Here is a 42,500-nt window from a genome sequence, read left to right as displayed (position 1 = left end):
AGCGCCTCAGACATAACCGAACCTCCGCCGGCTCCAGGCCTGGATCAGGTTGATCGCGAGCAGGGTCACGAAGGAAATCGCCAGCATGATCACGGCGATGGCGCTCGCGCCCGCATAGTCGAATTCCGAGAGCTTGATGACGATGAGCAGTGGCGCGATCTCGGAGACGTAGGGAAGGTTGCCGGCAATGAAGATGATCGAGCCGTACTCGCCGACGCCTCGGGCGAAGGCGAGGGCGAAGCCGGTCAGCACCGCCGGGACCAGCGGCGGCAGCACGACCCGCGTCAGCGTCGTGATCCGTGATGCGCCGAGGATGGCAGAAGCTTCTTCGACCTCCTTGTCGATCTCCGCGATCAGCGGCTGCACCGTGCGCACGGCGAACGGCAGGCCGATGAACACCATGGCGATGAAGATGCCGACCGGCGTATAGGCCGCCTTGATGCCGACCTTGGCGAGTTGTTCACCGACGAGACCGTTGGGGGCGTAGAGCGAGGCGAGCGCGATACCCGCCACCGCCGTCGGCAGGGCGAAGGGGAGATCGACCACGGCGTCGGCGAGCTTGCGGCCGGGGAAATCGTAGCGGGTCAGCACCCAGGCGACGATGCCGCCGAAGATCGAGGCCGTGAGCGCGGCGAGCAGCGACACGCCGAAGCTCACCCGAAGCGCGCTGGCCACGCGCGGATCGGAGGCGACGTCCCAGATTCCGGAGAGACCGAGGCTCGACGCCTTCACCACGAGGGCGGCGAGCGGCAGCAGCACGATCAGGCTCAGACAGGTCAGCGTGTAGCCGAGCGTGAGCCCGAAGCCGGGAATCACGCTCCTCTGGCGGAAGCGCCGCCGGGGTTTAACGGGCTCGCCCATGCGGTCAGCGCCCGGCTCGGCTCAGTTGGTCGAACAGGCCGCCATTGTCGAAGTTGGCCTTCTGGATGTCGTCCCAGGAGCCTTGCAGATCTTCGATCTTGAACAGCTTGATCTCGGGGAGCTGCGCGAGATCCTCGGGCTTGGCGGCCTCGCGCTTGATCGGGCGGTAGTGGTGCTTGGCGAAGATCGCCTGCGCCCGGTCGCCGTAGAGGAATTGCAGGTAGGCCTCGGCCTGCTTGCGCGTGCCCTTCTTGTCGACGTTGGCGTCGACCAGGGCGACCGGCGGCTCGGCGTAGATCGAGGTCGGCGGCACGACGATGTCGAACTTGTCCTTGCCGAACTCCTCCAGCACGAGGAAAGCCTCGTTCTCCCAGGTCGGCAGCACGTCACCGAGGCCCCGCTGAGCGAAGGTGACCGTCGAGCCGCGGGCGCCGGTGTCGAGCACCGGCACGTTCTTGTAGAGCGAGCCGACGAAGGTGTTGGCCTTCTCCTTGTCCCGGCCATCCCGCTCGTAGGCATAGCCCCAGGCTGCGAGGAAGTTCCAGCGCCCGCCCGCCGACGTCTTCGGGTTCGGGGTGATGACCTTCACGTCCGGCTTGGCCAAGTCGTCCCAATCCTTCACGCCCTTCGGGTTGCCCTTGCGGACGAGGAACACGACGGTCGAGGTGTAGGGCAGGCCTTCGTTCGGGAGCTTGGTGCGCCAATCCGCTGGGATCTTCTTCGAGAGCTTGGCGATGGCGTCGATATCGGAGGGGATGCCGAGGGTCACGACATCCGCCGGGATGCCGTCGATGACTGTGCGAGCCTGCGCGCCCGATCCGCCATGGGCGGCGCGCACGGTGATCGCCTCGCCGGTCTTGGCCTTCCACTCCTCGGCGAAGGCCGCATTGATCTCTCGGTAGAGCTCACGCGTCGGGTCGTAGGAGACGTTGAGGATCTCGCTCTGCGCCTGGGCGCTGCCGGCGGATGCAAGGCAGGCGGCCATGGCGAGGCCGAGAAGGACCGCGCGCCGATAGGGTGCCGCGCCGGGCTTGATCGGATATCCGTCGAACACGTCGTCTCGCCTCCACAGTGCAGGCCATCAGCCCGCCTATGCTGAGGGAGTGTTCGTTTTAAAGAACGATGTCAAGCTCGGGGCTACGTTCGGAGCGTCACCCAAAGTCCGATACCGGCGCCATTCTCAGACGTAATAAGATAAAAATTCTTCTATAAGGCGATTAGATAGAGATAAATTCTATCGCGCGACGTTCTTTTGAAAGAACGTTTTCGGGGATGATGCCGCTGTCAGGCCGAGGCCCACTCGACCGCCAGCCAGACGCCGCGGGCGATGATGAACCACCACGTCACCGTGACACCTAAGGCGCCGAGTAGTCCGAGGGCCGCGAAGCGCAGCTTGAACGGGCGCAGGACGGTTTCGAAAGCGCTCTTCATCGCGGGACTTCTTCTCATCGCGTTGGTGTTTCGGTCTCGAAAGGGATGCCCGCCGTGCCGCGTTGCTTGTGACGGCGTGCCATCGCGAAACAATCGGTGCCGTGTCGGGTGATTCCGCCCCGGCCGTGGCAAGTGACGAACCAGCGTTGCACCGCCCCCACCGTCTCGACCGAGCGTGCCGCCGCGGGACCATCGCGCCGGGCTTCGGATTTGCAGCGCTGCGAATGACCGTCCCGATTTCGGACGCTTCGATCAGACCTCGAGAAAGCTTTTGGAAATGCCGTTGCCCACCCTCGCGAAGAACCCCTCGGACCGCGACGTGCAGCCGATCCTGTTCGGATTGCTCGCGGACGGGTCCGGCGAGGCACGCTTCGCCGGTACGCCGTTCGCGCTCGTCGGCCCATCGTCCGAGGCAGCCCGGTTCTCGCCCTCACGCGACTGGTACGGCCGCTGGGCGGTGCAGCCCCTGCACGGTAGCCTGCAGCGGGACGCGACGCGGATGGATCGCGGTGTGTGCCCGGAGGACATCGTGATTCTGGGTCCGCGTCGGCACACCCGGCGCTCTTGAGGCGTCACCGCCGCGCTATGCGCCGCGTGTTGCATCCCCTAAGCTCGGCCCATGGAGAATCACGAGCTACGCGAATCGCGGGCGGCCCTTATCCTGATGGGCGTGGCGGTGCTCGCCGTGCTGCTGTTCGGAGCTGTTACGCTGATCGTGCAGGCCTCGGGATGAGCGGCTTCGGCTGACCGATCGATGCGCGTCCCGCAATTCAAGCGGCCCGTGTCGTGACGCGGCGTCTTGCAAGAAACTCCGCTGGCATCGTGCCCAGAGCCAAGATGGCCGCTGATACGGTTCCCGGTCGATCGCGTCGGATTTTGCTCCCCGCCATCATCACGCGGCGAAGCCGAAGCGATCCAGGACAGGACCCCTCCGGATCGAGCGGAGCCCTGGATTGCCACGGCTTCGTTTCGCAGGGACAGTGACGAGTTGGAAGCGACGAAGCGGATCCGTACCCGGGGAACCAGACCGGACCCGCCGACCGGAAGCGGTATGATCGGGAAGTTCCTGAGGCAGGCTCAGTCCGAGAGGGCGCGGATCTGCTGGTCGAGCGCTTCCAGCGCGCGAGCCTGATCCGGCTCGGGCTCGGGGCCGCTGACATAGGCGAGCGTCACCCGGGCAATGCGCAGAGCCGTCGCGAGGTCGCGACCTTCACGCCGCGCCTGATCGATCACGGTAGCGACATCCGCCATGACCTGGGCGTTTCCCTCGTATCCGCGCATCATCTCCGGGCCATCAATGTCCGGGCCGCAAACCGTGCGGCGCTGCGAAAACTTCGCGTCGTCCCGAAAGCCGGCGATCACCGCCAAGGACGATACCCCATCCCTAACATTTTCGCCCGGTTGATGAAACGCGTGGGCCGCGAGCCCCTGTGCACCGGCCACCCGCGTAGGCATAATCGTCGCTGGACGAAACGGGAGCAGCGCAGAATGGACGAGCGGGGATCAGCCGGCCACGCTGTGTTCGACGTGGCCGAGAGCGTGCGCCGCCTTCCCGAAACCGCGGCGACCATGGTGGCCGACCACCGCTTCACCGACGACGAGACGGCCAGCGCCCGCGTTTTCCGGGTCTACCGGCCGACGCCGCCGCACTACCACACGACCTGCGACGAGTATCTCTACGCTCTCTCCGGTCGCTGCCGGATGCAGTTCGGCGACGCGGTGCCGGTCGAGGTCGGGCCGGGCATGCTCGTGTTCTTCAAGCGCGGGGTGGTGCATTCCGTGCCGGAGATCCTGGAGGAGCCGGTGGTGTTCCTCTCCGTCGACACGCCCCGGCGCGGGCCGCGCGACATCCAGTTCGTTGAAGCCGGAACGGGCACGCCCGACGGCTTTATGCGGCAGACCGACTGACGATCACAGCACGTCGCTGCCGGCCGGCGCGGTGCGTTGGACGCCCATCACCTCGGCCGTGCTTTGGAACAGGCGCTCGCTGGTCAGCTTCAGGAAGAAGAAGCCGAATTCCGGATTCTGATAGTAGAGCTGCTTGACCTCGGAATAGGACAGGCAGCGCGCGGTTCCGGCCTCGACGCAGGCGAGCGAGCCGGTGCGGCGATTGCCGGGCGAGAGCATGCCGAGTTCACCAACGATCTGGCCCGGCCGGATATCGAGGCCGTGCTCGGCGATGCGGAAGCGCCCGCTCTCGATCAGGTACATTTCGTGGGCCGGGTCGCCCTTCAGGAACAGAACTTCGCCGGCCCTGAAGCGGCGCGAGGTGCCGAAGGATTTCAGCCAGTCGAGGGAGAGGTCTCCGGAGGCCGCCCGCTCGGTCTCGCGCACGAGGCGGACCATCTCGTAGAGCCGCCATGCGTTGAACGGGATCTGGATCGCTTCGGTGAGCATCACCGGCACGCTGCCGATCAAGTAGCCGTAGGTGATGACGGCGCAGCTCGCGCACAACGCCACGATCCGCAGCGGGATCATCGTTCCCATCGCCGAGGAGGCGACGGTGAGCGCCGTCCCGAGATAGCCGATGGCTTCGACCCAATTCATCGCGTCCCCCCGACGTTCGGCCGGCCCTCGCTCCCGCGGGCGCTCATGCGCGTTCGTCGCAGCGGCGGTTCGCCCATCCGAATGGGGGATGCAAGTGCGGGAGCGCTCAGGCGCTCGCGCGTAGCAGGGCACGATCATCGGCGAGGGTGTCGGCGACGCGATCGGCCGCGCGTTGCCCTTCCTCGTAGGCGCCACCCGCCGTGCCCCATTGCGCACGGGAGTTCGCCTCGCCGGCAAACCAGATCCGTTCGCCGACCGGCTCCTGGAGCGTCGTCCGGGCCGCCGCGTGTCCGGGGGGAACCACGGCCCAGGAGCCCCGCGACCAGGGATCGTGCCGCCAAGCGGTCACGGCCGGGATCGCGAGGTCGGCGAGGGCCGCGCGGCCGAAATGTTCGGCCAGAACCGCGCGGGCGAGGCGGCGCGCGCCATCAGGGCCGGCCCCGGCGGCGTCGAGGACGCGGGCGAGGGCCGTGTCCAGTTCGAGGTAGTGGAACGGCGTGTCGTCGATCCGGGTCAGCATCCCCGGCGGCTTGTGGCGTCCGCCGACCACGCTGGCGAGCCGGTCGCGGCCGCGGAACGGCGCCGAGGGCCAGTGCAGGACGACGTGCTCGTAGATGCCCGACAGGAAGCCGTCGATGGCCGTGCGCGTCCGTTCGGGCAGCGGCGGATCGAAGCGGAAGGCCGCCTGCAGCACGGGCATCGGGGCCGTGACGATGACGGCCCGCGCGGCGAGCCGCCCACCGTCGGCGAGTTCTACGCGCACGCTCGGCCCCGACCAGTCGAGGCCGGCCACGGGGCATCCGAGCCGGATCGGCAGTCCAAGCGCCAGCCGCGCCAGATAGGCGCCGTAGCCGCCCGCGATGAAGAAGTTGTCGCCGTATTCCATGCTCGGCCAGTCGTGCAGCGACACCTCCTCGAGCGGTCGTCCCGAGACCAGCGCGTGAACGCCGGCGATGCGCTGGCGCCAGGGTCCGAGATGGCAGGGCAGGGCGCCGGAGGCCGGACCGTCCTGCGAGCGGGAGGCTGCGCCCGTGATCGCCCGGTCGGCGACGTCGAAGGCGCGGGAGAAAGCGGCTTCCTCAGCCGCACGCGCCGGACGCCGGCCGATCCAGAGATGCTGTTCCTGCGCGGCCCGCCGCAGCGGCTCGCCGCGGGTCCGGGCCAGGGCGACGAGGGGGTTGATCGGCCCGGCATGCAGCCAGTGCGCCCCGAGATCGATCGCGTGGCCACGCAGCCGCGTCGTCACCGCGCGCCCGCCGACCCGGTCGCGTGCCTCGAGAACCGCCACCGACAGGCCGCGCTCGATCAGCCGCCGGGCCGACGCGATCCCGGCGGCGCCCGCGCCGATCACGATCACGTCGGGCGCGGCCGGAACCGGCGAGACGCGGGGCGCGACGGTCGGGCGGAAGCGGGCGTGCTCGGCGGGAGGGCGCATGGTCTCGACGCGGATCCGGAAGGGCGGCGGCCCTCATCTCGTCCGCTCACCCGGCCGCGGCAAGCGGTTGCGGCCGCAACAAGCGCCTGCGGCGGCCTGCCGTCGCTCAGCGGGCCGGCGCGGCGCCGTTCGGATCGAGTACCTCGACCGTTCTGGATCGGTCGCCGCCCGGCCGCGGGCTTCCGGTGAGGGTGAAGATGCGGCCCTTGTAGGTCACCGCGCCGAAGCCGTGGCGGGCGGTGGGAAGCCGGGCCAGGGCGCGCCAGAGATTGCCCGGCAGATCGAACGCCTCGACCTCGTCATAGGTCTTGCGGTTCGACTCGCCGCCGATCACGAAGACCTCGCGGCCGAGCACGGCCGAGGCGACACCGCTGCGCGCGGTCGGCAGGGGCGCCGCCTCGCTCCAGGCGTCACGCGCCGGATCGTAGACCTGATTGGCCGAGAGGTTCTTGCTCGAATCGCCGTCGATCCGGCCTCCGCTGGCGACGAGCCGACCCTCCATCGTCTGCACCGCCAGGTGGTCGCGGGGCGTCGGCAGGTCGGCGGCCCTGCTCCACGTATTATTCGCCGGATCGTAGGCCTCGTGGGAGCGGACGTTGCCGCGTCCCGACCCGCTGCCGCCGACGACATGGATCTTGTCGCCGAGCGGTGCCGCCCCGCCCGCGGCCCGTGCGGTCGGCATCGGCGCGCGGGCCTCCCAGACATTCGCCTTCGGATCGTACGCCCAAACCTTGTCGGTCGCCTCCCAGCCGTTGACGTAGCCGCCGAACACGTAGATCCGCCCGCCCTGTTCGGCGGCCATGGTGTGGTGGACGGGGTAGGGGAAGGGCGCGCCCTTGCTCCAGCGGTCGGCGGCCAGATCGTAGATCAGCAGTTCGGTCGCGCCGTTGTAATCGCCGATGACGTAGGCCTTGCCGTCGAGCGCCGCGACCGCGACTTCGGAGCGCTCCGCCGGGGCGGAGTTGGCTCCCGCCCAGGCCCCGACCTCGTGGGCGGCGGCAGGCAGGGTGGCGGGAGCGGTGGCGAGCAGGGAACCGAGCAGGACGAGACGGGCGAGGGCAGGGCGGGCCATGGGCGGGTCTCCGGCGGATGCCTTGGTGGGCTAACTGTCTTTGCGGGCAACGCTTCAACCGCGCTCAGGAGCCGCGCTTCGTCAGGGTTTCCGCAAAGGTGGGGCTTGCGCCATCACCGCGGAGTGGCGAGAACCCGCCTCGGGTGGGTGCGGATCATCGGAAGGATCGAAGGGCGGGATGCTCATCAAGGCCGCTGCCGCCGCCATGCGGCAGGTATTCTCCCCCGCCCTGCGCGGCATTCTGTTCAAATCGCTGGCGCTCACGATCGGGCTTCTGGTCGCCGTGTGGTTCGGCCTGACCCGCCTGATCCAGGCCTTCCAGGCGAGCCACCACATCTCGGCCGACTACCCGTTCCTCGACACCATGGCCTTCTTCCTGGCCGGTGCCGGGCTGTTCGTGGCTCTGGCCTACATCATGCCCGCGGTGTCGATCCTCGTGGCCGGCTTCTTCCTCGACGACGTGGCCGAAGTGGTCGAGCACAGCGATTTTCCCGCCGACGCCCCGGGGCGTGCCCTCCCGTGGGGGCAGGCGCTCGGCTCGGTGGTTCGCTTCGCCGGCCTCGCCCTGCTCGTGAACCTCGTGGCGTTGATCCTCGTCTTCGTGCCGGGGGTGAACCTCTTCGCTTTCTTCGGCGCCAACGCCTACCTCCTCGGCCGCGAGTATTTCGAGCTGGCCGCCGGCCGTTTCCGCTCCCTGCCGGAGACGCGGGCGATGCGCGAGCATCACGGTTTCACGGTGATCGCCGCCGGCTGCCTGCTCGCCGGCCTGATGATCGTGCCGATCGTCAACCTCGTGACGCCGCTCTTCGGCGTGGCGCTGATGGTCCATCTCCACAAGGGTCTCGAACGCAGGGCGCTTCCCGGCCCGGCCGAGACCAATCCCCGCCTGCCGAACCGGCGCTGACACGCCGCGTTCACGGACGACAGGACGCACGGCGCGCTTCTTTGAGCGAGGCCGGGCACTGTCTCGTCGAAGCACGTCCGCAGTGTGGCGCAGCCTGTCTCGTGGCGTGGGCTGAGGGGCAAACCACGGTCCGGGTTTAATCCCTGACGGTGCGTGTGCCTCGGCACCTCATGCAGGAGTTTGATCGCCTATATCAGTAAAACCAGAGGAAAAGATCGCGCTTTCAAGAGAAGGCGTCGAACGAAAGAAAGTGAACATCACATGAAGACCCGCGTTGCCGCCGTCGTTGCCGCCGTCATCATCGGCGTTACCGCTCCGGCCTCTTCCGTGATGGCCTTTGACCCGAACGCTCGCCCGACCACCCCCTCCGACGTATCGGTCACGGGTTCGCTCGGTGTCCACGACAGCGCTGCGCACACCGCCTGCCCGACGAGCTCGGCGGCCGAGGGCAATGCGAACCAGCAGAACTTCCCGGTCAAGCAATATGGTCAGACGTCCGGCGGCACGCGCTGCTGAGCCCAAAGCGCCGAGCGCTGGCGCCGCGAGAATGTGATATCGTGCAGGTTGCCATTCCAAGTGGAACTTTAACGACAATATTGGCCACAACGGCCTCACGTCTTCGCGAGTCACGGTGCACTTCATCGTCTCGGCGCATTTTTCTTGCTCCCTCGACGGAATGACTGAGCGTTTCTGTCGTTGATGGAATGACTGGACCTCAATGGCCCGGTTTCTGCCTCTCCCTCCGCCAGCCGGCCTTTGGCCATACCGCGACCACGCGGGGCCGACGCCGCCGATCGGAGCCACCGACCGCAAGGAGTTGATTGAGCATGCAACTGAAGCCCGTCTCCTACGCCATGATCGCCGTGTTTGCCTGCTGCCTCGTGATGACCGTCGTCGGCTCGATGAACGTACTGCTCGGCGGCATGTAATCGGCAGAATGGCCAACCGGCACTGCTGCAACAGAACGGGCACAGAGCTCGATTCTCCTGAGCCGTAGACAATCGCGGCACCGAACTCCCCGGTGCCTCGGACCGCGTTTCCTGGGCGAGATCGCCCGTCGCTCGATGGTCGCGGGCGTGGAAGCGGGGGGCGACATCGACGCATCGGCAGGGGCAGGAAACTGCGCCGCGGACCAGGTCGGTTGACGCATCCGTGAGACGGCAAAGGGCCGGTGTCCGCGCTTCTCAAAGCCGCCAGGTCATGCTATCGCCCCCAACACGATGCCGCTCCAGCGGAGGCGTGCCGGCAAGCCGGTCGTCTGCCTGAGATGCCATCGGCGGGTGTAGCTCAATGGTAGAGCAGCAGCCTTCCAAGCTGAATACCCGGGTTCGATTCCCGGTACCCGCTCCAACTTCCTTCCCCGATCCTTTGCCGAAGCCGTTCTGAGCCTGTCAGTACGCACCGCTGCGGCTTTGCTGCGATCCGGCCTCAGCCCGTCGGCGTACGGAGCGGGCCATAGGTGGCGCGGTAGCTGCGCGGGCCGATGACGGGCAGCAGAACGTTCCTCGCCCAGTCCGGCAGCCGCGCCGTGCGCGACAGACGGTCGGTCATGCTCTGGACATGCGCGACGCGGGGGCGCCGTAGCCGTTCAAAGTCCGGCCCGACGTGATTCCAATCCGTGCGTTCCGCCAGCAGACGGGCCAGAACCTGGGCATCCTCCAGCGCGAGCGCAGCACCTTGGGCCCAGACCGGTGCGGTGGCGTGCGCCGCATCGCCCAGCAGAACGACGCGGTCGCGGGTCCAGGTCGGGATGCGAACCTCCTCCAGAGGCGAGTGATAGACCGCATCCGGTCGCGACAGGACCGCATCGAGCGTGTCGCGCACCAGACGGGGAAAGGGCGTGAACGCACCGCGGATTGCGGCCGGGTCAGAGCCACGCTCCCGCCCTGCGCTCACCGAGGCCCAGCCATAGGCTTCGCCGCGATCGACCGGTATGAGCAGAAACAAGGCCCCGGCCCCGGCCCATAGCGTCCAGGCCTCGATGCCGGGATTGGGCGTCATGAAACGCCAGCTCTGGCTTGCCAGCATCGCCGCCCCGAGGGCCTGTTCCCCGAACAGGCTGCGGCGGACCGCCGAGTGAACGCCGTCCGCCCCCACGAGCAACCCGCCCCTTTCCGTCGAGCCATCGGCGAGTTCGGCCGTCACGCCCTGCTGATCCTGCCGAACAGTGGCGATCGCGACGCCCCGGCGGATGTCGTCCGGTGCAAGATCGTCCTGCAACAGGCGCAGCAGGTCGGCGCGGCGCAGGCAATGCGGCCCCGCTTTCGTGCCCCAGAACGCGGTCTCGTCCACGGCGAAGAGAAGGCGTCCGCGCTCGGTGCGGTACTCGCGACGCCGCACCGGCGCGCCGACCGCGCGGAGTAAATTCAGCAAGCCGAACTGGCTCAGCGCGCGCACCGCATTGCCGGGCAGATTGATCGCCAGTCCCGCATCCGCCTGCTCGCCGCGCCGTTCCAGCGTGAGCGAGGGGATGCCCCGCTGGTGCAGGGCACGCCTGACGGCGAGACCGGCGATGCCGCCCCCGGCAACGAGCACGCGGCCAGCCTGTTGCGTGTCCATGTGTCCTCGCACCCGTTCCCGCACCATTGCCCGCGTCGTGCCGCACGGAGCCGTCTGCCGACGAGAACCGGGTAGACCCGGCAGGGCGCATCGACGCAAGCCCAGAGCGATCGGCGCCCGCTCAGTGCGGATCTCCGGTTTCGTCGCGCATCTCGTCGGGCCACTTCCAACGCTGGATCTCGGGCATGTCCTCGCCGTTTTCGCGGATGTAGGGCTTGTGCGCAGTCAGGCGGTCTCGGAACGCCTGCTTGGCTCCTGCCGCCCGCGTCACCAGCCCCGGCGCCCGATCGATCGCCTCGACGGCGAGGTGGAAGCGGTCGAGTTCGTTCCGCACCACCTCGCTCTCCCGCGCCTTGGCGGCGTCGAGCGCCGCCTTGGCTGCCTCCGCCTTGGCCTTGCGCTGGTCGAAGATCTGCTTGGTCATGTAGACCCTTGCCGACCAGCTCCTTGCCGCGGTTGCCCATGCCGATGCGTTAGCCGCGAAGAAGCAGGCGGTGATCGACAGCCTCATCGCCGAGGATCGCTTCAAAGCCTGTCCGGATACGATTCGCCTCGCGGTCGCGCTTTGGGATACCGGGCTGCACACCGTGCTCGCCTCGTCCTCGCAGAACGCCGACGCGATGCTGGCCCGTGTAATCCTGCCCGACGGGCGTACGCTGCTGTCGCTGTTCGAAGCGGACGTGAGCGGGCGCGACGTCCCGCGCGGCAAGCCTGACCCGGCCCTGTTTCAGCTCGCCGCCAAGGCCGTGAACGTGCCGCCGGCCCGGTGCCTCGTCGTGGAGGATGCGCCGGCGGGGATCCGCGCGGCGCCTTGGTCGCGGCCGCCTTCGCAGCTGATCCGTCGAAGCGGCGCGCGACCCATGAGCGGCGCCCGGTACACGCCGCCGTTGCCGTTAGGGGTTGCGGAGTGCCGGCACCGTCTTCGGCGAGCCGAGGTCGTAGCTCTTGTTGCGGAGGGGATCGAGGCGGGTGCCCTCTGAGGCATCGAAGGCCTTCGGGCGCGGGCCGCCCGCGCCGCCATCGGTGGCACCGTCGAGCGCGAAGGCTGAGTTCGAGCCCGGCGCGTAGGCCGAGGCGCGGCCGGGAGCGGCGCCGGGCTGGCCGGAGGGCTGCGCGGCATTGGGCTCGGCGGTGTTCGGATCGACCTTGTCGACCGCGCCCGGATCCGCCGGCTGCGATTGCTGGCGGGAGCGCTCGACCTGCCGCCAGCGGGTAACGTTGCGCTGGTGACCCTCCAGCGTGTCGGCGAAGGCGTGGCCGCCGGTGCCGTCGGCGACGAAGAACAGATCCTTGGTGCGCGACGGGTTGGCGACCGCTTCCAGAGCCGCGCGACCCGGATTGGCGATCGGGCCGGGCGGCAGCCCCTCGATCACGTAGGTGTTGTAGGGGGTCGCCCGCTCGATCTCCGAGCGCATGATGCCGCGCCCGAGGGTGCCGCGCCCGCCGACGAGACCGTAGACGATGGTCGGATCGGATTGCAGCTTCATGCGCTTCTGCAGCCGGTTGACGAACACGCCCGCGACCCGCGGACGCTCGTCGGCCCGGCCGGTCTCCTTTTCGACGATGGAGGCCAGCGTTACCATCTCGGCCGGCGTCTTGACCGGCACTTCGGGGCTGCGGCGCTGCCAGATCTGGTTCAGCACCTCGCGCTGCTTGGCGCGCATCAGGTTGAGGATCTGCTGGCGGGTGGCGCCGCGCTCGAACTTGTAGGTATCGGGGAGAAGCGAGCCCTCGGGCGGCGTCTCGGCGATCTCGCCCGAAAGGATGTCGTTCTCCCCGAGCCGAGCCACGATCTGCTCCGAGGTCAGACCCTCGGGGAAGGTGATGGCGTGCTGGACCTGACGCCCGTTGGTCAGGGTCTCGATCGTGTCCTTCACGCTCGCATGGGCCTTGAACATGTACTCGCCATGCTTGAGCGTCCCCTTGCCCCCGAATCGGGCGGACATCTCGAACAGGCTCGGATGTTCGATCACGCCTTCACGGGCGAGGATGCTGGCAATCTCCGAGGTTCCACTGCGGCTGGGAATCACCACGACCTTGTCGGCGGAGAGTGGCCCCGGCTCGGAGGTCTGGCGATTGAGCAGGGTCAGGCCGATCAGGGCGCCGAGCGCGAGGACGACGCCGAGGGTGAGGAACCCGCTGATGGTGGCGAGCAGGCCGCCGCGGCGGCGCTCGGGCTTCTCGGGCGGGGGCGGGGCGACGGTGGGCTTGATGGCCTCGCTCGGGCTGCGCGGCGACGGCCGGTTCGGCAGCGACGGCTCCTCGGAAGCGGGCGGCGGAGACGGCGGCTCTTGTCGTCTGCGAAACATCCGGAATCCTGCTGTGGCCCGGCGTGAAGGTCCGCCCAAGGCGTTCCGCGCCGGTCGCTCGACCCGAGGGCCGAACCTCGAGTGTCTCTCACGAAACGCTCGCTCGTGGACCGGGCGTTTTGCGAGGCAGTGTAAGCAGTTTTGTGGCGAAATGGCGTTGTCTGCGGCAGAGCCGCCGCACCGCGCGCGCCTTCAGGCGAAGGCGGCCATGGTCGCCGTCACGCGACCCGGCGCATCAGCAGCGAGGCATTGGTGCCGCCGAAGCCGAACGAGTTCGAGAGCACCGTATCGACGCGCTTGCGCTTGGCCTCGTGCGGGATGAGGTCGATCGCGGTCTCGACCGACGGATTGTCGAGGTTCAGCGTCGGCGGCATCACGCCGTCGCGGATGGCGAGCACGGAGAAGATCGCCTCCACCGCCCCGGCCGCGCCGAGCAGGTGGCCGATGGCCGACTTGGTGGACGACATCGACGCCTTGGCGGCGGCATCACCGAGCAGACGCTCCACCGCCTTCAACTCCAACTCGTCGCCGAGCGGCGTCGAGGTGCCGTGCGCGTTGATGTAGTCGATCTCGGACGGATCGATCCCGGCCCGCTTCACTGCCGCCTTCATGCAGCGGTAGCCGCCGTCGCCGTCCGGGGCCGGCGAGGTGATGTGGTAGGCGTCCCCCGACAGGCCGTAGCCGATCACCTCGGCGTAGATCTTGGCGCCGCGCGCCTTGGCGTGCTCGTACTCCTCCAGCACGACGATGCCCGCGCCTTCGCCCATGACGAAGCCGTCGCGGTCGCGGTCGTAGGGCCGGGAGGCCTTGGTCGGATCGTCGTTGAAGCCGGTCGAGAGCGCGCGGCAGGCGGCGAAGCCCGCCAGCGACAGCCGGTTGACCGGCGCCTCGGTGCCGCCAGCCACCATCACGTCGGCGTCGCCCAGCGCGATCAGCCGCGAGGCGTCGCCGATGGCGTGCGCGCCGGTGGAGCAGGCGGTGACGACCGCGTGATTCGGGCCCTTCAGCCCGTGCTGGATCGAAACCTGCCCTGAGGCGAGGTTGATGATTCGGCCGGGAATGAAGAAGGGCGAGATGCGCCGCGGACCCTTCTCGTGGAGGGTCACGGAGGCGTCGTAGATCGTGCCGATGCCGCCGATGCCCGATCCGATCAGGACGCCGCTGGCCTCCTGATCCGCGTCGGATTTTGGGTGCCAGTCGGCATCGTCGAGCGCTTGGCCGGCTGCGGCCATGGCATAGACGATGAAAGGATCGACCTTGCGCTGCTCCTTGGCCTCCATCCACAGATCGGGATTGAAGGTGCCGTTGGAGCCGTCGCCGAAGGGCAGCGTGCAAGCGATCCGGCACGCGAGGTCGTCGGTCTGGAACGCGGTGACCGCGGAGGCGCCGCTGTCACCGGCGATGAGGCGGCTCCAGGTATGCTCGACGCTGCCACCCAGCGGCGAAACCATCCCCAGCCCCGTGATCACCACCCGCCGCATAGCCCGATCCCAACCGACCCGCTGAGTCCCTAAAGGACGCTTTTGCCCTGAAGGACCGTTCCGTCCCGCAGGGCGCTTGGTTCAAAACGTGACGGCGCGCGGGGCCTCATCGACCCCGCCCGCACGAGCCCACCGCCTCAGGCGGAGTTCTTTTCCAGGAACTTGATCGCGTCACCGACCGTCTGAATGGTCTCGGCCGCGTCGTCCGGAATCTCGACGTTGAACTCCTCCTCGAACGCCATCACCAGCTCGACGGTGTCGAGGCTGTCGGCGCCGAGATCGTCGATGAAGTTGGAGGCCTCGGTGACCTTCTCAGGCTCGACGCCCAGGTGCTCGACGACGATCTTCTTCACGCGCTCGGCGATATCGCTCATCGTTGTTGGTCCTCGTCTTCTCGATCGTGATGGTGTGTGCTTCTGACGAAAGCGCCGTGGCCGCCTCACCCACTTCGGGGCTTGTTCTGGACGGCCGGTGTTCGATCGCGCGTGGTTTGGAAAAAGCCGCAACCCGCTGAACCGTCAACTCCCCTGCACGGCTGAGCCGGGTGTTAACACAGGGTTTCCGCTCTGGCGAGTGGCGGTTCAGAAAGCGTTCATCGCCGTGGTTTTCCGGTTGGAACACCTCTTTGTGGACATTCTCAGTACATCGCCATGCCGCCATTGACGTGCAGCGTTTGGCCCGTCACGTAACCCGCTTCTTCCGAGGCGAGATAGACTGCGGCGGCACCGATTTCGGCGCCCGTGCCGAGTCGGCCGGCGGGCACGCGGGTGAGAATCGTCTCGCGCTGCTTCTCGTTCAGCGCATCGGTCATCGCCGAGCTGATGAAGCCGGGCGCAATGCAGTTCACCGTGATCCCGCGCGTCGCGACCTCGGCTGCGAGCGCCTTGGTCATGCCCACAAGACCGGCCTTGGCCGCGGCGTAGTTGCCCTGGCCCGGATTGCCGGTGGCGCCGACGACCGAACCGATGCCGATGATGCGGCCGTGGCGGCGCTTCATCATGCCCCTGAGCGCGGCGCGCGACAGCCGGAAGGCGGCGGTGAGGTTGACGTTGAGCACCGCCTCCCACTCCTCGTCCTTCATCCGCATGAAGAGGTTGTCGCGGGTGATGCCGGCATTGTTGATCAGGATGTCGAGGCCGCCAAGGGCCGATTCGGCGGCCGGAAGCAGGGCTTCCACCGCCTCCTTGTCGGCGAGGTTTGCTTCGACCACCGCGACGCGCTCGCCGCCGAGTTCCGCCGCCAGCTCGTCGAGCACCGCACGGCGGGTGCCGGACAGCGCGACGTGGGCGCCCTGCGCGTGCAGCGCCCGGGCGATCGCCCCGCCGAGCCCGCCGGTTGCGCCGGTGACGAGGGCCTTCCGGCCGGTGAGGTCGAACATGGTGGCAGCTCTTCTAGTCGTCGTGGAAATTCGGAGTGCCTCGTAGAACGCCCGATCACCGATCGTCGCCCCTCCGGGTACGACGGTGCAGCTGGAGGTTCGAGCGAGACAATCAGGCGTAGGCGGCGACGTCGTCGGGGGTGCCGACCGCACTCGTGGTCGCGCTCGGCGCAATCCGCTTGACGAGGCCGGTCAGCACCTTGCCGCTGCCGAGTTCGAAGAAGCGGTCGACGCCCGCCTCGGCCATGGCCGCGATGCTCTCGCTCCAGCGTACGGTGCCGGTGACCTGGGTGATCAGCGCATTGCGGATCGCGTCCGGCTCGGTGAGCGGGCCGGCGGTGACGTTGGCATAGACCGGCACGATGGGGGCGTGCATCGGCACCTCGGCCAGCGCCCGGCGCATCGCTTCGGCGGCGGGCGCCATCAGCGCGCAATGGAACGGGGCGGAGACGTTGAGGAGCACCGCGCGGCGCACGCCGCGGCTCTGGGCCAGCGCCATCGCCCGCTCCACCGCCTCCCGGTGGCCGGAGAGCACGACCTGCCCCGCGCCGTTGTCGTTGGCGACATCGCAGACCAAGCCCTGCGCCGCCTCGCCGGCGATGTCGCGTGCGGTGGCGAGATCGGGCCCGAGCAGGGCGGCCATGGCACCGATGCCCGGCGCGACCGCCCGCTGCATCGCCTCGCCGCGAATCCGCAGCAGGCGGGCCGTATCGGAAATCGAGAAGGTGCCGGCGGCAGCGAGCGCCGCGTATTCACCGAGAGAATGGCCGGCGACGAAGGCCGCATCGCGCGCCAGATCGAGACCGCGCTCGGCCTCCAGCGTGCGCAGCACGGCGAGGCTCGCCGCCATCAGCGCGGGTTGAGCGTTGGCCGTCAGCGTCAGCTCTTCGGACGGTCCCTCGAACATCAGGCGCGAGAGATTCTGGCCGAGCGCGGCATCGACCTCCTCGAACACCTGCCGGGCGGCCGGGAACGCATCGCTCAGCGCCTTGCCCATGCCGACGGCTTGGCTGCCCTGTCCCGGAAAAATGAACGCTCGCGTCATGTCGTCCTGTCGCCTCGGCGCCGGAACGGATGCACCGGCGGATCGGTGTCCCGTCCGATGTCACGCCGTACCGTCGCAGTCATCAAGCGGGACCGGCAGTACGGGGATCGCCGGGAACTCCGTTTAAGGTGCGGCGCAGTCGCATCACGTGCGGCGGGTGTCAACAATGCGCTGCACAAGATCAGAGCGGCAGAAAAGCCAAGATCGACCAGGGATTCAGGCCTGCGATCACGGCCGAGCTTGGCCTGCACCCTCGAACATTATCGATGTTGCGATCAGAACCGGGTTCATTTTCGCGCATTGATCGAAAGGCCCTCGCTTGGATGGGCCCTGCGAGACACACGCCATGTTCCGCACGATGCATCCCCAGGAGGCGGTCGGGCACGCGCATGCCCTGATCGGTGCCTATGAGACCGCCCATGCCGGGCTCGCCCGGATCTCGCACGAGTTCCGACGCGACCTGTGCGTCACACTCGATCGGCTCGGTCCCGGCGCGGCGCTCTATCTGCGGGCCGTCCGCAGCGACCTCGAAGGTCGCACCGTGGAGGCGCGGGCGACATGGCCGCTCTGGATCGACCGGCTCACCGACCCGATGATCGATCGCCGCTTGATCGCGTCCCGTGCGCTACTCGACGCCGTCGAGAGCGAGGCCGACGCTCGCGGGATGATTCTCTGAGGCATACCTCTCGAAGCCTCGATCGCCGGCTTCCAGGGGACGGCGCTCCCGGTGCCGACACTTAAGCGGCGACGCGTAGGCTCGGCCGGCGCGAACGCTCGGCGAGATCGGCGCGTGCCCGGTCCAGCGCCGCGGCAACCCCGATGGCGGCCCGTTCGATCTCCGCGTCGGAATGCTCGGCGGTGACGTGCATCCGCAGGCGGCTGGCCTCGTCCGACGCGGTGAGATCGACCAGCAGGCCGAGTTCGATCAGGTGCGGTGCGGCCAGGCGAGCGAGTTCGCCGGAGCCAATCGCGACGGAGACGATGGTGCAGGGCTCGCCGCAGACGGCGAGCCCCTGCTCGCGCAGGGCCGTGCGCAGGTTCAGCACGTTGCGCATCAGCCGGGCGCGGCGCTCGCACCCGTCGGCCTCGTCGAGGATGGCGAAGGCCTTGAGGATCACCGCGATCTGGATCGGCGAGAGGGCCTGCGCGTCGGCCTCGGCGGCCCGCAGGCAGGCCGTCACCGCGCGGGTGCGGGCGGCGACGAAGCCGCCGTTCGAGGCGAAGCACTTCGAGAAGCTGCCGATGACCAGGTCGGCCTTGCCCAGCATGTCCTGAAGGCCGAGATGGCCGCGCCCATCCTCGCCGAGACAACCCAGGTCCTGGGTTACGTCCACGAGGAGGGTCGCGCCGTACTCGTCACAGAGCGTGCGCAGGGCGGCGAGGTCCGGCGTGCCGGAATCGAGCGGAGACAGGCTCTCGGTCACGACGAGGATGCCGTTCTCGGCGTCGCGCGCCCGGATGGCCCGAAGCCGGGCGCGGCAATGCCCGGCATCGAGATGGCGGAACGGGTGAAGGTTTGCGGTCGCGGCCTCGGCACTCTCCCGGAGGCCGTTCCGGATGGCGGCATCGATCACCACGTGGTCGGTTGGGCGCACGAGGCCGCGGATCACGGCGCGGGCCGCGGCGCGGCCGGTCGCGCACAGCAGAGCTTCCTCCATCTGAAGGAAGTCGGCGATCCGGCGCTCCAAAGCCACCGAGAGACCGGGATCGCCGGCTTCGGCCGCGGCGCAGACGCTGCGCACGCCGAAGCGGCGAAGGGTGTCGGCGGCGGTGGCCACGATCTCAGGGTGGGTCGAGAGGCCGAGGCAATCCTGCGAAGCGAAGTCGAGCCCACGGAGAGGGCGGTCGCTGAACGAGGCGGCCTTCGGCAGAAGGCGGACGCCGTCCGTGCGATCCCGGTCCGTCGCGTCGGTCTGTTCACGATGTCTCATGCCATCCCGTCCGATGCCGCGTCGATCTTGAGACCCGACTTTCGGCGGGGGCGGCTTGCCATCGGGTTAAACGGCAACGGTCCAGGGAAAATGCATCGGCGCGTATTTAACGAAATGCTTCTTCCGGCATTTTGAACTGATCGCCGATTTTCCTCTTTGGTGCCGAGATGAGAGGGGCGCCGGCTCGGCTAAACTTATCGAAACGTGAATCGAGATGACTGGAAATCTTTCGCAAACCATTCTCGTGCGGTTGGGATCGGCTGCCGTCCCCTGCCGCTGATGGATGCTGCGCTTCCAAACGGTTCGGGGCGCCCCCTTGTCCAGGCGGCGCCCCAGCATCGTGCGCGATCGGGTTTGGCGTCGGATCAGATCACCGGGATACCCGTCATACTTGCGCCAATTCCGTAGCCGTCGCCGAAGAGGGCCTCGTGGGCGAAGTAGTAGACGCCGAGGAACAGCATCAGGGCGCTGGCATAATAGACCGGCGCCAGAACCACGTCCCGGCGGGTGGCGGGCACTCGGGCGTCGTCGGCGGCGATGGCGATCAGGACCGCGATGATGCCCGAGTGCCCGATGGCGTCGATCTTGCCGAACTCGACGATGGCCGAGATGAAGACCGCCGTCAGGATGATCGCCGAGGCGCGGCGCACCAGGGGCGTCCAGATCAGGGCGAAGGCCAGCGTGAACTCGATGATGCCGGCGGCCTGCATGAAGAGTTCCGGCGAGGCGCCCATCGTCATGGCGGGCTTGGCCGCGATGAGCGGATCGGTCCAGTGCGGGTAGGCCCACTTCTCGACCGAGGCCCACATCAGGGTGATCGCGGCGGCGATGCGCACCACGTCGATCGGGCGCTGGCCGAACAAGTCGCGGTCGAGGGCGGTCAGGGCGAGGAAGGCGGCCACGCCGAGGAACACCGGATAGTCGGCGAGGTGGAAGACGCCGTAGTTCCAGACGGCGAAGCCGAACAGGAACACGATGCCGGCGGCGGTGAAGGGCAGGGTGCGCTTCCAGAGCAGACCGGCGGCCATGGCGAGCTGGAGCCACGGGATCCAGGCGACATCGGTCTTCAGTTCCGGCGTGAGGATGATGCCGCCGAGGTTCCAGAGTGAGACGAGGAAGAAGCCGACCACCGCCCGCACGATCAGGCCGCTGTTGACCCGAGCGAAGGCAGTGACGCGATCCAGCGCGTTGAGGAGCGCGGTGCCGAGCGGCGTGCCCTCCATCAGGCAGCCGAACATCAGGCAGACGAGCGCCAATCCGGTGAGAAGCTCGAAGTCGGCGCAGAGGACCTGTTCGAGGCCGCGGGGCTGCCCGGCGACGTCGAACGCACAAAACCATTTGACGTGGGCGCTGGCCGCCCCCGTCCCGAAAATCAGGAAGCCTGCTGCGCCTGCAAGCATGAGAGGAGAGCGCACCCAGAAGCTGGACACGTGAGACATGGAGCCGCCGAAACGGGAGGGAAGTTCGTTGTGCAGGAAAAACTTAACGCAATCTGACGGGCCTTGCTAAGGCTTTGTTTACCCACTTGAACGATTGGTTAACGGGGATTGTGTAACAAAGGTTATGCAACCTCCGGGCGCTCGACCTGCTTCGTCGACGCGTCGTCTTTTCGGGGTGATCGGCTAACCTGTGGAGAACGGGGGTAGCGGGGATGCCCGACAGCGCGGCAGGCGCGTTAACGCCTTGGAAGGCTGTGTTGACGACGGCTGGACCGGCGCCGTGTGGGTCGCTCGATCGGGACAAGGAATGATTGCACTGCTCAGCCTCGTCAGCCTGACCTGCGGCCTCGCTCTCGCCGGACAGGCGCCGCGCTTTCCCGGCTGGACAGCCCGGATGGAGATGGCTGGCGGTCTCTCGCTCGTGACGGGTCTCGCCACGGTCGGGGCTGGCCTTGGGGCCTATTGCGGGTGAGCACGCGTGTGCTGCGCCCGGACCACGGGAAACCGGGATCAAAGGATCATACTAAATCCGTCTGATCCCTTCGGGATGGCGGATTTGGGCTTCGGCGGGATCCCATCGCGCTGGCGCGATGGAGTACCGTCCTCAGACGCCGCGCGGGCTTGCTGATCCGGTCCCCGCTTGGATCGAGCGGAAACCGTATCAAAGGTCCGGGTTCAATCGCGCCGCCGCAGAAGGCTCGCGAAGAACCCGTCGAGGCCGCCCGCCCGCCCGGTGCTGCCCACCACGTGACTGGGTAAGGTGCGCAGATCGCCCGAGGCGTCGACCAGCTCGGCATGGCCGAACAACCGATCGGGCGTGATCGCGATCCGCTCGAAGTCCGGATTGCGGGCCAGGAACGCCGCCACCTGCGCGCTGCCTTCCTCGGGCTCAAGGGAGCAGGTGCAGTAGACCAAGCGCCCACCGGGGCGCGTCAGCCGTGCAGCCTTGTCGAGCAGGCGGCGCTGAAGGCCGGCCAAGCGGATCACGTCCGCCTCGCTCTTCGTCCAGACGACATCGGGATGGCGGCGGATCGTGCCGGTCGCCGAGCAGGGCGCATCGAGCAGCACCGCATCGAAGGGCGCGTCCTCCGGCAAGGCGAGGGCATCGGCGGTGAGCACCTCGGCGGAGAGGCCGAGGCGTTCGAGGTTCCGGCCGAGGCGTTCCAGCCGCACGGCCGAACGGTCCACCGCCGTCACCGCCGCGCCTGTGGCGGCGATCTGGGCCGTCTTGCCGCCAGGGGCCGCGCAGAGATCGATGACGCGCTCGCCCGAGACAGGTGCCAGCAGCCGCACCGGCAGGGCGGCGGCGGCATCCTGCACCCACCATGCACCCTCGGCGTAGCCGGGAAGCTCGGCCACCGCCTGCCGCACCTCGGCGAGCCGCACCGAACCGAGATCGAGCCGGATGCCCCCGAGCCGCTCGGCCCAGATCTCCGGATCGTGCGGAACCGTGAGATCGACGGCCGCGCCGTCGAGATGCGCGACGGCGATCCGACGCGCCGCCTCCTCACCGTAGGCAGCCTGCCAGCGCCGGGCGAGCCAGTCCGGGGTGTTGTGCGCGAGCGGATCGCTCTCCTGGGCCCGGATCGCGTCACGCTCGCGTACGATCCGGCGCAGGACGGCGTTGACGAGGGGCGCGAGGTGCTGGAGCTGCGGATCGGCTTTCGCGAGGCGCACCGAGAGATCGACGGCGGCGTGGTCGGCGACTGCCAGATCGAGGATCTGCGCGGCGCCCGTTATCAGCAGGGCGAGGAGGTGGGGACGATCCTCCGGCAAGCCGTCCCGCAGGCGGGCGGCGAGCGCCGCCTTGATGAAGCCGAGGCGGCGGAAGCTCGCCGTGGCGATTGCCCGGGCGAGTGCGGCTTCTCCCGCATCCAGCCCCGCGCCGCGGGCGGCCTGGGCGAGTGCGTCCTCGAGCGCGAGGCCGCGGGCTGGCCCGAGCAGGGTCGCCACCGCTTCCCGCGCCGCGTGGCGCGCCGCTAGGCCGGGGACCGACGGGTCAAAGGGGGGCGGCGGTCGGCGGTTGGGGGGCGGTGCCACGCGTAAAAGGCCGTTCTGGGCTAAAAGGGATCGGCGGGGTCTCGCCCCGGAGCCGACGCAGTCACATCTGTCGGCAAGGTATGCAAGCTATGAAGGAGACCGGCATGACGCAGGCGGACGCTAAGGAGCCGGACGCGGCCTCGCGCGCGCTTTCCCCGGCGGCGCAGCGCGCGCTGGCGGAAGCGGCCGAGCGGCGGGCAGCGATCGACGCCCGCGCGGCCAAGATCGCCGAGCGGCCCGAGAGGCTCGGGCGCGGCGGGCTGGAGCCGGTCCGCTACGCGGATTGGGAAGTGAAAGGCCTTGCCAGCGATTTCTGACCGGACGCCGACCCTGACCCCCTCGAAGGGCATCCGGCGTCGGCCTCGGGAGCGAATCAGCCGAACTGCTCGCGCAGGATGCGCTCTTCCAGGCTGTGACCGGGGTCGTGCAGCAGCACGAGATCGGTGGCGTGGTCGAGCCACGTCTCCACCGTGCAGACCCGGCGGAACTCGGTGTGGTCGGCCACCGCCGCGACGGGGCGGTGTTCGGCGTCGATCACGTCGATGCGGATGCGCGCGTGGTTCGGCAGCAAGGCGCCGCGCCAGCGCCTGGGCCGGAAGGCCGAGATCGGCGTCAGTGCCAGGAGATGCGCGTTGAGCGGCAGGATCGGCCCACCGACCGAGAGGTTGTAAGCGGTCGAGCCGGCGGGAGTCGCAGCGAGGATGCCGTCGGCGATGAGTTCGGGCAGGCGCACATGGTCGTCCACCGAGACCCGCAGCTTCGCGGTCTGGTGGGTCTGGCGCAGCATGTAGACTTCGTTGATCGCCCGCGCCGTGTGGCTGTTCCCCTCGGTGTCGGTGGCGATCATCGTCATCGGGTGGATCGTCGACCGCTTGGTCGCCTCCAGCCGTTCGAGCAGGCCTTCTTCCCGGAACTCGTTCATCAGGAAGCCGACCGTGCCGCGGTTCATGCCGTAGATCGGCTTGGGCGCGTCCATGAAGCGGTGCAGCACCTGCAGCATCAGGCCGTCGCCGCCGAGTGCGACGACAACATCCGCCTCTTCGGGCGAGACATGGTCGTAGCGGCGCATCAGCAGGTCCGCCGCCTCCCGCGCGTCGGCTGTGGGGCTCGCCACGAAGGCGATCCGTGAGAAGCGACGCGGCATCCGTGCTGTCAGCCCTATTGACGGGAAGAGGCCGAGCCGGTCTCACTCGGGGTCCGAACCGGCCACCCGCGAACGGGCGCCGGTCTGCCGAGGGAGAGCCATAGCATGGAGCGACCGCTCCTCGTCTACACGACCTTTCCCGACGCCCCGACCGCGCTCGACATCGGGGAGGCGCTCGTGCGCGCCCGCCTTGCGGCCTGCGTGAACGTTCTTCCGGGAATGCAGTCGGTCTATGCCTGGAAGGGCGAGGTCGAGCACGGCACGGAGGTCGTCGCGATCCTCAAGAGCCGGGAGGGACTGGCCGACGCCCTGGCGGCGGAGCTGAAGCGGCGGCATCCCTACGAGACCCCAATCATCCTGCATCTCCCGGTCTCGGGGGCCGACCCGGACACCGCGGCCTGGATCTGTTCGGAAACCGGCCTCGGCTGATTGAACCCATCTCGGCCGACATGCGAAGGGCGCGGACCCCGTCACCGGCGCCGCGCCCTCGAGACGTCTCTCTGGCGCTTCAGGCGCCGAGAAGGGGTGGGAACAGGCGCTGCCGGTGGGCGATGCTCGCCTCGTAGCGCTCGGCCTGCAGCCTTGTCAGGCCCGAGACCAGGGCCATCGACCCGCGATAGACGGTGTAGGTGCCATCCTGGGTCGGTTTCACGCGAATGAGCTCGGACATGGGACCTCTCCCTGCCAGGGGTCAAACTTCGAACGCGTTACGATGGCGACAGGTTAATCGGTTGTTCATGTCTTGCAAGCCGGTTTGAGCTTTGCGTCACAGACTATTTATGCTGCACCGCAAGAAGAGCCGGCTTGTTTTGCAGTGCGGCTGCGATCACGAGAATTGAGATCGATTTCTCTTGAATATCGGCTCAGGCTCGGCCGCGCAGGCCTTTATCGGCGACGCTCTGTGCGCGCTTGGTGCCGAAAACGTGTTCGACGAATGCCAAGTTTTTGCGCAACGAGATGCACGCGGGGGACGGGAGTCTGTCGCAATGCACATTTTGCATCAACACTTTGCCGGTATCGTCCGATCCGAGAAGCCTTATGCCATGGGCACCCATGCCGGACTCCCAGCCCCAGGTCGCCGACTTTCCCTTCGAGTTCATCACCGAAGACGCTGCGGCACAGGTCGAGGCCTCGCTTGTCGCGCGGCGTGAGGAACGGACATCGACGAACTGGATCGCGCTGATCCGGCTGTTCGACGGCACCGAGATTCCTTGCAACGTCAAGGATATCTCCAAATCCGGCGCCAAACTCGGCGTGCCGGCGGCCTATGAATTGCCATCCGCCTTCATGATTCGAATCATTGGCCGGGACTTCGTGCTTCGGGTCAATCTCGCTTGGCGGCGAGGCAATTACGCGGGCGTGCGCATCGAACGCATCGCCAAGCTGCCGGTCGCAGACGATAAGAAAGCCGTAGCCGTCGAGACGGGCTCGAAGCCGAACCCGAACTACAGCTCCATTGGCTCGCGCCGCAGCCGCACCTCGGCCGAGTGAAGCGACGGACCCGCGAGCGGGGGTTGGTCGTCGCCCTCCACCGGACGTGAGCGACGCACCGTTCCGGTTCGGTCGTCTTGGCTTGTTTGTTCGGCAGCGCACTTGCAAGGCGTCGCCGTGAACCGATAACCCACCGTGCCGGACGCTTCCGAGCTTCGGTAACCGCTCGGGTACGAGCCGCGGGGCTGCAGGAGCCGTTTTCGGCCGCCGACCGGCACCTCGAATCCTGCGCGAAACAATCTTGCGCGAAACATGGGAGCCGTGCTTGGCCACCATCATCCCCGTCTCGCCCTTCGATTACGTCGTGTTCGGCGCAACCGGCGACCTGACGCAGCGCAAGCTCCTGCCGGCCCTCTACCAGCGCTACCGTGACGCCCAGATCCCCGAGACGAGCCGCATCATCGGCGCCTCGCGCAGCCACATGAGCATGGAGGAATTCCGGGAGCACGCCCGCGACGCCCTGAAGAGCTTCGTGCCGCCGGCCGAGATCGACGATGCGCGCCTCGCCGGCTTCCTCGATCACCTGTTCTACGTGGCGGTCGATGCCCTGGGCGACGACGGCTGGGACGATCTCAAGAGCCTGCTCGACGAGCGGCCCGACCGGATCCGGCCCTACTATCTCGCCACTTCGCCCGATCTCTACGGCTCGATCTGCCGCAATCTCGACCGCTACGGGCTGATCGGCGAGAACAGCCGCGTCGTGCTCGAAAAGCCGATCGGCAAGGATCTGAAATCGGCCCGCGCCATCAACGACGCCGTCGGCGCGGTGTTTCCCGAGAGCCAAATCTTCCGCATCGACCATTATCTCGGCAAGGAGACGGTGCAGAACCTGTTGGCTCTGCGCTTTGCCAACACGATCTTCGAGCGGCTCTGGAACGCCGACGTGATCGACCACGTGCAGATCACGGTGGGCGAGACGGTCGGCGTCGAGGGGCGCGGCGGCTATTACGACACTTCCGGCGCCCTGCGCGACATGGTGCAGAACCATATCCTCCAGCTCCTCTGCCTCACGGCGATGGAGAGCCCGATCTCGCTCGAAGCGAACTCCGTGCGCGACGAGAAGCTGAAGGTGCTGCGCGCCCTCAAGCCCATCACCGCCGCCGACGTGCAGAGCGTGACCGTGCGGGGGCAGTACGTGGCGGGCGCGGTCAGCGGCAGGCCGGTGGAGGGCTACCACACCGACCTCGGCAACAATGCCGCGAGCCGCACCGAGACCTTCGTCGCCCTCAAGCTCGAAGTGCGCAGCGGGCGCTGGGCGGGCGTGCCGTTCTACGTGCGCACCGGCAAACGCCTGCCGAAGAAATTGTCCGAGATCGTGGTGCAGTTCCGCGCCTCGCCCTTCTCGATCTTTCCGACGGACGCCTTCGGGCGCGAGCCGAACCGCCTCGTCATTCGGCTTCAGCCGGAGGAGGGGATGAAGCTCGAAGTGATGACCAAGGATCCGGGACCCGGCGGCATGCGTCTGCGCCCGACCAATCTCGACATCTCGTTCGAGGAGACGTTCAAGCAGCGCTATCCCGACGCCTACGAGCGGCTTCTGATGGATGTTGTGCGTGGCAATGCCACCCTGTTCATGCGCCGCGACGAGGTTGAGGTGGCCTGGGCCTGGGCCGACACCCTGCTCAAGGCCTGGGCCGACCGCCCGGACCCGCCGCGCCCCTACGCCGCCGGAAGCTGGGGACCGACCGCCTCGATCGCCCTGATCGAGCGCGACGGCCGCACGTGGCATGAGGAAATCGGCTGACGCCTCGGAGCATGGGGTGATCGGCCTCGAGCAACGTCCTGGATATCGGATCCAGGATGATGCTCTAGGCTATTGCTTTTGCATCATTTTTTCAGAAAGCCGGCAGCCACCTTTCGGGACGATGCTCTAGGCCGCTCACATCGGCGTCGGCGCCTGTGGCGGCTTTCTTCGCAGCGCGGAGTCCCGGTGCTCGGGGTGACGCGCCGCATCGACATCGCCCATCACGGGGGCGCGACACCCCCCGCCGGGCTGATTCTCAGAGGGCGACGATCCTGTCGCCTCCGGCCCGGGGCACGCCGGTCATCTCGCCGATCGCCGCCAGCGTGTCCCGCTCGGCATCCCGTGCGACCTCGGCGAGGCGCTCGGGCGTCGGCATCGGCAGGCGTACCAACACCAGGGTGCCGATCCCTTCCTCCGAGCGGATGCGCAGCGACCCGCCATGCAGCTCCGCGGTGGAGCGGGCGATGGCAAGGCCGAGGCCGGAGCCCTTGTAGCTGCGGGTCAGATTGGTCTCGACCTGCTCGAACGGCCGGCCGAGCTTGGAGATCGCCGCCTTCGGGATGCCGATGCCGGTATCGCCGATGAACAGGTGGACGAAGCCGTTGCAGGAACGGCCGCGCAGGGCGACGCGCCCGCCCTCGGGCGTGAACTTCACCGCGTTCTGGATGATGTTGAGAAGGATTTGCTGCAGCGCCCGTTCGTCGGCCAGAACGTGCAGGGCACCGGCGAGTTCGAGATCGATGGAGACGGATTTGCTCGCCGCCTCCTTGGCCACCAGCATCACCGCCGAGCCGAGGGCCGTGTCGAGGCTGATGTCGCGGCGCACGAGCCGCACCCGCTTCGCCTCGATGCGCGACATGTGCAGGATGTCGTCGATGACCGAGAGCAGGTAGGTGCCGCTCTGCTGGATGTCGCGGCAATAATCGGCGTAGCGGGGCGAGCCGAGCGATCCGTAGACCTGGCTCTCCATCAGCTCGGCAAAACCCATGATGGCGTTGAGCGGCGTGCGCAGCTCGTGGCTCATATTGGCCAGGAACTCGGACTTGGCCTGATTGGCGATCTCGGCGCGGGCCTTCTGGTCGAGATGACGCTCGGCGAGGTCGGCGAGCTGCTGCGTCTGGGTTTCGAGGGTGCGGCGGGATCGCTTGAGATCCTTGACCGTCTCGATCAGCTCGCGCTCCGAGGTGACGAGCTGCTCCTGGTGCCGCTTGAGGCTGGTGATGTCGGTGCCGACCGAGACGTAACCGCCGTCCTTGGTCCGCCGCTCGCTGACCTGGAGCCAGCGTCCGTCCGTCAATTCCACCTCGAAGGTGCGCGACGGGCCGCGTTCCGAGCCCGGAATGCCCCGGCGCACGGGGGGGAGGGCGCCTCGTCCCATGATCTCGTCGTAGCGGCGGCCGGGCACCGCATCCTCGCTGGCCAGGGCGTGCAGGTCGCGGAACTTCGAATTGCAAAGCACCAGCCTGTTGCTGGCGTCCCACAGCACGAAGGCTTCGGAGACCGCTTCCACCGCGTCGCGCAGGCGCATGTCGGCGGTGGCGGTGAACTCGGCGAGCCGGCGTTGCTCGGTGACGTCCATGGCGATGCCGACGAGATGGCGGCTGCCGTCGACCGCATCCTCGACGATCTCCGCGCGGGTGCGCAACCAGATCCACGCGCCGGACGCATCGCGGATGCGGAACTCGTGATCGACGGTGGCGTGGCTCGCGGCGAGATGGCGGGCAAGGCTGTAGAGATCGCCGTCCTCGGTGTGCAGCAGGGCGTTCACGTCGCCGAAGGAAAGAAGATCCTTTTCCGGCGTGTAGCCGAGCAGGGCGTACATCGAGTCGGACCAGAAGATCGTGCCGCGGGCGATATCCCAATCCCAGAGGCCGCAGCGCCCGCGCCCGAGGGCCGTGTCGAGGCGCTGCTTGACGAGATCGCAGACCTCGTCCGCCGCCTGCGCCCGCTGCGTCTGCAGGATGTAGGCGGTCGCCATGCCCGCCAGAACCAGGCCGATGGCCGAGAGGGAGACCGCGTGGTGGCCGAACATTCGCCACCAGTTGTCGGCCAGCGGCTCGAACCTCTGGACGACCGCGACTTCGCCCATCCCGTCGGACAAACGGCGTGCTGCGACGACCGCCTGCCCGCCGCCCTGGAGATTCACCGTCATCGCCCCGGCGCTCTCCCCGAGGATGGCGATGGGCTCACCCTCGGCGAGATACCCGGCGAAGGTTTCGGCCGGGGCGGGCGCGGGATAGGCGGCGCGAATCCGGCCGCCGGGGCCGATCACCAGAACCGCGCGGCCGGCCGGCAGGAGATGGACCGGCAGCACGCGCTCGAGCCGCGTCTCGGTAGCGGAGGACGGGCTCGACAGAGCGAGCGCGGAGAGGCGCGCGAAGGCCTCGACCTCACGGGTGGCCACGCGCATCGCCTCGTCGTGGCGCCCGCGCATCTGCACGGCCGCCACGCCCAGCAGCGTGAGCATGAAGGCGACGAGCAAAGCCGGAAGCGCGTAGCGAAGCCACGTCTCCGCCCGGATGAGGCGGGCCTGGGCAGTGCCGGTCGTACGTTGGATCCCGAGGATCGTGTCCGCGCGTGCGCGCGCGGACAGGGACGCGGACACCGCCCCCGACATATCGACACCTCTGCACTGTTTGGAAACGGCGCCTTGGCCTGGGCCGCGCCGGCTGCTTCGAATCGTATTCACAATGGACATCGCGGACCGGCGTTTGTCCACGCCGTTTTTGGGACGGAGAATTGACACGGCGCGGCCGGCAGCCGCCGCGGGCCACCGAAACGCTTTCCTCACCAAGCCCTTAACTAGCCGGCCAAACTCCGTGTCCCGATATCGGTCACATCACGAGAAAGACCGGGCGTGGCCGTGATGCGACGCAGGGCCGTCTCGGCGGCTGCCCGCCGCCCCGATTCGAGGCGGCGCCACGGGCCGAAGGCGGTCATCAGGCGCGCGGCGACCTGCGGGTTGGTGCCGTCGAGCGCCAGCACGGTCTCGGCCACTAGGGCGTAGCCGGCCCCGTCCGCGCGGTTGAACTGGGTCGGGTTGGCGAGGCTGAAGCTGCCGACGAGGGAGCGCACGCGATTCGGGTTCGTCATGGCGAAGGCCGGGTGGCCCTGAAGGCGGCGGATGCGCGCCACCGTCCCGTCCTCGGGGATCATCGCCTGGATCGCGAACCACTTGTCGAGCACCAGCGGCTCGCTCGCGTAGCGTTCGGCGAAGGCCGACAGCGCCGCCTCACGCGCCTCGCCCGGCAAGAGAGCGAGGGCGGCAAGCCCGGCGAGGGGGTCGGTCATGTTCGTCGACCCCGCGATCTGTGCCTGCGCCAGAGCCGTGCCGGCCTCCGGGTCGGCGGCGGCGATCAGGTCGAGGGCGACGTTGCGCAGGGCCCGGCGCCCGGCCGCGGCCGCGTCGGGCGAGAACGGGGTGCCCGCCGGCTCCGCCAGAGCCTCGCGCAGGCTCAAGAGCCGGGCCGCCAAGCCTGTGCCGAGGCGGCGGCGCAGATCGCGGCGCGCGGAGTGAATCGCGTCCGGATCGATCTCCGTTCCGATCTCGTCGGCAAGGTCGCCCTCGCTCGGTAGGGCCAAAACCTGCGCGGCGAAGGCCGGGTCGCGCAGGGCCTCCGCATCGAGGAACGCGCCGAGCGCGGCGACGAAGTCGTCGGCACCCGCGTCGCCGGCCGTCTCGCCGCGCACCTGCGCCGTCATGAGCCCGAGGGCGATGCGCTGGGCCGCCTCCCAGCGGTTGAAACTATCGGGGTCGTGGCGCAGCAGGGTCAGGCGGGCCGCATCGTCAAGGGTGGTCTCGACGCGGACCGGCGCGGAGAACCCGCGAAACAGCGACGGCACGGGTGCCGCGCCGACATTCTCGAAGGTCAGGGTATCCTCGGCGCTGGCGAGCACGAACACGCCGTCCTCGACCCGCTCGGCGCGGGGGCCGTCGAGGGGGCCATTCGGGCCGACGAGGCCAAGGTCGATCGGGATGACGAGGGGCGGTGCATCCGCCCCGGCGCCGGGGCGCGTCTGGCGGAAGGCGAGGCGATAGGTCCGGGCCACGGGGTCGTAGGTGCCGGAGACGGCGACCCGCGGCGTGCCCGGCCGCTCGTACCATTCAGCAAAGCGCGAGAGGTCGCGGCCCGTCACCGCCGCGAAGGCGTTCAGAAAGTCCTCGACGGTGGCGGCCGTGCCGTCGTTGTCGGCGAAATAGCGGTCCATGCCGGCGCGGAACGCGGCCTCGCCGATCAGGGTGCGCAGCATCCGCACGATCTCGGCGCCCTTCTCGTAGACGGTCGCCGTGTAGAAGTTGTTGATCTCGGCATATTGCTTCGGCCGCACCGGGTGGGCGAGCGGTCCGGCATCCTCCGGAAACTGGCGGGCGCGCAGGTTGCGCACCTCGGCGATCCGGTGGACCGCGCGCGAGCGCATGTCGGAGGAGAATTCCTGATCGCGAAAGACGGTCAGGCCCTCCTTGAGGCAGAGTTGGAACCAGTCGCGGCAGGTGACGCGGTTGCCCGACCAGTTGTGGAAGTACTCGTGGGCGATGATCGCCTCGATCGCGGCATAGTCGCCGTCGGTCGCGGTCTCCGGGCTGGCAAGGACGTATTTGTCGTTGAAGATGTTGAGGCCCTTGTTCTCCATCGCCCCCATGTTGAAGTCGGAGACGGCGACGACGTTGAACACGTCGAGGTCGTAGGCGCGGCCGAACGCCGTCTCGTCCCAGGCCATGGAGCGTTCCACCGCGTCGAGCGCGTAGGCGGCCCGGTCCGCTTTTCCCGGCTCGACATAGACCGCGATCTCGACCGCGCGGCCCTCCATGGTGGTGAAGGGCTTGGCCACCCGGTCGAGCCGACCGCCCACCAGGGCGAACAGGTAGGCGGGTTTGGGCAGCGGGTCGTGCCAGACCGCGTAATGCCGGCCCGTCCCCGGCACTGTGCCCATCTCGACCGGATTGCCGTTGCCGAGCAGCACCGGGGCGGCCTCCCGCTCCGCCTCGATGCGGGTAGTGTAGACCGACAGCACGTCCGGCCGGTCGAGGAAGTAGGTGATCTGCCGGAATCCGTCGGCCTCGCACTGGGTGCAGTAGACGCCGTTGGAGCGGTAAAGGCCCATCAGCCGGGTGTTGGCGGTGGGGTCGATCCGGGTCTCGATCCGAAGGGTGAACGGACGCTGCGGCGGGGTGTGCAGCGTCAGGCTCGAGGCATCGGCCCGGACGGCGTCCGGCGCAAGCGCCTGCCCGTCGAGTTCGAGCGCCAGGAGCGTGAGGTCGTCGCCGTCGAGAACGAGGGGTGCGCCCGCACGGCCCGCTGGATTTGGGCGCAGCGCCAGGGTTGCGGTCACGCGGGTGTCGTGCGGGTCGAGGCGCACGTCGAGTTCGACCCGGTCGATGAGGTGGTCGCTCGGGCGGTAGTCTTCGAGGCGAACGGTCGGGGGCGTCTCGGTGCGCATCGGTCTCGGGCTCGCCGTCGGGAAAAGCGTCCCGTCTTCTAGAGGCGATCCCTACCGAGCGGAATCCGTCGTGGATCGATCAGGCCGCCGAGACCGCCTGTTTCGCCTGATGCCGGAGGGCGAGCCGGTAGGTCAGGTCGCTCTGCGCCAGACTGCCCGCGATGAAGCGATCGAACGCGGCGACCCAGTGCGGGGTGAGGTGGATATAGGCGTTGCGCGGTCCCGAGCGGACGAGGAAGTTCCGCTCCTGCGCAACGGTCAGAATGTTGCGCACATGGCTGCGCGAGACGGCGAAGCGCGGCGCGAGATGGACGAGGTCCGATCCCCGGATGCAGCTCTCCGGGTCGCTTCCGCCCATCTCAGAAAGCGCCAGCAGGATGATCAGCGCGCTCGTGCTGCTGAGAAAGACGATGATCTCGAGGTTGCTCCACATCATGGCGATGATCGCATCGAAGGCGGCGACGGCGGACCGGGCGTGGGCCGCCTGGAATCCCAAGTCGCGCCGCTGCGCCGGTTCGAAACCCGGATCGGGATAGAGCCTGTCGAGCGGTGCGTAGTGGGCGGCCTTCCATTCGCGATCCCAGGCGAGGAGGCGCTCGGTCGGAAACAGGAGGCGCACGCGGCTGTCCTCCGGCTGCTGCCGGAGTTCGAGATAGTTGGTCTGCACGAGGCGCGCGACGAAGCTGTCGATCAGCCTCGGGCTGGCGAAGCCGAAACGGGCGACCGTCTCCTTGAGCAGGCTCAGCGTCGGCCAGGTCGCCCTGTCCGCTGGATCGTAATTGGCATGCTGGCAGACGATGATGGCCAGGGTGGTCACCCGCCCGGCATCGGCGCCGAACTGGGCGGGAAACACGCCGGCTTCGTAGACCTTGGCATGCTCCGAGACGAAGACGCGGCGCGCCTCGGCAAAGTCGGGATGGGCCAGGATCTGCTCGGGCGTCGCGTGTTCGACCTCGCCGATTCCCCGGATGACCGAGCCGGTCCTCATGCGCCGTCTCCCGGTCGCGGCGTGCCTGATCGGACCATCATCGCAGGATGGAACGAGGCGACGCTGGCCCGATGCAATTTGCGGAAATGAAAGCTCTCAGACGCGGCAATGTGCATGACGCCAACTCATCCACGAATGGCAATCTCGCATTGTTCAGTGTAATTTTGAATTAATATGCCAACAATCTTGCAGATGCTCGATAGAGAACGTGGTCGGACCGATCAATTGCACCAAGCGTGGCGCTTTATCAAAATCATGTTATTGGCTGACGGCCCGATGCTCTCCGGCGGGCGCTGGCCGACAGGCCGCGCGGGATCATGATCGGCCGCCCCGTTGACGGGCGTGTGCGCCGGGCCAGATAGCCGGCCATCCCTGTCATCATCCGGTGTGGCCATGGAATACTTGCACACGATGGTTCGCGTGGCGGACCTCGACCGCGCACTCGCCTTCTATGTCGATTCCTTCGGGCTCAAGGAGGTCCGGCGGGTCGAGAACGAGAAGGGCCGTTTCACCCTCGTCTTTCTCGCCGCTCCGGGGGATGTCGAGCGTGCTGAGACGACGAAGTCGCCGCTGATCGAGCTGACCTACAATTGGGATCCGGAGACCTATTCCGGCGGGCGCAACTTCGGGCACCTCGCCTATCAGGTCGATGACATCTACGCCTTCTGCCAACGGCTGAAGGATGCGGGCGTGTCCATCAACCGGCCGCCGCGCGACGGGTACATGGCCTTCGTGCGCTCGCCCGACGGCATTTCCATCGAGATCCTGCAGAAGGGCGGCGCGAAGCCACCGCAGGAGCCGTGGGCCTCCATGGAGAATACCGGAACCTGGTAGTCCGGCGGGTGGGCGCCCGGGCTCGATGCCCCGGCGCCCGTCCGGTCAGACTTCGAGTTTGGGCGTGATGCCGAGTTCGGCGAGCTTGGCGCAGACCGCATCGACCGGCCGCTTGAGCCGGAGGCTGATGACGGAGACGGGTATGCCCTCGCGGGCCATGCTGCGCAGGCTCTGGACGGCGTCGAGGCTCCAGTTGGTATCGACCGACATGGCTTCCTCCTGTTTCTCAGGCGGCAAAGCGATCCGGTGAGACATCCTGCGGATTGCTTCCCCGGAACGAGGTGGATCGCAGGGGCAGGCGCGGCAACCTCACGCCGAACATCTGTGCATGCTCGCGAGTTGGGCGGCGCGAAGCGTCGGCCGACCCTGGAACGCCCCACGGAGCGGGACGTGTAGGCTCGAACGCTCCACGGCGAGGAGGATGTTGCATCCCCCCACAACGGCGCCCATCCCGTCGCGCAACGCCGTCGGGTAAGGCAGGAACGCCATTCGGCTCCCATCCGGCCGTTCGAGACCGATCTGGATGCCGCGCACCGCGCGGGCGCCTCTGAGGGTGAGCGCCAACGGCGACAGGTCGTGCGGCAGCGGCGTACCGTCCGCCTCGAACAGCCGCCAAGCCCCGCACCAGCGCGCCTTGCCGATCACGGGGCGGAATCCCCAAAGATGTGCGGCGGCTTCGTTGTAGTAGGTCAGCCAGCCGTTGGAATCGGTCGTATAGAGTGGCGCATCGATCTGCCGAAACAGATCGGCCCGCGACGGCTCGTAGTTCCAGTCAGAATCGGGCGCGTCGAAATCGTAGGTGAAATCGTCCGTGTTCATCAGGCTCCCCAGGACGTCCGGGCATTCGAAATGCCCGCTGCCAGCACTTCGTGCCCCCCTCTGTCATGGGTTCCTGGGGACCTCCCGGCGCCTCGGCCGGTTTGGAAGGTCCTTCGGAGCGGTGCCGGAGCGCCACCCTCCAGATCGTCCAACCCTTGCGGGATTGTGCCTCGAAGCTTCCGGGGGCGGTCGCTCCTCGACGCCATGAACGGCATATTGGGCCGAACTGGGCTCTCTCGCCGGGTCTGATACGGACGACGGGTAGAATGCACGTCTCGCCACATGAGGCAAGCACCTCAACGGCATTTCACGAACCGGACGCCTGATTTCGACCGATTGAACTTATTGCAATGCAAAAAAGGACTGAGTTTCGTGCGGGATGATGCAGGTTCCATCTTCGGCAATGCGCTGAATACCACATTTGTTGTATGTCACGTCCATCATGCCAGGACCGGCTGCCGCGTGTCCGTTTCCGCTCGAAACGTCACGAAGCGGTTCTTGGCGGGACCTGCATTGATCCGCTGCAATGATTCGATGCACACCCATCACGAGCCTTCCATGCATTGGCCCATCGCAGGGGACGCCGCCGCCGAGGAGCCTTCACTGTCCCATCGGTCCGCAAGCGCCGCTCCCGTCCGCGGTCCGGATCGCATCCACGGCCGGCGGAGCTTCGTTCGATGACCCGACTTCTCGCTGGCGAGAGCGTGCCGGCGTCTCTGCGTTTCCTTGCGGAGGGCGGGCAGACGGGCCGTGAGATCCTGGCCCATCCCTGGTCGGACACGTCGCTCGGGCCGCTGGAGGATTGGCCGGTCTCCCTGCGCACGACGCTGGCGACGATGCTAGCCTGCCCAGCCGCGATGTTCCTCGCCTGGGGGCCCGAGGGGATCTCCTTCTTCAACGATGCCTACCGGCCGGTCTTCGGCGACCGCTTGTCCCGGGCACTCGGTGCGCGCTTTCGCGAGATTTGGGCCGACCTGTGGGAGGATATCGGCCCGTTGGCCGATGCCGCTCTGCGCGGCGAAAGCGTCGCCCAGCACAACCTGCCGCTTCTCATGGATCGCTACGGAGTGCCCGAGCAGAGCTGGTGGAGCTTCACCTACTCGCCGGTGCGCGACGATGCGGGCCACATCAACGGCATGATCTGCGTGACCGCGGAAACGACGGCCGAGGTGCTGGCCGACCGCGCGCGCCGCCGCAGCGACGAGCGCCTGGAGATGGCGCTCTCGGCTGGAGGCAGCATCGGCATCTGGGACTGGGACGTGATGGCCGATCGCGTCACCGCCGATCCGCGGTTTGCCGCGCTCTACGGCGTCGATCCGGAGATGGCGGCGGCCGGGGCGCCCGTCAGCGCCTTCTTTTCCGGAGTCCATCCCGACGACCTGCCGCGCCTGAGATCGAGCATTGAAGCGGTGCTCGGCACGGGGGGGCAATTCGATGCGGAGTACCGTCTTGTTCAGGGGGACGGGAGCATCCGCTGGGTCGCGGCGCAGGGTCGCTGCACAATGGCTGAGGATGGGACGCCGCGCCATTTCCCCGGCGTCAGCTTCGACATCACCGAGCGCAAGCGCATCGAGCAGGCGCTCCGCGACAGCCAGGACCGCTTCCGCGGCATCATCAACTCGGTCGATCAGATGATCTGGTCGACGCGGGCGGACGGCTACCACGACTTCTACAACGAGCGTTGGTACGCGTTCACCGGCGTCCCCGCCGGCACGACCGACGGCGAGGCCTGGAGCGGGATGATCCATCCCGATGACCGTGAGCGGGCTTGGGCCGTTTGGCAGCATGCCCTGGCCACGGGGGAAAACTACCAGATCGAGTATCGCCTGCGGCACCGCTCGGGCCTCTACCGCTGGGTGCTCGGCCGAGCCCAGCCGGTGCGCGATGCGGACGAGCGGATCGTGCGCTGGTTCGGCACCTGCACCGATATCCACGACCGCAAGCTCGCGGAGGAGCGCCAAGCCTTCCTGCTGGGCCTGAACGACCGGCTGAGGGAGGCGGACGACCCGCAGGCGGTGACGCAGGCCGCGGCCGCGACGCTCGGTGCCCATGTCGGCGCGGCTCGGGCCGGCTATGGCGAGATCGACGAGGCCGGCGAGATCGTGCGGGTCGAGCGCGACTGGACCCGCGACCCGTCGGCGCCGAGCCTCGCGGGCGTATCGCGCATCCTCGACGGGTTCGGCCCGGCGGCGATCGCGGAGCTGCGGGCCGGGCTGACCCTCGTGGTGGAGGATTGCTACGCCGACCCCCGGGCCGGGCGCGATTATGCGGCGACCTGGGATTCCGTCGGGTGCCGGTCGCTCGTCGTCGTGCCGCTGATCCGCGAGGGGCGACTACGGGCGATCCTCTACCTGCACGAGCCGCAGCCGCGGGTCTGGCGCCCCGAGGAGATCGGGCTGGTCGAGGATGTCGCCCAGCGCGTCGGGCATGCCGCCGAGCGCGCACGCGCCGAACAAGCCGAGCGCGCGAACGCCCGCGAACTGCGCTTGGTCGCCGATTCGCTGCCGGTCCTCATCGCCCTGTTCGATGCGGACGGCGTCTGCCGCTTCGCCAATGCCGCCAGCGCCGACTGGTTCGGCATCCCTCCGACGGAATCGGTCGGGCAGACGCTTGCCGCGCTGATCGGGCCGGCGGATTTCGCCGAGGCGCGGCCACGCTTCGAGAGCGCCCGCGCCGGCCACGATGTTCGCGCCGAGCGGGCCTGGCCGCGTCGGGACGGCAGCTCGCGCATCGCCGATATCCGCTACCTGCCGCGACCAATGCCGGACGGCTCGAGCGACGGAGCCTACCTGTTCGTTACCGACATCTCGGATGCCAAGCGTATCGAGGCGATGCTGGAGCGCGAGGTCGGCGAGCGCACCCGCGAGCGCGACCGCCTCTGGCAGACCACCAACGACCTGATGGGAACGGCCGGCCTCGATGGCCACCTCCGCAGCGTCAATCCGGCCTGGGGGCGCCTGCTCGGCTGGAGCGAGCGGGAGTTGCTCGAACGTCCGTTCCTCGATTTCATCGACCCCGAGGACCATGCCGGCACCGGCGCGGTGCTGGCACGGCTCGCCGGGCGCGAGCAGATCACCGATTTCGTCGACCGCATCCTCAGCAAGGACGGGCGCCGGCGCACGGTGATGTGGACGGCGGTGCCCGAGGGCGGCTGCTTCCACTTCGTCGGCCGCGACATCACCGACCAGCGTCTCGCCGAGGAGCAGTTGCGGCAGGCGCAGAAAATGGAGGCGGTCGGCCAGTTGACCGGCGGCATCGCCCACGATTTCAACAACCTCCTCACGGGCATCATCGGTTCGCTCGACCTGATGCAGACCCGTATCTCCCAGGGCCGCGTCGAGACCCTGGAACGCTATGCCGGGGCGGCCCTCACCTCGGCTCACCGTGCCGCGTCGCTGACCCATCGCCTGCTTGCTTTCGCCCGGCGCCAGCCGCTCGAACAGAAGCCCGTCGATGTGAATGCGCTGCTGGCCGGCATGGAGGAGATGCTCCGGCGCGCGCTCCCCGAGCAGGTGCCGCTCGACATCGTCGCCACGGACGGGCTCTGGCCCACGCTCTGCGATCCGCACCAGCTCGAAAACGCGGTGCTCAACCTCGTCATCAACGCGCGCGACGCCATGCCGGAGGGCGGCCGGCTCGTTGTCGAGACCGGGAATATCCAAATCGAGCCCGCCGAGTTGAGCCTGCATCCGGGCGCCCGCGAGGGTGCCTATGTCTCCATCCGCGTCACTGATACGGGCCACGGCATGCCGCCGGAGGTCGCCGCCCGGGCCTTCGAGCCGTTCTTCACGACCAAGCCCCTCGGCATGGGGACCGGTCTCGGCCTGTCGATGATCTACGGTTTTGCCCGTCAGTCGGAGGGGCATGCCCGGATCGTCTCCGAGCCCGGCCGGGGTACGACGGTGACGATCTACCTGCCCCGCTACCACGGCGCGTTGCCGTCGGAGCAAGCGTCGGCCGCCTCGCACGAGCCGGCGCGCACCGAGCGAAGCGAGACGGTGCTCGTCGTCGAGGACGAGCCGGTGGTGCGCAACCTCGTCGTCGAGGTGCTGCGTGAACTCGGCTACCGCGCCATCGAGGCACCGGACGGGCCCTCCGGCCTGGAGATCGTGCGATCGTCCGCCCGGATCGATCTCCTGGTCACAGATGTCGGCCTGCCGGGTCTCAACGGACGCCAACTTGCCGACCACGCCCGCGCCCAGCGGCCGGGGCTGCGGGTGCTGTTCATGACCGGATACGCCGAGGATGCGACCTTCGGCGGCGGCCGGCTCGATCCGGACATGCAGATGATCACCAAGCCGTTTCCGGTCGAACGGCTCGCTGCACGCATCCGTGAGATGATGGAGCTTTCGTGAAAACCGGCCTGATCGTGGCTTGAAACGGGGGCTTTTCCGCCCGACAGCACACATCGACTTAGGGACGGCCCGGAACGGCCCAACACCGCGCACGTTGACCGGCGCGAAGAGGAAGTCGTTTCAGGCTGCAGCAAGCGAATAGACGAGCGGTATGGGTGCTGACACGCCACAGGGCGGCCTTTCGGGGAATGGCGGGACGGACACCGCGTTCGACCTCAGCGACGGCTTTCGCCGCTTCGCTGACCACGTGCCGCTGATGATGTGGCGGACGGATGACTCCGGCCGCTCCACCTATCACAACGAGTGCTGGCTCCAGTTCACGGGACGTGCCCTGGCCGACGAGATCGGCAATGGCTGGCGCAACGGGTTGCATCCGGACGATTTCGACCGCCACGCTGAGATTGTTGCGAAATCAATTGAGTCGCGCCTTCCCTTCACCGTGGAGTTTCGCCTGCGCCGTCACGACGGCGCCTATCGCTGGCTCCTCGATACCGGCCGTCCGCTCGAGGAGAACGGCGTCTTCCACGGCTATCTCGGCTCGTGCTTCGACATCACCGACCGGAAGAACGCCGAGGAGCATGCCGAGCGCGCCCTGGTCGAGAAGGAGACGCTGCTTGCCGAAATCTACCACCGGGTGCGCAACAACCTCCAGGTGATGGTGAGCCTGATCGGCCTCTACGGCCGCGCCGCACCGGATGCCTGCCGCGGCAGCTTCGATGCCCTGGGCCAGCGGGTGCGGGCGATCGCCCTGGTGCAGCAGCATTTGCACGAGGCGCCACACATCGCCTCGATCGACCTGCGCGATTATCTGCGGCGGCTCGCCTCCGGGCTCGGACAGTTGCGCCGGGCCGGGCGGATCGGCGTGACGGTCGACGGGGACGGGACGAGCCTGGTCGAGCCGCGCACTGCCAACGCCCTGGGCATGATCGTGGCCGAGGTCGTCGCGGAATGCCTCGATGCCACGACGGAGACGGTGACCTGCGGCATCAGCATCCGCATCGAGGCCGGGGCCGGCGCGCCGGTGCGCCTCTCGGTCGTCTCCGGGTCCGGAGAGGCCGCTGCGGAGGGGCGGGAGGGCGTGCCGAAGCTCGGTCCCCGCCTCATCGCCGCCTATGCCGCGCAGGCCGAGATCGCGGTCAGCGGCACGGCGACGGCGGCCGACCCGCTTCACCTGCAATTGCCTGAGGCCCGCGCCTACGTGCCGCCGACACTTTCGCCCTCCCTGAGCTGAGGCAAAGGGTTCAGGCGGGTGCCTCGCGGCCTGGGCTAACGATCGCTATATCGGATTCGATTGACCGATGCGCCTGAACGCGAGTGCCATGCTCCCCGACCTCGACACCATCATCGAGAACTTCGAGATCCTCGACGACCCCATGGATCGCTACGAGTATGTGATCGAGCTCGGTAAGCTGATGCCGAAAATGCCGGAAGCGGCAAAGGTCGAGGACAACCGCGTTTCCGGCTGCGAAAGCCAGGTGTGGATCGACGTCTCTCTAAAGGACGACGCGGGTCACCCGGGGCTGAAGCTCGAAGGGGACAGCGACTCCCATATCGTGAAGGGCTTCGTGGCGCTGATGGTGGCGCTCTACGAGGGGAAGACGCCGGACGAGGCGATCAAGGCCGACGGCTTCGATCTGCTCAAGCGTCTCGATTTCGGCGCGCACATCACATCGAAGCGCTCGAACGGCGTGCGCGCGATGGTGGACCGCATCCGGAAGGATGCGGGCCGCCTTCAGACACTGAACTGACCCGCCACGAGACCTAAGGCGGCGTGCCAGGGGATCTCAGGACGAGGCCGGCGGCCGGTCCGTCTTGAGGCGCCATGCGCGGGTGCGGGCCCGCTCCGGTCCTGTCGCCTCGCGCGCGATGCCATAATGCTCGGCGAGCCGGCCGAGGGCGATCCGGGCCACCACCTTGGCGGATCGCGCCGGCCAGCGCCGCTCCGCCTCGATCCGTTCGAGGCCCTTGAGGAAGCCGCACAGGTCGATCAGAAGCCCCGACAAATCCGAGCCCACCGCCGCCAGCGCGAGATCTACCCGCTGGCGCGCGGCAATGACCCGGTCGGAGCCCGAACTCGGATCGCGCGGGCCGCCGCCATCGACGCGCGGGGCGGTCCAATCGGTCGAGAGTTGCGGCATCATCTGTGCCGAGGCGAGGTCGTGACGCAGCCGCTCGCCCGCCGCGAAGGCGGCCGCATCGATCATCGGCTCTCCGTCGCGTCCGCGCCGCCGCGCCATCCAGGCCAGAGGGCTCTCCGCCGTGTCCCGCACCCGTTCCCCATCGCCCGTGCGCTCCCGGACCACGGCGAGGTGCTGCATTCGGAAGCTGTCCGGCCCGCCGATTTCCGCTCGCCGTAGACGGGCGCGACCGGCTGCCCCGATGACCAGCCGGTTGCGCCGCCCGTCATCGCGCGATGCGAGATCTGCCGCCACCAGCGCTTCGCCGGCCCGTACCGGGAAACGCCCCGCGCCCAGCGATACCCCTTGTCCGCCGCTGCGCACGATCAGCGTTTCCGGCGCACTTGGATCGGGGAAGGCGTAGGCGCCCTCAGGCGCCAGCGCCGCCAGCAGGCGTTCGGCATCGCGTCCGAGACCACCCATTTTGTTCGTGTTTTGTTCTTTAAACATTGCACCACCCGAACCGGAACCGCGACGGGAGGCTAAGGGAAAATCGTCCTAATACAAGTCTTGACAGACTTTGGTGCTGCCTCAGGTTGCACCGTCACGCTGCTCGTGCCGGGCGCTTTCAGGCCTGAGACGGCTTGGTTGGTGGCTGTTTCAGGATCTCTGCGATCTCGTCCTCGGACTTGCCGCGCACCGCGTATCCCATCTGCTCGAAGCGATCGATCAGACGGTCACTGTCGCAGGCCGAGCGGGCGGCCCACTCGGCGAGCGCTTCATTGGTCTTGGCAAGTTGTTCGGAGGGGCTGTCGTCGCTCATGTGAAGGCAATGCAGCAGAGGTTGCGCCGTTCCACGATTTTATTGTTGATAATCTGATTCGCCAATCGCCCCCCCCCCCCCCCCCCCGCGACGGTCCCGCCGGCCAGGCCGGCACGCAGCGCCACCGCCTCGGTTCTGTTGGGGGGGCCGGAACGAACTGTGGTGGGCGGCATGGTGGCGGTGCCCGCCCGGCCGGGGGCCGTGCCGGTGCGGGGGTGCCGACAGACGGGCGGAAGTGTCGCGCTCGCCCACCGGCAGGTGGCGGTCGCGCCTCCGTTTGGGTCTCTCCGTGTGGGGGAGTGGTGTGTGTGTGT

40 protein-coding genes, 1 tRNA gene and 2 pseudogenes (1 of these 43 running past the window's edge) are annotated in these 42,500 nt (G+C 68.1%); 16 read left to right on the top strand and 27 right to left on the bottom strand.

From position 1 onward, the window contains the following. The 4 genes from cysW to MKK50_RS00445 form a co-directional block, all read right to left on the bottom strand. On the bottom strand, window positions 1-14 hold the 5' portion of the coding sequence (gene cysW, locus MKK50_RS00460; protein ID WP_499019639.1) for a sulfate ABC transporter permease subunit CysW. It extends 889 nt beyond the left edge of the window; the window shows 14 of its 903 coding nt (coding positions 1-14); the start codon lies at window positions 12-14; the stop codon falls past the left edge of the window. After that, window positions 7-861, bottom strand: a complete 855-nt coding sequence (gene cysT, locus MKK50_RS00455) for a sulfate ABC transporter permease subunit CysT (RefSeq protein ID WP_499019638.1) — start codon at window positions 859-861, stop codon at window positions 7-9. The genes cysW and cysT overlap by 8 nt, the downstream gene beginning before the upstream one ends. A gap of 4 nt (window positions 862-865) precedes the next feature. After that, window positions 866-1,915 (bottom strand): sulfate ABC transporter substrate-binding protein, encoded by a 1,050-nt coding sequence (locus MKK50_RS00450; protein ID WP_253367653.1) that lies wholly within the window; start codon window positions 1,913-1,915, stop codon window positions 866-868. A 230-nt stretch (window positions 1,916-2,145) separates the two neighbouring features. Further along, window positions 2,146-2,292 carry a hypothetical protein gene (locus MKK50_RS00445; protein WP_253367654.1) on the bottom strand — a complete coding sequence of 49 codons (147 nt, stop codon included), beginning with the start codon at window positions 2,290-2,292 and terminating at the stop codon, window positions 2,146-2,148. A 277-nt stretch (window positions 2,293-2,569) separates the two neighbouring features. Here MKK50_RS00445 and MKK50_RS00440 point away from each other — a divergent pair, with 277 nt between their 5' ends. After that, window positions 2,570-2,860 (top strand): hypothetical protein, encoded by a 291-nt coding sequence (locus MKK50_RS00440; protein ID WP_499019635.1) that lies wholly within the window; start codon window positions 2,570-2,572, stop codon window positions 2,858-2,860. A gap of 509 nt (window positions 2,861-3,369) precedes the next feature. Here the strand turns inward: MKK50_RS00440 and MKK50_RS00435 are convergent. Then, the gene (locus MKK50_RS00435) at window positions 3,370-3,660 is read right to left on the bottom strand and encodes a hypothetical protein (RefSeq protein ID WP_253367657.1); all 291 of its coding nucleotides are present in this window, start codon (window positions 3,658-3,660) and stop codon (window positions 3,370-3,372) included. A 120-nt stretch (window positions 3,661-3,780) separates the two neighbouring features. Here MKK50_RS00435 and MKK50_RS00430 point away from each other — a divergent pair, with 120 nt between their 5' ends. Continuing rightward, window positions 3,781-4,200 carry a cupin domain-containing protein gene (locus MKK50_RS00430; protein ID WP_499019632.1) on the top strand — a complete coding sequence of 140 codons (420 nt, stop codon included), beginning with the start codon at window positions 3,781-3,783 and terminating at the stop codon, window positions 4,198-4,200. Window positions 4,201-4,203: 3 nt separating this feature from the next. On the opposite strand, the gene MKK50_RS00425 is transcribed toward MKK50_RS00430, so the two are convergent. From MKK50_RS00425 to MKK50_RS00415, 3 genes are all read right to left on the bottom strand, one after another. Further along, a complete protein-coding gene (locus MKK50_RS00425) occupies window positions 4,204-4,839 on the bottom strand; it encodes a cyclic nucleotide-binding domain-containing protein (RefSeq protein ID WP_499019630.1) in 636 nt (211 codons plus the stop codon). Window positions 4,840-4,945: 106 nt separating this feature from the next. Further along, window positions 4,946-6,274 carry a flavin monoamine oxidase family protein gene (locus MKK50_RS00420; RefSeq protein WP_499019627.1) on the bottom strand — a complete coding sequence of 443 codons (1,329 nt, stop codon included), beginning with the start codon at window positions 6,272-6,274 and terminating at the stop codon, window positions 4,946-4,948. Window positions 6,275-6,380: 106 nt separating this feature from the next. Continuing rightward, a complete protein-coding gene (locus tag MKK50_RS00415; protein WP_499019625.1) occupies window positions 6,381-7,346 on the bottom strand; it encodes a Kelch repeat-containing protein in 966 nt (321 codons plus the stop codon). A 178-nt stretch (window positions 7,347-7,524) separates the two neighbouring features. On the opposite strand from MKK50_RS00415, the gene MKK50_RS00410 reads away from it, so the two are divergent. The 3 genes from MKK50_RS00410 to MKK50_RS00400 all read left to right on the top strand — a co-directional run bounded on the left by MKK50_RS00410 (window position 7,525) and on the right by MKK50_RS00400 (window position 9,600). Beyond that, a complete protein-coding gene (locus MKK50_RS00410; protein WP_499019624.1) occupies window positions 7,525-8,250 on the top strand; it encodes a sulfate transporter family protein in 726 nt (241 codons plus the stop codon). A gap of 261 nt (window positions 8,251-8,511) precedes the next feature. Further along, on the top strand, window positions 8,512-8,766 hold the full coding sequence (locus MKK50_RS00405; RefSeq protein WP_499019622.1) for a hypothetical protein: 255 nt from the start codon (window positions 8,512-8,514) through the stop codon (window positions 8,764-8,766). A 760-nt stretch (window positions 8,767-9,526) separates the two neighbouring features. Further along, window positions 9,527-9,600 (top strand) — tRNA-Gly (locus tag MKK50_RS00400). 78 nt (window positions 9,601-9,678) lie between these two features. Here MKK50_RS00400 and MKK50_RS00395 read toward each other — a convergent pair. Further along, window positions 9,679-10,809, bottom strand: a complete 1,131-nt coding sequence (locus MKK50_RS00395) for an FAD-dependent monooxygenase (protein ID WP_499019620.1) — start codon at window positions 10,807-10,809, stop codon at window positions 9,679-9,681. A 121-nt stretch (window positions 10,810-10,930) separates the two neighbouring features. Next, window positions 10,931-11,146, bottom strand: a pseudogene (locus MKK50_RS00390) (phosphoketolase family protein); the annotation flags it as partial. 115 nt (window positions 11,147-11,261) lie between these two features. On the opposite strand from MKK50_RS00390, the pseudogene MKK50_RS00385 reads away from it, so the two are divergent. After that, a pseudogene (locus MKK50_RS00385) lies at window positions 11,262-11,660 on the top strand (HAD family hydrolase); the annotation flags it as partial. 42 nt (window positions 11,661-11,702) lie between these two features. Here the strand turns inward: MKK50_RS00385 and mltG are convergent. The 5 genes from mltG to fabD all read right to left on the bottom strand — a co-directional run bounded on the left by mltG (window position 11,703) and on the right by fabD (window position 17,022). Further along, window positions 11,703-13,118 carry an endolytic transglycosylase MltG gene (gene mltG, locus MKK50_RS00380; protein WP_499019617.1) on the bottom strand — a complete coding sequence of 472 codons (1,416 nt, stop codon included), beginning with the start codon at window positions 13,116-13,118 and terminating at the stop codon, window positions 11,703-11,705. Between the two features lie 218 nt (window positions 13,119-13,336). Further along, complete coding sequence (gene fabF, locus MKK50_RS00375; RefSeq protein ID WP_253367675.1) at window positions 13,337-14,599, bottom strand: beta-ketoacyl-ACP synthase II; 1,263 nt, start codon at window positions 14,597-14,599, stop codon at window positions 13,337-13,339. A gap of 137 nt (window positions 14,600-14,736) precedes the next feature. Then, window positions 14,737-14,973, bottom strand: a complete 237-nt coding sequence (locus tag MKK50_RS00370; protein ID WP_003599981.1) for an acyl carrier protein — start codon at window positions 14,971-14,973, stop codon at window positions 14,737-14,739. 263 nt (window positions 14,974-15,236) lie between these two features. After that, on the bottom strand, window positions 15,237-15,977 hold the full coding sequence (fabG, locus tag MKK50_RS00365) for a 3-oxoacyl-[acyl-carrier-protein] reductase (RefSeq protein WP_012252330.1): 741 nt from the start codon (window positions 15,975-15,977) through the stop codon (window positions 15,237-15,239). A 112-nt stretch (window positions 15,978-16,089) separates the two neighbouring features. Then, a complete protein-coding gene (gene fabD / locus MKK50_RS00360) occupies window positions 16,090-17,022 on the bottom strand; it encodes an ACP S-malonyltransferase (RefSeq protein ID WP_499019614.1) in 933 nt (310 codons plus the stop codon). A gap of 346 nt (window positions 17,023-17,368) precedes the next feature. Here fabD and MKK50_RS00355 point away from each other — a divergent pair, with 346 nt between their 5' ends. Further along, entirely contained in the window at window positions 17,369-17,698 is a 330-nt protein-coding gene (locus tag MKK50_RS00355; protein WP_499019611.1) for a hypothetical protein, read from the top strand. 61 nt (window positions 17,699-17,759) lie between these two features. Here MKK50_RS00355 and MKK50_RS00350 read toward each other — a convergent pair whose 3' ends face one another. Continuing rightward, window positions 17,760-18,953 (bottom strand): aminotransferase class I/II-fold pyridoxal phosphate-dependent enzyme, encoded by a 1,194-nt coding sequence (locus MKK50_RS00350; protein ID WP_499019608.1) that lies wholly within the window; start codon window positions 18,951-18,953, stop codon window positions 17,760-17,762. A 365-nt stretch (window positions 18,954-19,318) separates the two neighbouring features. After that, window positions 19,319-20,353 carry a hypothetical protein gene (locus tag MKK50_RS00345; RefSeq protein WP_499019606.1) on the bottom strand — a complete coding sequence of 345 codons (1,035 nt, stop codon included), beginning with the start codon at window positions 20,351-20,353 and terminating at the stop codon, window positions 19,319-19,321. Between the two features lie 346 nt (window positions 20,354-20,699). On the opposite strand from MKK50_RS00345, the gene MKK50_RS00340 reads away from it, so the two are divergent. After that, entirely contained in the window at window positions 20,700-20,864 is a 165-nt protein-coding gene (locus MKK50_RS00340; RefSeq protein WP_193763184.1) for a hypothetical protein, read from the top strand. A 203-nt stretch (window positions 20,865-21,067) separates the two neighbouring features. On the opposite strand, the gene MKK50_RS00335 is transcribed toward MKK50_RS00340, so the two are convergent. Further along, window positions 21,068-22,432: an RsmB/NOP family class I SAM-dependent RNA methyltransferase gene (locus tag MKK50_RS00335; RefSeq protein ID WP_499019603.1), complete on the bottom strand. Its 1,365-nt coding sequence runs from the start codon at window positions 22,430-22,432 to the stop codon at window positions 21,068-21,070. 89 nt (window positions 22,433-22,521) lie between these two features. Here MKK50_RS00335 and MKK50_RS00330 point away from each other — a divergent pair, with 89 nt between their 5' ends. Next, window positions 22,522-22,749, top strand: a complete 228-nt coding sequence (locus tag MKK50_RS00330; protein ID WP_499019601.1) for a DUF1674 domain-containing protein — start codon at window positions 22,522-22,524, stop codon at window positions 22,747-22,749. 56 nt (window positions 22,750-22,805) lie between these two features. Here MKK50_RS00330 and MKK50_RS00325 read toward each other — a convergent pair whose 3' ends face one another. Then, complete coding sequence (locus MKK50_RS00325; RefSeq protein WP_003604954.1) at window positions 22,806-23,576, bottom strand: NAD kinase; 771 nt, start codon at window positions 23,574-23,576, stop codon at window positions 22,806-22,808. Window positions 23,577-23,681: 105 nt separating this feature from the next. Between MKK50_RS00325 and cutA the strand changes: the two genes are divergently transcribed. Then, entirely contained in the window at window positions 23,682-24,005 is a 324-nt protein-coding gene (gene cutA, locus MKK50_RS00320) for a divalent-cation tolerance protein CutA (protein ID WP_499019598.1), read from the top strand. 79 nt (window positions 24,006-24,084) lie between these two features. Here the strand turns inward: cutA and MKK50_RS00315 are convergent, their stop codons facing one another. Continuing rightward, window positions 24,085-24,246 (bottom strand): hypothetical protein, encoded by a 162-nt coding sequence (locus MKK50_RS00315; RefSeq protein WP_253367688.1) that lies wholly within the window; start codon window positions 24,244-24,246, stop codon window positions 24,085-24,087. Window positions 24,247-24,521: 275 nt separating this feature from the next. Here MKK50_RS00315 and MKK50_RS00310 point away from each other — a divergent pair, with 275 nt between their 5' ends. Both MKK50_RS00310 and zwf read left to right on the top strand, forming a co-directional pair. After that, window positions 24,522-25,067 (top strand): PilZ domain-containing protein, encoded by a 546-nt coding sequence (locus MKK50_RS00310; RefSeq protein ID WP_499019596.1) that lies wholly within the window; start codon window positions 24,522-24,524, stop codon window positions 25,065-25,067. Between the two features lie 265 nt (window positions 25,068-25,332). Further along, window positions 25,333-26,811, top strand: coding sequence for a glucose-6-phosphate dehydrogenase (zwf, locus tag MKK50_RS00305; protein WP_499019595.1), 1,479 nt, complete (start codon window positions 25,333-25,335; stop codon window positions 26,809-26,811). 256 nt (window positions 26,812-27,067) lie between these two features. Here zwf and MKK50_RS00300 read toward each other — a convergent pair whose 3' ends face one another. From MKK50_RS00300 to MKK50_RS00290, 3 genes are all read right to left on the bottom strand, one after another. Continuing rightward, on the bottom strand, window positions 27,068-29,428 hold the full coding sequence (locus tag MKK50_RS00300) for a PAS domain-containing sensor histidine kinase (RefSeq protein WP_499019593.1): 2,361 nt from the start codon (window positions 29,426-29,428) through the stop codon (window positions 27,068-27,070). A gap of 185 nt (window positions 29,429-29,613) precedes the next feature. Further along, window positions 29,614-32,250 carry an aminopeptidase N gene (gene pepN, locus MKK50_RS00295; RefSeq protein ID WP_499019592.1) on the bottom strand — a complete coding sequence of 879 codons (2,637 nt, stop codon included), beginning with the start codon at window positions 32,248-32,250 and terminating at the stop codon, window positions 29,614-29,616. A 79-nt stretch (window positions 32,251-32,329) separates the two neighbouring features. Beyond that, complete coding sequence (locus tag MKK50_RS00290; RefSeq protein ID WP_499019589.1) at window positions 32,330-33,238, bottom strand: hypothetical protein; 909 nt, start codon at window positions 33,236-33,238, stop codon at window positions 32,330-32,332. A 393-nt stretch (window positions 33,239-33,631) separates the two neighbouring features. On the opposite strand from MKK50_RS00290, the gene MKK50_RS00285 reads away from it, so the two are divergent. Continuing rightward, window positions 33,632-34,072, top strand: coding sequence for a VOC family protein (locus MKK50_RS00285; protein ID WP_499019587.1), 441 nt, complete (start codon window positions 33,632-33,634; stop codon window positions 34,070-34,072). 45 nt (window positions 34,073-34,117) lie between these two features. On the opposite strand, the gene MKK50_RS00280 is transcribed toward MKK50_RS00285, so the two are convergent. Together MKK50_RS00280 and MKK50_RS00275 are read right to left on the bottom strand one after the other, a co-directional pair. Continuing rightward, entirely contained in the window at window positions 34,118-34,282 is a 165-nt protein-coding gene (locus MKK50_RS00280) for a hypothetical protein (RefSeq protein WP_499019585.1), read from the bottom strand. Between the two features lie 99 nt (window positions 34,283-34,381). Next, complete coding sequence (locus tag MKK50_RS00275) at window positions 34,382-34,891, bottom strand: hypothetical protein (protein ID WP_499019581.1); 510 nt, start codon at window positions 34,889-34,891, stop codon at window positions 34,382-34,384. A gap of 677 nt (window positions 34,892-35,568) precedes the next feature. On the opposite strand from MKK50_RS00275, the gene MKK50_RS00270 reads away from it, so the two are divergent. From MKK50_RS00270 to MKK50_RS00260, 3 genes are all read left to right on the top strand, one after another. Then, window positions 35,569-39,246, top strand: coding sequence for a PAS domain S-box protein (locus MKK50_RS00270; protein ID WP_499019580.1), 3,678 nt, complete (start codon window positions 35,569-35,571; stop codon window positions 39,244-39,246). 151 nt (window positions 39,247-39,397) lie between these two features. Further along, window positions 39,398-40,477, top strand: a complete 1,080-nt coding sequence (locus tag MKK50_RS00265; protein WP_253367703.1) for a sensor histidine kinase — start codon at window positions 39,398-39,400, stop codon at window positions 40,475-40,477. Window positions 40,478-40,565: 88 nt separating this feature from the next. Then, window positions 40,566-40,994, top strand: coding sequence for a SufE family protein (locus MKK50_RS00260; protein ID WP_499019641.1), 429 nt, complete (start codon window positions 40,566-40,568; stop codon window positions 40,992-40,994). Window positions 40,995-41,030: 36 nt separating this feature from the next. Here MKK50_RS00260 and MKK50_RS00255 read toward each other — a convergent pair whose 3' ends face one another. Both MKK50_RS00255 and MKK50_RS00250 read right to left on the bottom strand, forming a co-directional pair. Next, window positions 41,031-41,873 carry a DUF6456 domain-containing protein gene (locus MKK50_RS00255; protein ID WP_499019577.1) on the bottom strand — a complete coding sequence of 281 codons (843 nt, stop codon included), beginning with the start codon at window positions 41,871-41,873 and terminating at the stop codon, window positions 41,031-41,033. A 118-nt stretch (window positions 41,874-41,991) separates the two neighbouring features. After that, window positions 41,992-42,186, bottom strand: coding sequence for a hypothetical protein (locus MKK50_RS00250; protein WP_499019575.1), 195 nt, complete (start codon window positions 42,184-42,186; stop codon window positions 41,992-41,994). Between the last annotated feature and the right edge of the window lie 314 nt (window positions 42,187-42,500).

This window comes from Methylobacterium sp. J-043, assembly GCF_022829505.1.
Lineage (GTDB): Bacteria > Pseudomonadota > Alphaproteobacteria > Rhizobiales > Beijerinckiaceae > Methylobacterium > Methylobacterium extorquens_A.
The sequence above is the reverse complement of the archived record's forward strand: the minus strand, read 5'-3'. Positions and strand labels throughout refer to the sequence as shown.

Coding starts and splice junctions, on each gene's coding strand:
- cysT (WP_499019638.1), bottom strand. CDS start 861: ATGGGCGAGCCCGTTAAACCCCGGCGGCGCTTCCGCCAGAGGAGCGTG.
- MKK50_RS00445 (WP_253367654.1), bottom strand. CDS start 2,292: ATGAAGAGCGCTTTCGAAACCGTCCTGCGCCCGTTCAAGCTGCGCTTC.
- MKK50_RS00440 (WP_499019635.1), top strand. CDS start 2,570: ATGCCGTTGCCCACCCTCGCGAAGAACCCCTCGGACCGCGACGTGCAG.
- MKK50_RS00430 (WP_499019632.1), top strand. CDS start 3,781: ATGGACGAGCGGGGATCAGCCGGCCACGCTGTGTTCGACGTGGCCGAG.
- MKK50_RS00425 (WP_499019630.1), bottom strand. CDS start 4,839: ATGAATTGGGTCGAAGCCATCGGCTATCTCGGGACGGCGCTCACCGTC.
- MKK50_RS00420 (WP_499019627.1), bottom strand. CDS start 6,274: ATGCGCCCTCCCGCCGAGCACGCCCGCTTCCGCCCGACCGTCGCGCCC.
- MKK50_RS00415 (WP_499019625.1), bottom strand. CDS start 7,346: ATGGCCCGCCCTGCCCTCGCCCGTCTCGTCCTGCTCGGTTCCCTGCTC.
- MKK50_RS00410 (WP_499019624.1), top strand. CDS start 7,525: ATGCTCATCAAGGCCGCTGCCGCCGCCATGCGGCAGGTATTCTCCCCC.
- MKK50_RS00405 (WP_499019622.1), top strand. CDS start 8,512: ATGAAGACCCGCGTTGCCGCCGTCGTTGCCGCCGTCATCATCGGCGTT.
- MKK50_RS00395 (WP_499019620.1), bottom strand. CDS start 10,809: ATGGACACGCAACAGGCTGGCCGCGTGCTCGTTGCCGGGGGCGGCATC.
- mltG (WP_499019617.1), bottom strand. CDS start 13,118: ATGTTTCGCAGACGACAAGAGCCGCCGTCTCCGCCGCCCGCTTCCGAG.
- fabF (WP_253367675.1), bottom strand. CDS start 14,599: ATGCGGCGGGTGGTGATCACGGGGCTGGGGATGGTTTCGCCGCTGGGT.
- MKK50_RS00370 (WP_003599981.1), bottom strand. CDS start 14,973: ATGAGCGATATCGCCGAGCGCGTGAAGAAGATCGTCGTCGAGCACCTG.
- fabG (WP_012252330.1), bottom strand. CDS start 15,977: ATGTTCGACCTCACCGGCCGGAAGGCCCTCGTCACCGGCGCAACCGGC.
- fabD (WP_499019614.1), bottom strand. CDS start 17,022: ATGACGCGAGCGTTCATTTTTCCGGGACAGGGCAGCCAAGCCGTCGGC.
- MKK50_RS00355 (WP_499019611.1), top strand. CDS start 17,369: ATGTTCCGCACGATGCATCCCCAGGAGGCGGTCGGGCACGCGCATGCC.
- MKK50_RS00350 (WP_499019608.1), bottom strand. CDS start 18,953: ATGAGACATCGTGAACAGACCGACGCGACGGACCGGGATCGCACGGAC.
- MKK50_RS00345 (WP_499019606.1), bottom strand. CDS start 20,353: ATGCTTGCAGGCGCAGCAGGCTTCCTGATTTTCGGGACGGGGGCGGCC.
- MKK50_RS00340 (WP_193763184.1), top strand. CDS start 20,700: ATGATTGCACTGCTCAGCCTCGTCAGCCTGACCTGCGGCCTCGCTCTC.
- MKK50_RS00330 (WP_499019601.1), top strand. CDS start 22,522: ATGAAGGAGACCGGCATGACGCAGGCGGACGCTAAGGAGCCGGACGCG.
- MKK50_RS00325 (WP_003604954.1), bottom strand. CDS start 23,576: ATGCCGCGTCGCTTCTCACGGATCGCCTTCGTGGCGAGCCCCACAGCC.
- cutA (WP_499019598.1), top strand. CDS start 23,682: ATGGAGCGACCGCTCCTCGTCTACACGACCTTTCCCGACGCCCCGACC.
- MKK50_RS00315 (WP_253367688.1), bottom strand. CDS start 24,246: ATGTCCGAGCTCATTCGCGTGAAACCGACCCAGGATGGCACCTACACC.
- MKK50_RS00300 (WP_499019593.1), bottom strand. CDS start 29,428: ATGTCGGGGGCGGTGTCCGCGTCCCTGTCCGCGCGCGCACGCGCGGAC.
- pepN (WP_499019592.1), bottom strand. CDS start 32,250: ATGCGCACCGAGACGCCCCCGACCGTTCGCCTCGAAGACTACCGCCCG.
- MKK50_RS00290 (WP_499019589.1), bottom strand. CDS start 33,238: ATGAGGACCGGCTCGGTCATCCGGGGAATCGGCGAGGTCGAACACGCG.
- MKK50_RS00285 (WP_499019587.1), top strand. CDS start 33,632: ATGGAATACTTGCACACGATGGTTCGCGTGGCGGACCTCGACCGCGCA.
- MKK50_RS00280 (WP_499019585.1), bottom strand. CDS start 34,282: ATGTCGGTCGATACCAACTGGAGCCTCGACGCCGTCCAGAGCCTGCGC.
- MKK50_RS00275 (WP_499019581.1), bottom strand. CDS start 34,891: ATGAACACGGACGATTTCACCTACGATTTCGACGCGCCCGATTCTGAC.
- MKK50_RS00270 (WP_499019580.1), top strand. CDS start 35,569: ATGACCCGACTTCTCGCTGGCGAGAGCGTGCCGGCGTCTCTGCGTTTC.
- MKK50_RS00265 (WP_253367703.1), top strand. CDS start 39,398: ATGGGTGCTGACACGCCACAGGGCGGCCTTTCGGGGAATGGCGGGACG.
- MKK50_RS00260 (WP_499019641.1), top strand. CDS start 40,566: ATGCTCCCCGACCTCGACACCATCATCGAGAACTTCGAGATCCTCGAC.
- MKK50_RS00255 (WP_499019577.1), bottom strand. CDS start 41,873: ATGTTTAAAGAACAAAACACGAACAAAATGGGTGGTCTCGGACGCGAT.
- MKK50_RS00250 (WP_499019575.1), bottom strand. CDS start 42,186: ATGAGCGACGACAGCCCCTCCGAACAACTTGCCAAGACCAATGAAGCG.